Origin of the sequence: Streptomyces sp. NPDC088915 (assembly GCF_044749825.1) — a bacterium.
GTDB lineage: Bacteria > Actinomycetota > Actinomycetes > Streptomycetales > Streptomycetaceae > Streptomyces.
Genome location: NZ_JBIVIR010000011.1, coordinates 1 through 55,113 on the forward strand (window position 1 = coordinate 1; position 55,113 = coordinate 55,113).

The 55,113-nt window shown below is 73.6% G+C and carries 58 protein-coding genes and 3 pseudogenes (1 of these 61 only partly in view); 42 read left to right on the plus strand and 19 right to left on the minus strand.

The genetic code is table 11. From position 1 onward, the window contains the following. The 21 genes and pseudogenes from ACIP5O_RS20580 to ACIP5O_RS20680 form a co-directional block, all read left to right on the plus strand. Positions 1–157, plus strand: a pseudogene (locus ACIP5O_RS20580) (pirin family protein); the annotation flags it as partial. Between the two features lie 62 nt (positions 158–219). Then, positions 220–426, plus strand: a pseudogene (locus tag ACIP5O_RS20585) (hypothetical protein); the annotation flags it as partial. A 13-nt stretch (positions 427–439) separates the two neighbouring features. Further along, the gene (locus ACIP5O_RS20590; protein WP_401295255.1) at positions 440–841 is read left to right on the plus strand and encodes a VOC family protein; all 402 of its coding nucleotides are present in this window, start codon (positions 440–442) and stop codon (positions 839–841) included. Further along, on the plus strand, positions 804–1,190 hold the full coding sequence (locus ACIP5O_RS20595; protein ID WP_401295257.1) for a DUF664 domain-containing protein: 387 nt from the start codon (positions 804–806) through the stop codon (positions 1,188–1,190). The genes ACIP5O_RS20590 and ACIP5O_RS20595 overlap by 38 nt, the downstream gene beginning before the upstream one ends. 236 nt (positions 1,191–1,426) lie before the next feature. After that, the gene (locus ACIP5O_RS20600) at positions 1,427–1,768 is read left to right on the plus strand and encodes a VOC family protein (RefSeq protein WP_401295259.1); all 342 of its coding nucleotides are present in this window, start codon (positions 1,427–1,429) and stop codon (positions 1,766–1,768) included. A 418-nt stretch (positions 1,769–2,186) separates the two neighbouring features. Continuing rightward, positions 2,187–2,465 carry a hypothetical protein gene (locus ACIP5O_RS20605; RefSeq protein ID WP_401295261.1) on the plus strand — a complete coding sequence of 93 codons (279 nt, stop codon included), beginning with the start codon at positions 2,187–2,189 and terminating at the stop codon, positions 2,463–2,465. 122 nt (positions 2,466–2,587) lie between these two features. Then, a complete protein-coding gene (locus ACIP5O_RS20610; RefSeq protein ID WP_401295263.1) occupies positions 2,588–3,154 on the plus strand; it encodes a hypothetical protein in 567 nt (188 codons plus the stop codon). Positions 3,155–4,580: 1,426 nt separating this feature from the next. Next, positions 4,581–5,321: a TauD/TfdA dioxygenase family protein gene (locus ACIP5O_RS20615; protein WP_401295265.1), complete on the plus strand. Its 741-nt coding sequence runs from the start codon at positions 4,581–4,583 to the stop codon at positions 5,319–5,321. 18 nt (positions 5,322–5,339) lie between these two features. Then, positions 5,340–5,762, plus strand: a complete 423-nt coding sequence (gene panD / locus ACIP5O_RS20620) for an aspartate 1-decarboxylase (RefSeq protein WP_401295267.1) — start codon at positions 5,340–5,342, stop codon at positions 5,760–5,762. Continuing rightward, positions 5,759–7,171: a DUF6002 family protein gene (locus ACIP5O_RS20625; protein ID WP_401295269.1), complete on the plus strand. Its 1,413-nt coding sequence runs from the start codon at positions 5,759–5,761 to the stop codon at positions 7,169–7,171. The genes panD and ACIP5O_RS20625 overlap by 4 nt, the downstream gene beginning before the upstream one ends. A 49-nt stretch (positions 7,172–7,220) precedes the next feature. Next, a complete protein-coding gene (locus tag ACIP5O_RS20630) occupies positions 7,221–8,426 on the plus strand; it encodes a GNAT family N-acetyltransferase (protein WP_401295271.1) in 1,206 nt (401 codons plus the stop codon). Further along, positions 8,423–9,544, plus strand: a complete 1,122-nt coding sequence (locus tag ACIP5O_RS20635; RefSeq protein ID WP_401295273.1) for a hypothetical protein — start codon at positions 8,423–8,425, stop codon at positions 9,542–9,544. Before ACIP5O_RS20630 ends, ACIP5O_RS20635 begins: the two co-directional genes overlap by 4 nt. Further along, the gene (locus ACIP5O_RS20640; RefSeq protein ID WP_356545675.1) at positions 9,541–10,371 is read left to right on the plus strand and encodes a methyltransferase domain-containing protein; all 831 of its coding nucleotides are present in this window, start codon (positions 9,541–9,543) and stop codon (positions 10,369–10,371) included. Before ACIP5O_RS20635 ends, ACIP5O_RS20640 begins: the two co-directional genes overlap by 4 nt. Before the next feature lie 29 nt (positions 10,372–10,400). Then, on the plus strand, positions 10,401–11,726 hold the full coding sequence (locus tag ACIP5O_RS20645; RefSeq protein WP_401295275.1) for a hypothetical protein: 1,326 nt from the start codon (positions 10,401–10,403) through the stop codon (positions 11,724–11,726). A 38-nt stretch (positions 11,727–11,764) separates the two neighbouring features. Beyond that, entirely contained in the window at positions 11,765–13,000 is a 1,236-nt protein-coding gene (locus ACIP5O_RS20650; RefSeq protein ID WP_401295277.1) for an MFS transporter, read from the plus strand. A 40-nt stretch (positions 13,001–13,040) separates the two neighbouring features. Next, entirely contained in the window at positions 13,041–15,602 is a 2,562-nt protein-coding gene (locus ACIP5O_RS20655) for a lantibiotic dehydratase (protein ID WP_401295279.1), read from the plus strand. 25 nt (positions 15,603–15,627) lie between these two features. Next, complete coding sequence (locus ACIP5O_RS20660) at positions 15,628–17,151, plus strand: PqqD family protein (protein ID WP_401295281.1); 1,524 nt, start codon at positions 15,628–15,630, stop codon at positions 17,149–17,151. Positions 17,152–17,155: 4 nt separating this feature from the next. After that, positions 17,156–18,472 (plus strand): acetyl-CoA carboxylase biotin carboxylase subunit family protein, encoded by a 1,317-nt coding sequence (locus ACIP5O_RS20665; protein ID WP_401295282.1) that lies wholly within the window; start codon positions 17,156–17,158, stop codon positions 18,470–18,472. 49 nt (positions 18,473–18,521) lie between these two features. After that, positions 18,522–19,259: a class II glutamine amidotransferase gene (locus ACIP5O_RS20670; RefSeq protein WP_401295284.1), complete on the plus strand. Its 738-nt coding sequence runs from the start codon at positions 18,522–18,524 to the stop codon at positions 19,257–19,259. Continuing rightward, the gene (locus ACIP5O_RS20675) at positions 19,249–20,085 is read left to right on the plus strand and encodes a hypothetical protein (RefSeq protein WP_401295286.1); all 837 of its coding nucleotides are present in this window, start codon (positions 19,249–19,251) and stop codon (positions 20,083–20,085) included. The genes ACIP5O_RS20670 and ACIP5O_RS20675 overlap by 11 nt, the downstream gene beginning before the upstream one ends. A 36-nt stretch (positions 20,086–20,121) precedes the next feature. Next, positions 20,122–20,640 carry a YbaK/EbsC family protein gene (locus ACIP5O_RS20680; RefSeq protein ID WP_401295288.1) on the plus strand — a complete coding sequence of 173 codons (519 nt, stop codon included), beginning with the start codon at positions 20,122–20,124 and terminating at the stop codon, positions 20,638–20,640. A 50-nt stretch (positions 20,641–20,690) separates the two neighbouring features. On the opposite strand, the gene ACIP5O_RS20685 is transcribed toward ACIP5O_RS20680, so the two are convergent. The 3 genes from ACIP5O_RS20685 to ACIP5O_RS20695 form a co-directional block, all read right to left on the minus strand. Beyond that, complete coding sequence (locus ACIP5O_RS20685; RefSeq protein ID WP_401295290.1) at positions 20,691–21,422, minus strand: maleylpyruvate isomerase family mycothiol-dependent enzyme; 732 nt, start codon at positions 21,420–21,422, stop codon at positions 20,691–20,693. A 580-nt stretch (positions 21,423–22,002) separates the two neighbouring features. Beyond that, on the minus strand, positions 22,003–22,506 hold the full coding sequence (locus tag ACIP5O_RS20690; RefSeq protein WP_401295292.1) for a hypothetical protein: 504 nt from the start codon (positions 22,504–22,506) through the stop codon (positions 22,003–22,005). A gap of 338 nt (positions 22,507–22,844) precedes the next feature. Further along, positions 22,845–23,474 carry a LysE/ArgO family amino acid transporter gene (locus ACIP5O_RS20695; protein WP_401295294.1) on the minus strand — a complete coding sequence of 210 codons (630 nt, stop codon included), beginning with the start codon at positions 23,472–23,474 and terminating at the stop codon, positions 22,845–22,847. A 69-nt stretch (positions 23,475–23,543) separates the two neighbouring features. Here ACIP5O_RS20695 and ACIP5O_RS20700 point away from each other — a divergent pair, with 69 nt between their 5' ends. Next, positions 23,544–24,464 (plus strand): LysR family transcriptional regulator ArgP, encoded by a 921-nt coding sequence (locus tag ACIP5O_RS20700; RefSeq protein WP_401295296.1) that lies wholly within the window; start codon positions 23,544–23,546, stop codon positions 24,462–24,464. Between the two features lie 28 nt (positions 24,465–24,492). Here ACIP5O_RS20700 and ACIP5O_RS20705 read toward each other — a convergent pair whose 3' ends face one another. Next, complete coding sequence (locus ACIP5O_RS20705) at positions 24,493–26,001, minus strand: DUF4246 domain-containing protein (RefSeq protein ID WP_401295298.1); 1,509 nt, start codon at positions 25,999–26,001, stop codon at positions 24,493–24,495. Positions 26,002–26,041: 40 nt separating this feature from the next. After that, a complete protein-coding gene (locus ACIP5O_RS20710; RefSeq protein ID WP_401295300.1) occupies positions 26,042–26,176 on the minus strand; it encodes a hypothetical protein in 135 nt (44 codons plus the stop codon). Positions 26,177–26,294: 118 nt separating this feature from the next. Here ACIP5O_RS20710 and ACIP5O_RS20715 point away from each other — a divergent pair, with 118 nt between their 5' ends. The 5 genes from ACIP5O_RS20715 (at position 26,295) to ACIP5O_RS20735 (ending at position 32,721) form a co-directional block, all read left to right on the plus strand. Further along, positions 26,295–27,170, plus strand: a complete 876-nt coding sequence (locus ACIP5O_RS20715; RefSeq protein ID WP_401295302.1) for a PhzF family phenazine biosynthesis isomerase — start codon at positions 26,295–26,297, stop codon at positions 27,168–27,170. A 227-nt stretch (positions 27,171–27,397) separates the two neighbouring features. After that, positions 27,398–28,924: a Re/Si-specific NAD(P)(+) transhydrogenase subunit alpha gene (locus ACIP5O_RS20720; RefSeq protein ID WP_401295304.1), complete on the plus strand. Its 1,527-nt coding sequence runs from the start codon at positions 27,398–27,400 to the stop codon at positions 28,922–28,924. Between the two features lies 1 nt (position 28,925). Next, entirely contained in the window at positions 28,926–30,344 is a 1,419-nt protein-coding gene (pntB, locus tag ACIP5O_RS20725; protein ID WP_401295306.1) for a Re/Si-specific NAD(P)(+) transhydrogenase subunit beta, read from the plus strand. 109 nt (positions 30,345–30,453) lie between these two features. Continuing rightward, positions 30,454–31,101 (plus strand): class I SAM-dependent methyltransferase, encoded by a 648-nt coding sequence (locus tag ACIP5O_RS20730; protein WP_401295308.1) that lies wholly within the window; start codon positions 30,454–30,456, stop codon positions 31,099–31,101. A 909-nt stretch (positions 31,102–32,010) separates the two neighbouring features. Continuing rightward, positions 32,011–32,721, plus strand: coding sequence for a phosphodiesterase (locus tag ACIP5O_RS20735; protein WP_401295310.1), 711 nt, complete (start codon positions 32,011–32,013; stop codon positions 32,719–32,721). 168 nt (positions 32,722–32,889) lie between these two features. On the opposite strand, the gene ACIP5O_RS20740 is transcribed toward ACIP5O_RS20735, so the two are convergent. The 3 genes from ACIP5O_RS20740 to ACIP5O_RS20750 form a co-directional block, all read right to left on the minus strand. Continuing rightward, a complete protein-coding gene (locus ACIP5O_RS20740; protein ID WP_401295771.1) occupies positions 32,890–32,964 on the minus strand; it encodes a hypothetical protein in 75 nt (24 codons plus the stop codon). 63 nt (positions 32,965–33,027) lie between these two features. After that, a complete protein-coding gene (locus ACIP5O_RS20745) occupies positions 33,028–33,378 on the minus strand; it encodes a hypothetical protein (protein WP_401295312.1) in 351 nt (116 codons plus the stop codon). Positions 33,379–33,472: 94 nt separating this feature from the next. Next, positions 33,473–33,622 (minus strand): hypothetical protein, encoded by a 150-nt coding sequence (locus ACIP5O_RS20750; protein ID WP_401295314.1) that lies wholly within the window; start codon positions 33,620–33,622, stop codon positions 33,473–33,475. A 230-nt stretch (positions 33,623–33,852) separates the two neighbouring features. Between ACIP5O_RS20750 and ACIP5O_RS20755 the strand changes: the two genes are divergently transcribed. The 4 genes from ACIP5O_RS20755 to ACIP5O_RS20770 all read left to right on the plus strand — a co-directional run bounded on the left by ACIP5O_RS20755 (position 33,853) and on the right by ACIP5O_RS20770 (position 36,127). Beyond that, on the plus strand, positions 33,853–34,158 hold the full coding sequence (locus ACIP5O_RS20755; protein WP_401295316.1) for a hypothetical protein: 306 nt from the start codon (positions 33,853–33,855) through the stop codon (positions 34,156–34,158). Between the two features lie 132 nt (positions 34,159–34,290). Further along, the gene (locus tag ACIP5O_RS20760) at positions 34,291–35,043 is read left to right on the plus strand and encodes a hypothetical protein (protein ID WP_401295318.1); all 753 of its coding nucleotides are present in this window, start codon (positions 34,291–34,293) and stop codon (positions 35,041–35,043) included. 2 nt (positions 35,044–35,045) lie between these two features. Next, complete coding sequence (locus ACIP5O_RS20765; RefSeq protein ID WP_401295320.1) at positions 35,046–35,480, plus strand: phage holin family protein; 435 nt, start codon at positions 35,046–35,048, stop codon at positions 35,478–35,480. Next, complete coding sequence (locus ACIP5O_RS20770; protein ID WP_401295322.1) at positions 35,456–36,127, plus strand: DUF3618 domain-containing protein; 672 nt, start codon at positions 35,456–35,458, stop codon at positions 36,125–36,127. The genes ACIP5O_RS20765 and ACIP5O_RS20770 overlap by 25 nt, the downstream gene beginning before the upstream one ends. Before the next feature lie 99 nt (positions 36,128–36,226). On the opposite strand, the gene ACIP5O_RS20775 is transcribed toward ACIP5O_RS20770, so the two are convergent. Then, positions 36,227–36,454 (minus strand): DUF5133 domain-containing protein, encoded by a 228-nt coding sequence (locus ACIP5O_RS20775; RefSeq protein ID WP_401295324.1) that lies wholly within the window; start codon positions 36,452–36,454, stop codon positions 36,227–36,229. Positions 36,455–36,613: 159 nt separating this feature from the next. Next, positions 36,614–37,096 carry an SPW repeat protein gene (locus tag ACIP5O_RS20780; RefSeq protein WP_401295326.1) on the minus strand — a complete coding sequence of 161 codons (483 nt, stop codon included), beginning with the start codon at positions 37,094–37,096 and terminating at the stop codon, positions 36,614–36,616. Between the two features lie 241 nt (positions 37,097–37,337). Here ACIP5O_RS20780 and ctaD point away from each other — a divergent pair, with 241 nt between their 5' ends. Together ctaD and ACIP5O_RS20790 are read left to right on the plus strand one after the other, a co-directional pair. After that, positions 37,338–39,065 (plus strand): cytochrome c oxidase subunit I, encoded by a 1,728-nt coding sequence (gene ctaD / locus ACIP5O_RS20785; protein WP_401295327.1) that lies wholly within the window; start codon positions 37,338–37,340, stop codon positions 39,063–39,065. Beyond that, a complete protein-coding gene (locus ACIP5O_RS20790) occupies positions 39,062–39,493 on the plus strand; it encodes a hypothetical protein (RefSeq protein WP_401295792.1) in 432 nt (143 codons plus the stop codon). The genes ctaD and ACIP5O_RS20790 overlap by 4 nt, the downstream gene beginning before the upstream one ends. Before the next feature lie 213 nt (positions 39,494–39,706). Here ACIP5O_RS20790 and ACIP5O_RS20795 read toward each other — a convergent pair. From ACIP5O_RS20795 to ACIP5O_RS20805, 3 genes and pseudogenes are all read right to left on the minus strand, one after another. Continuing rightward, a pseudogene (locus tag ACIP5O_RS20795) lies at positions 39,707–39,890 on the minus strand (hypothetical protein); the annotation flags it as partial. A 203-nt stretch (positions 39,891–40,093) separates the two neighbouring features. Then, positions 40,094–40,750: a class I SAM-dependent methyltransferase gene (locus tag ACIP5O_RS20800; protein ID WP_401295329.1), complete on the minus strand. Its 657-nt coding sequence runs from the start codon at positions 40,748–40,750 to the stop codon at positions 40,094–40,096. A 137-nt stretch (positions 40,751–40,887) separates the two neighbouring features. Further along, complete coding sequence (locus ACIP5O_RS20805; protein ID WP_401295331.1) at positions 40,888–42,075, minus strand: MFS transporter; 1,188 nt, start codon at positions 42,073–42,075, stop codon at positions 40,888–40,890. 92 nt (positions 42,076–42,167) lie between these two features. Here ACIP5O_RS20805 and ACIP5O_RS20810 point away from each other — a divergent pair, with 92 nt between their 5' ends. Beyond that, positions 42,168–43,088, plus strand: coding sequence for a LysR family transcriptional regulator (locus ACIP5O_RS20810; RefSeq protein WP_401295333.1), 921 nt, complete (start codon positions 42,168–42,170; stop codon positions 43,086–43,088). Between the two features lie 66 nt (positions 43,089–43,154). Here ACIP5O_RS20810 and ACIP5O_RS20815 read toward each other — a convergent pair whose 3' ends face one another. The 4 genes from ACIP5O_RS20815 to rpmB form a co-directional block, all read right to left on the minus strand. Then, the gene (locus ACIP5O_RS20815) at positions 43,155–44,408 is read right to left on the minus strand and encodes a GTP-binding protein (RefSeq protein ID WP_401295335.1); all 1,254 of its coding nucleotides are present in this window, start codon (positions 44,406–44,408) and stop codon (positions 43,155–43,157) included. Between the two features lie 4 nt (positions 44,409–44,412). Then, positions 44,413–44,583, minus strand: a complete 171-nt coding sequence (gene rpmF, locus ACIP5O_RS20820; RefSeq protein WP_401295337.1) for a 50S ribosomal protein L32 — start codon at positions 44,581–44,583, stop codon at positions 44,413–44,415. Positions 44,584–44,755: 172 nt separating this feature from the next. Further along, complete coding sequence (rpsN, locus tag ACIP5O_RS20825; protein WP_401295339.1) at positions 44,756–45,061, minus strand: 30S ribosomal protein S14; 306 nt, start codon at positions 45,059–45,061, stop codon at positions 44,756–44,758. Next, entirely contained in the window at positions 45,061–45,297 is a 237-nt protein-coding gene (rpmB, locus tag ACIP5O_RS20830; protein ID WP_401295340.1) for a 50S ribosomal protein L28, read from the minus strand. The genes rpsN and rpmB overlap by 1 nt, the downstream gene beginning before the upstream one ends. A 77-nt stretch (positions 45,298–45,374) precedes the next feature. On the opposite strand from rpmB, the gene rpmG reads away from it, so the two are divergent. The 4 genes from rpmG to rpsR all read left to right on the plus strand — a co-directional run bounded on the left by rpmG (position 45,375) and on the right by rpsR (position 47,292). Next, complete coding sequence (rpmG, locus tag ACIP5O_RS20835; protein ID WP_062750742.1) at positions 45,375–45,539, plus strand: 50S ribosomal protein L33; 165 nt, start codon at positions 45,375–45,377, stop codon at positions 45,537–45,539. A gap of 47 nt (positions 45,540–45,586) precedes the next feature. Further along, a complete protein-coding gene (locus ACIP5O_RS20840; RefSeq protein ID WP_401295343.1) occupies positions 45,587–45,832 on the plus strand; it encodes a type B 50S ribosomal protein L31 in 246 nt (81 codons plus the stop codon). Next, on the plus strand, positions 45,832–46,983 hold the full coding sequence (locus ACIP5O_RS20845) for a CobW family GTP-binding protein (protein ID WP_401295345.1): 1,152 nt from the start codon (positions 45,832–45,834) through the stop codon (positions 46,981–46,983). Before ACIP5O_RS20840 ends, ACIP5O_RS20845 begins: the two co-directional genes overlap by 1 nt. Positions 46,984–47,055: 72 nt before the next feature. Next, positions 47,056–47,292 carry a 30S ribosomal protein S18 gene (rpsR, locus tag ACIP5O_RS20850; RefSeq protein WP_062750736.1) on the plus strand — a complete coding sequence of 79 codons (237 nt, stop codon included), beginning with the start codon at positions 47,056–47,058 and terminating at the stop codon, positions 47,290–47,292. Positions 47,293–47,314: 22 nt separating this feature from the next. Here rpsR and ACIP5O_RS20855 read toward each other — a convergent pair whose 3' ends face one another. Then, on the minus strand, positions 47,315–47,875 hold the full coding sequence (locus tag ACIP5O_RS20855; RefSeq protein WP_401295773.1) for a TetR/AcrR family transcriptional regulator: 561 nt from the start codon (positions 47,873–47,875) through the stop codon (positions 47,315–47,317). A gap of 240 nt (positions 47,876–48,115) precedes the next feature. Between ACIP5O_RS20855 and ACIP5O_RS20860 the strand changes: the two genes are divergently transcribed. The 4 genes from ACIP5O_RS20860 to ACIP5O_RS20875 all read left to right on the plus strand — a co-directional run bounded on the left by ACIP5O_RS20860 (position 48,116) and on the right by ACIP5O_RS20875 (position 54,951). Next, positions 48,116–50,653, plus strand: coding sequence for a beta-glucosidase (locus tag ACIP5O_RS20860; protein WP_401295348.1), 2,538 nt, complete (start codon positions 48,116–48,118; stop codon positions 50,651–50,653). Between the two features lie 81 nt (positions 50,654–50,734). Beyond that, on the plus strand, positions 50,735–52,606 hold the full coding sequence (locus ACIP5O_RS20865) for an RICIN domain-containing protein (RefSeq protein ID WP_401295350.1): 1,872 nt from the start codon (positions 50,735–50,737) through the stop codon (positions 52,604–52,606). Between the two features lie 84 nt (positions 52,607–52,690). Continuing rightward, positions 52,691–54,349 (plus strand): serine/threonine-protein kinase, encoded by a 1,659-nt coding sequence (locus ACIP5O_RS20870; RefSeq protein WP_401295352.1) that lies wholly within the window; start codon positions 52,691–52,693, stop codon positions 54,347–54,349. Further along, on the plus strand, positions 54,334–54,951 hold the full coding sequence (locus tag ACIP5O_RS20875) for a hypothetical protein (protein ID WP_401295354.1): 618 nt from the start codon (positions 54,334–54,336) through the stop codon (positions 54,949–54,951). The genes ACIP5O_RS20870 and ACIP5O_RS20875 overlap by 16 nt, the downstream gene beginning before the upstream one ends. On the opposite strand, the gene ACIP5O_RS20880 is transcribed toward ACIP5O_RS20875, so the two are convergent. Then, positions 54,932–55,113: the 3' portion of an NAD(P)H-dependent oxidoreductase gene (locus ACIP5O_RS20880; protein ID WP_401295356.1), read on the minus strand. 517 nt of this gene lie beyond the right edge of the window; only the last 182 of its 699 coding nucleotides appear in the window; the start codon falls outside the window, past its right edge — the gene reads right to left on this strand; it ends in the stop codon at positions 54,932–54,934. The genes ACIP5O_RS20875 and ACIP5O_RS20880 overlap by 20 nt on opposite strands.

A 55,113-nucleotide genomic window follows, 5' to 3' on the forward strand; every position in this document is an offset into this window, starting at 1 on the left:
GAACTTCGTCGCCCGGTCCGGTGACGAGATCGTGCAGGCGCGGAACGACTGGGAGAAGGGCCTGCGATTCGGCGAGGTGCACGGCTACGACGGCGTCCGCCTGCCCGCCCCGGCCCTGCCCACCACTCCGCTGAAGCCGCGCGGACGAGTGCGCTGACCTGGGGAAAACTAGAGGCGGCCGGGCCGTGCTCCCACTGACGGCCGCCATGCCGAGGCCCCAAGCAGGTCGGAGCCCGCGTCGAGCACGTCTTCGCCCGTATGGAGACGCGGAGGATCCTGCGTGACCGCGGACTGGAGGGCGATGGCGTTCACGAGGCCGTACTCGGCACCGCTCGTCTGCGCAACCTCGCACTCGCCGGGCAGCGCCGTTGCCGTCGCGAGGGGAGCGCTCGATCCGACCCCTGTACGTGGCTCACCCGCTCGTAGATCCTCTGTAGTTGTGACAGACACAGTCGGCACCTCCTCATGGCCCACAGGCATCAGCGCGATCACCCTCTTCGTCGAGGACCTGGACGCCACAAAGCGGTTCTACCGGGAGGTCTTCAGACTGCCGGTGGCCTTCGAGAACGACAACTCGGCCGTCTTCGAATTCGGCAACACCGTCATCAACCTGCTGAAGACCACCGCGGCACCCGAGCTCGTCGCACCCGCTCGCGTTGCCCCGGCCGACGCCGGATCCCGCCTCCAACTCACCCTGCCGGTGGACGATGTGGACGCGATGTGCAAGGAGCTGGCCGCCCGCGGTGTCACCCTGCTCAACGGCCCCGTGGACCGGCCCTGGGGCATACGGACCGCCAGCTTCCGTGATCCCGGCGGCCACATCTGGGAAATCGCCGAGTGACCGCGTCGCCGGGCCCCGAGGTCCGGACCCTCCTGTCGTTCCTGCACGGACAGCGCCGCCACGTTCTCGGCGTACTCGACGGCCTCGACCCGGATGCCCTGCGCCGGCCCGTGCTGCCGAGGTCCTCGACCGGTACCGCACGGAGGCCGGCCTCGCGGACGCCGTCATCAGCGCCACCGCTGCGGACGCTCCACCGGCCTGGTGGCCGCACCACCTCTTCGGCGAGCCGCACCTGCACACCCTTCGGGACGTCTTGCTGCACGTCATCACCGAGACCGCCTGCCATGCCGGCCACCTCGACGCGGCGCGAGAACTCCTCGACGGCCGACGGTGGATGGTCCTGACCTGACGCGGCCGGCAGGTGTGCCGTCAGGGCCGGGCGGAGATCGTGAAGGGCCGGGCCAGTCCTTGGGGGCTTTGAACGGCCCGGCAGTGTTTCCGCGCGTCTGCGGGGGGCCGTCAGGTGCCGCAGGACGCTGCTCACAGCCGCCCGAGTGCGTCGAAAGCGTGTCGACGGTCGGTGGCCGCCGGTCTGCGAACGGCCGGCGCCGATGATTGTCAGTGGGCGCGGTTAGGGTGACGATCATGAATCTGACAGCAGTGATGGTCACGGTGGATTGTGCGGAACCACGGGAGCTGGCCCAGTGGTGGGCCACCGCGTTGGGAGGCGAGATCGCCCAGGACCACGGCGACTTCGTCATCGTCAGTGCGCAGCCTCTGGCGCTGGGTTTCCAGCGCGTGGCCGAAGAGCGGCGGGGCAAGAACCGCGTACACGTCGACTTCGCCGCCGCACCCGGCACGGCCCCGGCGGGCGAGGTGGAGCGATTGGTCGCTCTGGGGGCGAGCGTCGTCGGCGAGCACAGCATTCCGGGTCTCACCTGGACCGTGCTGCAGGACCCGGCCGGCAACGAGTTCTGCGTCCACTGAGGAGTGTGGCCACCGTGCTGGTCACAGCCACGCGTGGACGGCTGCGACCAGCACGGTCGCCTCGTGGCGGGCCGCGAGTCCGTCGTAACGAGTAGTGAGTAGTGACAGCCCGGTGGCGCTCGCGGCGGTCGATCCCGCACCCGACCGCACGCCGCTGCTTGTGGTCGTCCTTGTCGGACTCCGGTGGGCGGTCGCCGCGCGAGCCGCGGTTCACCCACTGGTGCCCCGCGGGCACCGCCACCTGCACGGTCGAGGAGACGCGCACCGGCTGAGGCCGTTGCCGGGGGAGACCGCACCGCTCGGTTCCGGCGGGCTGCCGCACTTCCGCGTCCGGCGGCCGAGCACCGACCCGGGCGGGCCGCGCCTCCCCCTGTAGTTCTCCCTCGCCGTCCACGGCACGCGCGCCTGCACAGAGGCCGTGGAGAAGGCCCTCGCCCTGGCGCGCGACACCGCCGCACTCATCCGGAACACCCCGTGCCTCGAACTCGTCCGCGAACCCGAGCTCTCCGCCGTGCTCTTCCGCCGCGTCGGCTGGACCGCCGAGGACTACGCGGAATGGTCGGCCCGCCTCCTCGCCGACCGGACCGCGTTCATCGCCCCGACCGGCTGGCAGGGCGAGACCGTCGCCCGATTCGCCTTGCTGCACCCCGACACCGCTCCGGAGGTGGTCGAGGAGATCCTGGACACCATGACCTGACCTTCTCTCCGCCCACGGGAGCGGCAGCGACCGGGGGTCGATACGGGTGGGCTCGCGTATCCGACTGCCGTGAACGGGCGGCCCTACGAAGCTTGACGGTGACTGTTCGTGGTGCTGGACGGATGCGGCTGAAGGACGGGGAGCTTCTGTCGGATCAGGAGACCGGCGGGCCCGTGTCGACGACGATCACCTTCTCCAGTGTGTATCCGTCCAGGTCCGGATGGTGCTCTCGCCGGCCGGCCGGCGCGGATGCGATGAAAGCGGAAGGTCCCCTGGGTGGTACCCGTACTGACGGTGCATCGGATCCGGAGTGGAGGTTCGACCGAACGGCCGAGACGGCAGACGTGCAAGGCCGGCGCGAGCACCTGGGCCAGCAACAGCCTTTGATCGGCCTCGGCGATGACGGGCTCGCCATCATCCAGGATCTCGACTGTCACGGGCACGAAATCCTCCAGGTGGAAGCTGTTCACGCTGCACTCCCACGCGGTGAGGTCGATGAAGGCTCCGGGGCCGGTGTCGCGCAGGCGACGGGCGGTATCGGTCAGTACCACGGCGTCTCCGTGGAGAGCGATGCCGTTGGCCGTGAGGTCGCGGAGGCCGGCTGTCAGTCCCTGCGGTGGCTGTGCCGGTGCGAGTCCTGTTCCATGCGCCGAGGAGGGCCGCCGCCGCATCGTTCATCTGCACTGTAAGCACGGGGGCAAGGATCCCCCAGAGGCTCCGGAGGATGGGAAGCAGGGCCGCTTCCACGGTCTTGGTACGGGTCGGCCCGCCGATTCGGCCACCGCCGGTTCGCCGCGCCGTCCAGCCGGATGGTGACCATAGGCGATCGCCTGCGGCGTATCGGGTCCACGTCCCGCCGGTCTCGCCCAGGAGAGCCGACAGGTGGTCGGGCGGGGAACGCCGTGCTGTCCGGCGTGGGATCGATGGCCACGGTGGTGGGGCCGCCGCCGGCCACACTCCTCATCGTCTTCGGGGGACCGGCGACAGTGCCGGCCGTGGACGCGACGACCTTCCTCGTCCTCGCGGTCACCTTCCTCCTCGGCGTCCCCCAGGACGGCGTCCCCGAGCCGGACGAGGACCAGGCTTCCCGCACGGACGGCTTCGCGGTGATCCGGCGCATGCCCGCGCTGTCCGGGCTGCTCGCCCTGAGTTTCGTCTTCTTCCTCTTCGGTCCCGGGTACGTGGCGCTTCCCGAGCGGCGGGACGGAGGCGGCGGAGGAGGAGCCGAAGGACGCGGAGGCGCGCCCGTAGTCACGGGGACGGCGGGCCCGGGGCGTCGAACCGACGATCACCCGGCACGGCGCTCCCACGGCTCCGCCTCGGCGCCCATCGGCGGGTTGCCGAACGGACCGTCGCCCGGCTCCGCTGCTGCGGGATCGACCGCCCTTCAAAGCGCCCCTCAGCGCCCCTCAACATCCCCTCGGCACCCCCAGCACGCCCCCACCCCCTCCACACGCTCGTCCAAAGCCCTGCCCGGCACTTCCGGGCGCGCGAAACCTTCCCGATTCAGGCCACAGCCCCGCATCCGGCGGCGCCCCCGTGCGACCGGTTCCCCGCTGTACGGAGCATTCCGCTTGTGAGGGACGTATGCGGCATAGGGATGTTCGGGGCGGAGGGCGGTGCCGGAGATCCTGGTGCCCCCGGAGGGGACGGGGAGGGTTTCAGCCGACCTAGGTGGCGCGTCCCGTGCGCCCGGCACGGATCGCGGGCAGGGCTGACCAGGGGTTCCGGCGACCCGGGGGAGAGGGGTTCCCGCTGGCATATTCGGCGTGAACTGGCCCGTTAGCGAAAGCAGTTACAGGCCACAGGGGGACCGTCCGGAAGAGGCTTGTGGCAGTGTTCCGATCCGGTCGGCGGGAGGGACGCACAGCCTCCACCCCGCCGCCCGGGAGTGAACGACGCTCGCGCCGAGGACCGGCCGGGCGCCCCCGCCCCGGATGCGGCAGACGCGTCGCGCGCTCTGTCGGACCCGACGAACCGGTCGCCGCGATGTGCCTTCGCGGCAAGCGCCGTGCGGGACACGGCGCCGTACGACATCCACCCGCGGCACGGCAGCCGCCGCGGCAGACATCCGTCCGCCGAGTGACCAGCACTCGCACGTCCACGGAGGAGTACGTGGCTCATTCCCCCGTCAGCATCCTGTCCCAGCTCGACTTCAACCGGCAGCCGCTCCAGGAGGAGCTGCTGATGAGAACCTTCCACCAGCTCATGGAGGAACACGGTTACGTGCTGCTGTGCAACGTGACCGAGGAGTTCGACCCGGTGCGCCTGTGCCGGAGCCTGGGCGACTTCGTGCCCAACTACACGGGCGCCGTGGTGGGCGACGTACGCCCCGAGCCGGGCATGGACGACGTCTACCACGCGGGCAACACCCGTCCCCTCACACCGCACTCCGAGGGGTACGACTTCGCCGTCACCCCGCCCCGCTACATCGCCCTGTGGTGCGTCTCCCCGGCCGAGGGACCCGGCGGCGAGACCACCCTCATGGACACGCGCCCCCTGGTGGAATCGCTGTCGCAGCAGGAGAGGCAGCGGCTGCTGGACACGGACTACGAGTGGAAGACCACCGAGGGCGTGCAGCGGCTCGGCCTCGACCTGCACACCCGCCACCCCGTTCTGGAGGAGCACCCCGAGGGGCTGATCGTCCGGTTCAGCTGCAACAACCTCGTCCGGGACGACGACGACCCGGTCGCGGAGCTGCAGGACCGCTGGCACAAGAGCTTCGAGCGCGACCACGTCGCCGTGGACTACCGCGAACGGGACATGTTGGTGTGGGACAACTGGCGGCTCCTGCACGCGCGCAACGCCTTCAGCGACCGCAACCGCCACCTGCGCCGCATCCAGATAGCCGGCTGACACCCCGGAAGGGCACCCATGTACCGGACCATGCTGCACAGCAAGATCCACCGCGCCACGGTCACCCAGGCGGACCTGCACTACGTCGGCTCGGTGACCATCGACCGCACGCTGATGGAGGCGGCCGACCTGCTGCCCGGCGAGCAGGTCGACATCGTCGACATCGACAACGGCAACCGGCTCACCACCTACGTCATCGAGGGCGAGGCCGACAGCGGGGTCATCGGGATCAACGGCGCGGCCGCCCGGCTGATCTCCCCGGGCGACCTGGTCATCATCATCGGATACCGCACGGTGGCCGAGCAGGAGGCCAGGGACAACAAGCCCCACGTCGTCTTCGTGGACCGGAGCAACCGGCCCGTGACCGTCGGCCACGACCCCGCCGAGACCCCCGTCGCGGAACTCACCCGCGGCGACGTGCTCCAGGGGGCCGCCCGATGACGACCACGACACCCGGACCGGTCACCCGCGACACGGCGCCCCCCGCCGCGCCCGCCGCCTCCGACCGCCCCGCCGCCTCCCCGGAGAGCGTCGTGTGCCCCGCCGCCCTGACCCACTACGACCGGGAGCTGCGGCAGATCCTGGCCGCGGCCGGGGAAGCGGCCGAGGCCCCCGCGGGATTCTCGCCCCGCTGGGAACTGCCCGAGCCGAGCCCGTCGCTGGAGAAGTTCTTCGCGCCCTCCACCATGAGCGCGCACCACCTCGGGGAGCGGGCCGGCACCCGCCTGGGTCTGCTCAACCTGATGCACAACCCGCGGACCCGCACCACCAAGACGTTCGCCTCCCTGGTGATCGTGGCCCGGGCCGTCGCCCACATCCGCCGCACCGGCGAACCGATCGTGATCGTCACGCCGTCCAGCGCGAACAAGGCCACGGCACTGCGCGACGCCGTGCTGCGCGCCCACGAGACGGGCCTGGCGACCGAGCGGGAGCTGCGCATCGTCTGCGTGCTGCCGTCCGTCTCCGCCGCCAAGCTGTGGGACTCACCGCTCACGCGGGACGCGGCACGGCGCCGCGCCCATCCGGTGGCCGTCTCGCACGGCGGAGGCTCCGCGCAGGTCAAGGAGCTCGCGCGGGCCGTGGTGGACGCGGAGGCCGACGCCGTCTTCGCCGCCCACGGGGTCCGGCTGTGGCACACCATGGACCTGGGCAACTACATGGTCGCCGACGCCGTACGCGCCCTCTTCGAGCGCGACAACCTCCCGCGGGGACCGCGCGTCCACGCCCACGCGGTGTCCAGCGCCTTCGGGCTGCTCGGCCACTTCCACGGCCAGCAGTGGCACACCGGCCGCCAGTGGCCCGCCGAAGGCGCCGGCTACTTCCTGGTCCAGCACCTCGGCACGCCCGACATGGTGGCCAGCCTCCACCACGGCAGCTTCGACCACCGGCCCGAGTGGGAGGCCCGCGACGGTCTCCTCGTCCAGGACGAGGACCCCCGCTTCCCGTTCGCCGCCCACGCGGCCGACGAACAGCTCGACCCCACCTTCTACACCCACACCCCGGCCACTTCCCCGCGGATGAACGAGATCATCCGCCGGCAGGGCGGCGGCGGCATCGTCGTGTCGCTCGTCGAGTGCACCGAGCGCTATCCCGCGATCCGCGAACTGCTCGCCCCGCACGGCGTCGTCCTGCCGAGCGACCCGCGCCGACTGCGGGAGTGGTCGCTCGTCATGGCGCTCACCGGCGTGCTCAACGCCATCGACCGGGGGCTGCTCACCGACCCCGAGGTCCTGGTGCACGCCTCGGGCTCCTACCACAGCGGCGACTTCCGGCCCGTGCGCGACGAACACCTCCGGCCCGTCGACTCCCTCGACGACCTGCGCGCACTGGTGCGGGCGGCGGCCGCCTGACCTCCGGCAGCCCGCGCCGGAGTCCGTCTTCTTCCGTCAGGGGACCCCCTTGCCTGCTCTCTTCCCACCCGCCCGGACCGTCGTCCCGGCCGCCCCGGCCCCGCCCGACGGCCCCGCCCGCCGCACCTCACCGCTGCGCTCCCGGGCGGCGTACGCCTGGAACAACAGCCCGGACGCCGGCTGGCGGGCGGCCCGCCGGCTGGCCGACACCGCGCCCCGCAGCGTCCGGGCCACCGTCTCGTACGGCCCGCCCGGCGAACCCGTCATCGCCTACGTCGGCCTCCCCCAGGGGGAGGCCAACATCCTGCAACTCCTCGAACACCAACGCGCCCGGCTGGGAGCGCCCGTGACGCGACGTCAGACGGCCCGCGTCGGCTGGCGGCACCTCGCCGAGGGCCGGTGGCCGCCGGCCGACCTCGTGGTCGTGGGGGCCGACGCCGCGCGGATGGACCGGCTGCCCGACACCACCGCGCTCACCGCGCCCTTCCGGGTGCACCTGGTGGTCGACGTCCCCCCGTCCCAGGAGGAGCTCCAACGGCAGATCTCCCGGCGCGAGCGGTGGGAGTTCAACCGCAACCAGCGCCGGCACGGCTGGGAACTCCAGGAGGACCCCTCCCCGGCGGCCCTCGACTTCTTCTACCGGCGCATGCACCGGCCGACCATGCGGCGCCGCCACGGCGACCGCAGCCGCACCGAGAGCCTGTCCGTGGCGCGGCACGCCATCCTGCCGCGGGGCACGCTGCTGTTCGTGACCTGCGGCGGACGGCGGGTGGCCGGTGTGCTGTGCCACTGGTCGCCGGACCGCCGCACGCTCACCACCCGGCTCCTCGGCGTCCTGGACGGCGACGAACAGCACTACGCGGACGGCGCGTTCAAAGCGGTGTACCACCTGCTGCTGCGGTGGGCCTGCGAACGGCACGTACCGCACGTGGACTTCTTCGGCACCGAGGCGTTCCTCAGCAAGGGCATCTTCCAGTGGAAGCGCAAGTTCGCCCCCCGCGTCCAGCTGCCGCCCAACCACTTCTCCCGCAAGCGGATACGCCTGTACGTACGCAACGACACCCCCCGGGTCCGCGACCTGCTGGTGGCCAACCCGCTGCTGAGCTGGACCACGGGACCGGACGGCCCGCGCATGACGCCCACCTACTTCACCGACGCCCTGCGTCCGCCGCGGCTGGACCTCAGCGCCCGCTGCCCCGGGCTGCCCGAGCCGCGCCTCCTCGACCTCGACGCCTTCCTCGGAGGCGGCCGATGAGCCCGCCGCGCATCGCGATCGCCGGGACCGGCGCCTTCGCCGGAACCCTGCTGCGCGCCCTGGCCCGGCACCGGGAACCCCTCGACCTGTTCGTCCTCGGCTCCGACGCGGGCCGGGCGGGCGAACTGGCCGAGCTGGCCCGCGACCACGCGGCGCTGAGCGGCGCTCCCCCCACCTGCCGGGGACACGGGGCCGACCCCGGCGATCCGGACGGGCCGGAGCGCCTGCTGGCCTCCGTCCGCCCCGACGTCCTGGTGGTCTGCACCTCCGAACACAGCCCCGCGGAGAGCCGCACCGCCCCCTCGGCCTGGACGGACCTGGTGTCCCGGACCGGGTTCGCCCTGACGCTGCCCCTGCAGACCGGACACGTCCTGCGCTACGCCCGGGCGGCCGAACGGGCCGCGCCGGACGCCCTGCTCGTCAACGCCTGCTTCCCCGACGCCGTCAACCCGCTCCTCACCGCCCTCGGCGCACCGGTGGTCTGCGGGCTGGGCAACGTCGCCACCCTGGCCGCCGCGCTGGCCGCCCGGACCGGCGTCACCGACCCCCGGCGTCTGCACCTGCTGGCCCACCACGCCCACCTGCACACCCCCGACGCGCCCGGCCTCGACGCGCGGGCCTGGCTGGACGGGACCCCCGCCGACCTGACCGGCGAACTGACCGCGGTCCGCCGGCGTACCCGGAGCCACCTCAACGAGGTGGGGGCGCTGGCCGCCGCCGCCCCCCTCGTCGCCCTCGCGGGCGCGGGTCCCGACCACACCGGGCACCTGCCCGGCCCCGCCGGACTGCCCGGCGGCTACCCCGTGACCGTCACGCACCGGCGCGTCGCCCTGCGGCTGCCGCCCGGCCTGTCCCGCGACGAAGCGGTGCGGTGGAACACCGAAGCCGGTCGGCTCGACGGGGCGGCCGCCGGGGCCGGCGGCGCCGTCCGGCTCACCCCGACCGCGCTGTCCGCGCTGCGCCCGCACTGGCCGGACGTACCCGAGGAGTGGGCCCCGGACCGGCTGGCGCCGCTGCGCGAGGCGGTGCTCCGGCTGCGGACCCGGCTGCGCGCCCTGCCCCCGTCCCCGCCGAGCGACCCCCGCACGACGCCTTCACTCCAAGGAGTTGCCCCATGACCGTGGCCGACCAGTACCTGATGGGCGCCGCCGCCTCCGAACTGGACCGGATGCTCTTCCAGGGCGAGCTGTTCCGCCCGGAGGCCGAACGGCTCCTCGAGCGGTGCGGCCCCGGGCCGGGCGAGCGCGCCCTCGACGTCGGCTGCGGACCGCTGGGCATCATGGACCTGCTCGCCGACCGGGTCGGCCCCGGGGGCGAGGTCGTCGGACTGGACGTCCAGGCCTCGATGGTGGAGAGGGCCCGGGAGGAGGTCGCCGCCCGGGGCCTGGACAACGTCCGCCTGGTCCACGGGGACGCGGCCGTGAGCGGCGAGGAGCCCGGCAGCTTCGACTTCGTCCACACCCGCCTGGTGCTGATGAACGTCCCCCACAGCGACGCCGTGCTCGCCGAGATGACCGCCCTGACCCGGCCCGGCGGCACGCTCGCCGTGCAGGACGTGGACTGGGTCACCCGGGTCTGCGACCCGCCCCACCCCGCCTGGGACCGGCTGGTCGGCGTCGTCGCGGAGCTGTGGCGGCGCAACGGCATGGACGTACGGCTCGGCCGCAGGCTGCCCCGCCTGCTGCGCGACGCCGGCCTCCTCGACGTGCGCGTCGACGTCTTCGCCCGGGCCTTCCAGCCGGACCACCCCTACCAGACCCTCCTGGCCGACCGGGCCGAACTGTGCCGGGACGCCCTGGTCGACCGGGGCCTGATCACCGCCGGCGAGCTGGACGACTGCATCGGCCGGGTGCGCGCCCACGTCCTCGAACCGGACACCGTCGTCGTCCACCCCCTGCTCTTCCAGGCCTGGGGACGGCGACCGCCCCAGGACGCCACCGCCTGATCACCCCGCGCGCGAGAACAAGGAGAACCATGTCAGCGACGTCCTGCGAGCTCCCCGGAACCGGACTGGCGGCCCCGTCCGCCCAGCAGGTGCGCGAACGCCTGCTGTACGGCATGCGCGACGTGCCCTTCCCACCCGGGGCGGTCCCCCTCCACCCGGTGCTGCTGCCCCGCCCCGTCTACGAGGAGCTGCACACCGCCGCCGCCCAGGTGCTCCAGGTGCTGGTGAAGGTGGCCCACGGGCTCGGCGGGGACCGCGCCGAACGGCTCGCCGCGCTGGGCGTCGATCCCGCCGAATGCCCCCTGTTCACCTCCGACGAGGCCTGGGAGTGGCGCTACGCCGCCGCCATCGCCCGGCCGGACGCCTTCGTCACCCCCGACGGGATCCAGCTCATCGAGTACAACGCCGGGGGCGGCGTCGGCGCGGTGGTGCAGACGCAGCTCCTCGCGGACGCCTGGATCGACGACGTCTACGCCGACCGGTCGCTCTTCGCCCACCGTCCCTTCCAGGCCCGCGCCGACATGTTCGAGGCGATGTGCGCCCGCGAGAACACCGCCCGCGCGGTCGTCCTCCAGGGAAGCGTCGCCGACCTCGTGCGCGGCGTCAGCAGCACCCGCTACTTCGACGTCGAGGTGGACTACCTGCGCTCGCGCGGATTCGACGCCGCCTTCTTCGAACCCGAGGACCTGGTGAAGGGCGTGCTGAGCCCCACCGGAGAACTGCGCTACCCGGTGGGACTGCGCCACTTCACCGTCCAGGAGTGGACCGAGCTGGGCGTGGACTGGACGCCGGTGGGCGAAGTCATCGAGGCCGGCTGCCAGTTGGTCTCCTCGGAGACCTCCTCGCTGCTCTTCAACAAGAAGCTCCTCGGCATCGCGTCCGAGGGACACCCCTCTATGACCCCCGGGGAACAGCGGCTGGTGAACCGCTACGTGCCGTGGACCCGCGTGACCGGCGACCGCGAAGTCGTGTACCGGGGCCGCCGGTGGCCGCTGGAGGACCTGCTGCTGGAGCGGCAGGAGGAGTTCCTCCTCAAGGGCGCCACCGGCATGAAGGGCGAGCAGGTCACCATGGGCCGGGACACCGACCGGGCGACCTGGCGCGCCGAGGTGCGCCGGGCCGTCGAGCGCCAGGACTGCGTCGCGCAGCAACGGGTGGAATCCGTGCGCCGGCCGATGACCACGCAGGGCGCGGACGGCGAGGTGTACACCACGCAGGTGGCGCCCGTGCTGGGACCGGTCGTCATCGGAGGCGCGCCGGCGGGCTGCCTGGCGCGCTACTTCGCCGACGGCCAGGACGGCGTGATCAGCGTGGAACGGCACGGGGCCGCGCAGAACGTCGCCGTGGCCGCATGACCGCCGGCCCCGATGGTACGAAGAAGGAACGCGCCCGGATGAACAAGCGCGCCACCGTACCCCTCTTACTCGGCGGTCAGGCGGTCAACGGCTTCGGCGACGGCCTGTGGTTCAGCATCTGGGCCATCTACTTCACCCGCATCCAGCACATCCCCGCCGAGAGCATGGGCCTGGCCATCGGCATCGGGGGAGTGGCGGGCTTCCTCGCGGCGATACCCGTCGGCACCGCGGCCGACCGCCGCGGGCCGCGCGAAGTCCTCTTCCTGATCGTCCTGCTGCGCGGCGCGGCCTCCGCCGCCTACATCTTCGTGGACGACTTCTGGTCGCTGCTCATCGTCTCCTGCTGCTACTCCGCCGTGCAGAGTTCGGGCGTCGGCGTCCGGGTCAGCCTCGTCTACCAGCTCATGGACAAGGAGAACAGCCTCCGCGTCCTGGCACAGGGCAGGGTCGTGCAGCACATCGCCTACGCCGCGGGCGCCGGCGCCGCCATGCTGGTCCTGGCCAACGGCGGACGCTCCGTCTTCGTGGCGTCCATCCTGGTCAACGCCGTCACCTTCGCCGTCACCGCGGTGCTGACCCTGGCCCTGCCGCACGTCCCGGCGACCCCGGCCGAACGGCAGCACAAGAGCACGGCGGTCCTGCGCGACCTGCCGTACGTGGGGCTGATGAGCACCACCGCACTCCTGTCGCTCTGCTGGCCGCTGCTCTCCAGCGGTCTGCCGCTGTGGATCGCGGAGGGCACCGAGGCGCCGCTGTGGACGGCCGGCCTGGCGGTCGCGGTCAGCTCCCTGGCCATCGCCCTGTTCCAGGTGCGCGTCACCCGGCAGGCGGTGGACGTCCCCCGCTCCGTGCGCTCCAACCGCGTCTCCGCCCTCGCCCTCGGCTGCTGCTGTCTGATCTTCGCCGCGGCGGCCTGGGCGGGCAACCCGCTGCTGGCCACCCTGGTCATCGTCCTCGGGATGGGCGCGCACGTCGTCGGCGAGCTGTTCTACGTCTCCTCCCGCTGGGGCCTGTCCCTCGGCTTCATGGTCAAGGAGGCCGAGGGCCAGTACCAGGGCCTCACCGCCAGCACCGAGTCGGGCGCGACGGCGCTGGGCCCCGCGTTGGTCACCGCCCTGGTCAGCGGAGCGCGGGAGGCCGGCTGGCTGGTGCTCGGGGCGCTGTTCCTGCTGAGCACCGCCCCGGTGGGAGCCCTGTCCCGGCGCGCCGAGCGCGACCCCCGGCGGGTGGCGTGGACGGACGAGCGGACCAAGGAACGAAAGGCGGCGTGCTGACCTCCGGTTCCCCCTTCCACCAGCGGCTCCGAGGAGCGCCATGACCGCACTGTCCCCCGATCCCGTCGCCACCCCGTCGCCCCACCGGCCCGCCCTGCCCTGGCAGCCGGCGTCCGCGGCCGTCCTGCGCATGGCCGGCTACCCCTTCGCCCGGCTCCACGCGCTGAGCGACCCGGAGTGCCTGCGCCTGGCCCGCCTGCGGCTGGCCGCCCAGGAAGACCTGGACGCCTTCGCCCGGCAGGCCGAGGCCGTGCGCGGGGAAGCGACGAACAACGCCGACCGCTCACTGCTGCGAGCCCTGCGCCGGGGCCGCCCCTACCCGCCGCGCGACGAGCCGCTGTCCGAGCCGTTCGCCCGTACGGCGCGACGCTACGAGGAAGCCCTGCGCCGCCGTGACGACGCCGATCACGACTACCGCCAGGCGTACGCCGCCGCTTGTCTCGGCGGCGCCGAGCGGGTCGTGGACCTCTTCCGCACCACCCCCTCGCTCCAGGACATGCTCCTGGTGTCCAACGACTCCGCCCACGCCCGGCTGGTCCGCTGGCTGCACCGGGCCGACCCCCGGGGCGCGTGGAGCAAACAGGACCGCAACAACACGGCCACGCTGGTGCGCTACCTCCAGCGGGTGTGCGCCAAGAACGACACGACCAGCCACTTCGGCCCGCTCGCCCCGGCCCGGCTGGACGGCTCGCTCACCGGCGTGCACTGGCGGCCCACGCCGCTGCGCCGCCACACCGTGCTCTCCCGGTGGGCGGTGGAGGCGGTCGCCGAGGCCCTGCGCGAGGCGCACGAGGACGTGAGGCTGCTCGACCGGCCCCGCCGCGCCCCCGGCGCCCGCACGGAAGGCGGCCGGCTGCACCTCGTCCGCCTCGACCAGCGCCGTATGAGCACCGAGGTGCGCGAGACCGTCCACCCCGCGCCGCCCCAGGACCTGACCCCGGCCCTGCTGGAGCTGTTCGACCGGTGCGACGGGCGGACCACCGTCGCTCGGCTCGCCGCCGACGCCGGCCGCGCGCCCCGCGAGGTCGCAGGGGACGTCGAGACCCTGCGGGACCTGGGCGCCGTGGCCGGAGAACCGGACCTGGCCTACGGAGTCGAGGACGCCCTGGAGTCCCTGCGCGGCCGGCTGGCCGCCCTGGGAAGCCCGCACCCCGCGCCGCGGGCCTGCGCGCGCCTCGCGCAGGCCGTCACCGCCCTGCAGAGCGCGCCCCCCGACCGGCGGCCCCAGGCCCTGAGCGACCTGAAGTCGCTGTTCACCGACATCACCGGCCTGCCGCCGCACCGACCGCAGCGCGGCTTCTACAGCGACCACAGCCTGTTCCACGAACACTGCACCGGGGTCGCCGGGGACCTCGTGCTCGGCGAGCCGCTCGTCAGCCGCATGAGCGGTGAACTCTCCCTGCTGTACGACCTGTTCCTGCTGCGCCCGCGCTGGCGGCTGCGGCTGGAGCGAGAGCTCCTTGCCGACTGGTTCCGGCACCGCTTCGGCCCGACGGCCCGCGTCCCCGCCGGCGACTACCTGACCGCGTTCGTCACCGACCTCGACCGGCTCGCCGACCGCTACCGGGACTGCGAGGCACGGGTGAGCGCCATCGCCGGGGAACTGGAGGACGCGCTGCTGCCGCCCGCCGACACCACCGCGCACCGCCACCAGGTGGACCGCGCACGCGTCACGGCCCTCGTCGACCGGTACGGACTGGACGAACCCGCCGTGTGCAACCCCGACCTGATGGTCGCCGCCGCCGACCGCGAGCACCTGGAACGCGGCGAACTGACCCTGGTGGTGGGCGACCTGCACGCCATGGACGACCACCTCAGCCACGGCTCCATCGCCCCCTTCGTCGAGCAGGCCTTTCCTTCGTTCCCGTCGGAGGAGGCCGGGCTCTACGCGCGACTGCTCGCACCGGACGAGACCCTGGCCGACGTCACCCAGTGCCACCTGAACAAGACGTTCCCGAGGATCGCCCCCACGGGACCGGACGTCGAGGCGCACGACCGCTCCGACGCCCCGGGGCCCGACCGGCTGCGGCTGGCCGAGCTGACCGTGGAACTGGCCGACGGACGGCTGCGGCTGCTCGCCCCCGACGGCCGGCGGCTGCGGCTGACCGTCCCGCCGCTGGCCTGGCCGATGCTGCGGCACAATCCGTTCGCGCCGTTCGGATTCCCGACCACCACCGAGACCAAGGCGGTCAGCGGCGCCGGCCGGACGCACCTGCCGCGGATCAGCGTCGGGGACGTCGTGCTCCAGCGCGAACTGTGGCGCGTCGACCCCGCCGAGATCGCCGCGGCCGGTGTCGACGAGGAAGCCGACGCCTTCGCCCGCCTCCAGCAGCTCCGCGACCGGCTCGAACTGCCCCGCCACGTGTACGTGCGCTGCCCCGGCGAACCCAAGCCCGTGTACTGCGACCTGGACAGCCCGCTCCTGGCGGGCTGCCTCACCCGCATGGCCGCCAAAGCACCGAAGGACGGCCCACTGGAGATCAGCGAAATGCTCCCCGGCCCCGGACAGCTCTGGTTCGGCGACCAGGACGGCGGCCGTACCTGCGAGGTGCGCTACGCCGTGTTCACCGCCCGAGCGGACGACAGCACCCCCGCCGCGTGACCGCCCCCACGTCGAAGAGGACGCCATGACCCGACACCCCAGCCCCGCCCCGCCCACCTCCTCCCCCTCCTCCTTGCAGGACCGCCACGCGGACGTCCTGCGCGAACTGCTCGACCACCTCGCCCCGCAGGACCGGCAGGCCGTCCGGCTGGCCGCCGACCGGCTCGGCGCCGCCCTGCGCCCGCACGGCGGCGTGCGGGACAGCACCGTCCTGGTGGGATACGGCGGCGGCAAGGACAGCAGCTACACCGTCGCGTTCGTCCGCGCCGTCCAGCTCTTCGCGGCCCGGCGCGACGGAACCCTGTTCACCCTCCGCAGCGCGACCAACCGCCACGCGGGCATGCCGCGGGCGGTGATGGAGAACATCGACCGGACCTACCGCGCCCTGGGCATGTACGACGACCCGTCCTGCGAACTGCTGCTGCTGGACGGCGGCCGGATACGCCCGTTCCGCCACGACCTGCCCGCGGACCCCGCGGTGACCGCCCGCAACCGTGCCGACATCCTGATGACGGGACACCGCACGGCCGCCCAGGCCCGCCCCACCTTCTGCAACGCGTGCAACCTCTCCATGGCCAACTCCTTCGGCCTGGCCGCCGCCCACGGCCGGGGCGCCGACCTCATCGTCACCGGGGACTCGCGGGAGGAGCAGCGCGACTACGCCGTGTGGATCAACCGTCTGGGCCGCCAGGTGGGCCACGACCCGCGGGCACGGCGGCGCACCGGTTTCCCCCGCGTCCTGGGCGCGCTGGACACGGTGAGCCGCGCCTACGCGCGGACCATCCACGGCGAGGCGACCCCCGAAGACCCGGGGGTGCACGCCGACGTGCCGGCCGACCTGTCCTTCTTCTCCATCTTCGAAGACACCCCCTACGACTCCGGCAGCCACTGGGAACTGCTGACCGAATTCCTCGGCTTCCGCTTCGACGACCTCGCCTTCAGCTTCACCGAGTCCGACTGCGCCAATCCCGCCCTCATGGCCCATCTGCGCGGCCTGACCTGCGAGCACGTCTACGGACGCTCCTACGACGACGGCATGGACGAGTACGTGTCCTTCGCGCTGCGGCTGATGCGGCGCAAGGACTTCCCGCAGCGGCTCATCGACCGGATGGCGGAGCGCTACGCGGGCACCCCGGCACGGGCCGCCGTACGGGACGCGGTCGAGCGGTTCGCCGCGGAGGCGTACGACCTCACCCCTCAGCACCTGGTGTGCCTGGTGCACGCCCCGTTCACCGCCCGCGGACAGCGGCTGTCCGCCTTCCTGCGCGCGGAGCACCCGGAGCTGGCGGCCGCCGAACCGGCCCTGCGCGCGCTGCTGGCGGCGCCGGCGGACGAACCCGTCACCGGCCCCGACCTCGAACTGGCCGCCTCCCTGGAGGAGATCAGCGGCCTGACGCTGCCTCAGGCGCGCCGGCTGTACGCCGACGACCGGCCCGGCAGCGGAGCGCTGGTCAACCGCATCCTGGAGGACGATCCCCACAAGGAGCTGATCAGCACCAGGCACAGCGCGGACGGGCCGACCGTCCACGAACTGCTGTCCGGACGGTGATCCCGTGACCGCCTCCGCCCCGGCCCTCGTCCAGCTCGGCGCCACCCGGGACGGACTGGACCCCTACCGGGACGCCGCCGCGGCCCGCGGGCTGCCCGCCGTGCTGATCGAGACCCCCGCCTACCTCGCCTGGCGCGGACGGCTGGGCCGGGCGCCCTTCGACGAGGAACTCGCCGTCCGGGAGCCGCACGACTCCGCTCAGGTGCTCGCCGCCCTGCGGGACGCGGCCGTGCGGCCCGCGGCGCTCCTCGCGGGCTTCGAACGGTACGCGGCGGCCGCCTTCGACGCGGCCGCCACCCTGTCCGTGCCGCCCGCCCTCCCCGGCCGCCCACCGTTCCGCGCCCCTGACAAGGCACGCCAGCGGGCACTGCTGACCGCGCTCGCCCCACAGGTCCGCCAGCCCCGCCACAGTACGGACGGCCGAGGCGCCGGCGTCCCGTACCCGCGCGTGGTCAAGCCCGTGGACGGAGGGGGCGGACTGGGCGTGCACCTCGTCGAGAACGAGGGGGAGGACCGCCGCGCCCGCCGGCTCCTGGCACACACCGCCAACTACGGCGGCGGCGCCTTCACCGGCGTCCTGACCGAGGAGTACGTCAGCGGTACGGAGTACTCCGTGCAGGGCGTCGCCCACGACGGACGGGCACACGTGCTGAGCGTGTGCGAGAAGATCGTGCTGCTGGAACCGGAAACGGGACCTGCACCAGCACCTGCGTCAGGACCAGGACCGGAATCGGAACCGGGCCGGGGACCGCGCGGCTTCCGCGAGGCCGGCCACCTGATGCTGCCGCCGTCCGCCGCAGACCCCCGGCTGTGCGCCCTCGCCCGGACGGGCCTGACGGCGACCGGATACCGCGACGGCCCCTTCCACCTCGACGCCGTCGCCGCCCACGACGGAGGCCTGTACTTCCTCGAAATGGGCTACCGGCTGTCCGGCGGCGGCCTGGTGGCGCTGGTCGAGCGGGCCGTCGGAGCCCGCTGGGCCGACCTGGCGCTCGCCGCCCACCTCGGCGAGGACCCCGTCCCGCGCGCGCCCCGGGAACGAGGGGGCCCTTTCTACGGACAGCTCGCCTGCACCCACCCCGGACAGCTGCTCCGCGCCGGAGAACTGGCGCGGGCCGGGGCCCGGGTGACGGTGCTGCCCGCCGCCCCCGTCCCCCCGGAGGCCTCCCTCGACCCCGCGCACGCCGCCGTACTGGCCTCGGACCGCAAGCGCCACGCGGCGGTCCTGGGACGGGTCGTCGTCCAGGGCGAGGACCCGGACACCGCCCGGCGCCTGCTCGCCGACTGCGCCGCCCTCCCCACCCGCGTGAGCGCCCCGTGAAGAGGCCGGCGCGAGGGCCCGTGAGAGAACCCGCGAAAGGAGAGATGCCATGTGCCGGCTCATCATCGCCCGTGGCCGCTTCGACCCGGCGGCCGTCCTGGACGCCGCCCTTGGCATGAGCACCGGCGTGACGGCCCTCCAGGACGTGCCGACCCGTGTGCACCCCAACGGCTGGGGAGCGGTGTGGCGCAGGGACGACGGCACGCTCGGCGCCCTGCGCGACCACCGCGCCCTCGCCGAGAGCCCGCGCAGCGCCGAACTCCTGGACGTGCGCACCGACATGCTCGCCGTCCACGTCCGCCACGCCACCCTGCCGGAGAAGACCGGCCCGCGCTTCACCCACCCGCTGGAGCGGCTCGACGACACGGGCCCCTGGTACTTCATGCACAACGGCTTCCTGCCGACCGTCCACCGGCGTCTGGGCCTGAGCGCGTCGGCCTTCGACTCCGCCGAGTACTTCGACTACCTCCTGCCGCACGGCCGGTTCGAACTGGACACCGAACTCGCCCTGACCCGGCTGGCCGACATCCCGCCCGGCGGCACCAGCGGCAACTCCCTGCTCATCAACCCCCGGCGCGCCTACGTCGTCCACTGGACACCCCCGACGGCCCCCTACCAGGACTACTTCACCATGCGCCGGCTGCAACTGCCCGAAGCCGACGTCATCGCCTCCGAGGTCGTCCCCGCCCTCGCCCCCGCACACCGGTGGGAGGCACTCACCCCGAACACGATCACCGACCTGCCCTTCACCACCCGGCACGCAAGGAGCGCTCACCGTGCAGCATGAGACGCAAGCGACGACGCAGCGGGCGATCACCTGGGACCGCACCACCTACGACGTCGCACACGGCCCCGACCTGGGCACCGAACCACTGCGCCGTCTCGGCGCGGGGGAGACCGCCGTGATCCGGCTCCGCGGTCTGCTGGAGCCGCCCGACTTCGACCGGGCGCGCCGACGCGCCCTCGACCTGCTGGGATCGGCGTCGACCGTGAACTACAGCAACGGCTCCCTCACCACCGTCGGCCCCTACCTCGCCGCGCACCTCGGCGACCTGGACCCGTACTTCGAGCAGTCCGCACAAGCCAACCGGCGGATGGCCGACGCCGGTTTCGACCTGCCGGCGCGGGTGCGCGCGGCGCTGCGGCGCACCTTCGGCCTGGAGTCCCTGCAGCCGGCCCGGGAGCCGGACGGCAGGGCCTACGGCGAGGCCGTGATCCGGCTGCACGCCGACGGCGTGCGCAACCCCCTGCACAACGACCACATAGCACGCGACGCGCAGGGCACCGGCCTGTCCCTGGCCGGGGTGGTCCGGCAGCTCAGCTGCGTGGTGTGCCTCCAGGAATGCGACGGCGGCGGGGAGCTGATCACGTACGCCAAACCGTGGGAGCCGCAGGACGAGCGGTGGAAGGTGCCCACCGAACTGGGTTACCGCGGCGAGGTGGTCGAGGGCGTCCCGCGGCACGTCTTCCGGCCGCAGACCTACGATGTGTACCTGATCAATCCCACCTACTACCACGAGATAGAAGAGGTCCGCGGCGCCACGCGCACCACCCTGGGCTTCTTCCTCGGCTTCACCGACGACACCCTGACCCGCGCGGTGGCGTGGGGCTGACCGGCCGGCCCCGCGCCACGGCTCAAGGAGCCTCCTGTGGAATCCAGCACCACCCGACCCGCCCCCTACGAACAGATCATCGATCTGCTCGACACCACCGGCGCTCGATACTCCGTCCTCGAACACGTCGAGGAAGGGAACACCGAGAAGATCAGCGCCTTGCGCGGCAACCGCATCGAACAGGCGGCCAAGTGCATCGTCGTGCGGGTCGGGGTGACGAAGAAGAAGGGCCGCTACGTCATCGCCGTGGTGCCCGGCCACCTGCGGGTGGACATCGAGGCGATCCGGGAGCACTACCGGGGCGTCAAGGCGATGTTCGCGCCGCAGGACATGGCCGAGTCGCTCACCGGCGCCGTCAGCGGCTCCATCCCGCCCTTCTCGTTCGACCCCGACGTCGCGCTGATCGTCGACCCGGAACTCCTGCGGGAGGAGGAGATGTACTTCAACGCCGCCCGACTGGACCGGTCCCTGCGCCTGTCCACCGCCGACTACCTGACGGCGGCCCGGCCGGACGTGCTGCCCATCACCGAGGCCGCCACCGCGCCCCTGGCCTGACCGCCGGCCCGGTCGCCGAGCCCACCGCGGCTCGGCGGCCGGACGCCCGGTCAGCTCCGCCAGGCGGGCACGTCCGGCAGCGGACCGGGCGGGTCGAGGGTGAGGTCGTGTCCGTCCGCGCGGCCGGTCAGCCAGCCCAGGAGAGCCGCCGCCGGCCCCGACACCCGCGGCCCGCGCCCGTCGCCGACCGGACGCAGCACCCGGTCCTCGTCGGCGATCAGCACCATGCCGGGCACGTCGTCACGCTCCCGAAGCCCGGCGATCGTGGTCGCGAGTTCGCGGGCGACGAAGAACGGGGGCCAGTCCGCGGGCCGGTGGCCCCACCCCAGGTCGGTGTGGTGCACCTCCACCTCGCGCAGCAGGCTGCCGACGGCTCCCCGGACGGGGCGCACCCTCCCGCCCAGCCAGCGCACGGGCACCTCCCACGCCGCGTCCGGGTGCTCGGCGGCGGCCGTCAGGAACCCGCCCAGCGCACCGCGCAGGTCCGCTGCCAGCTCGGCGGCCGGCCGCCCGGCGCCCTCCTCGATCTCCCGCTCGCGCTGTGCCTCGTCGTCGTACTGCGCGAGGTCCGCGCCCGTACGGGCGGCGGTCAGCAACCGGGTGCGCGAGTCGGCGCTGCGGGCGATGTGCGTGAGGACGTGCGCGCGGGTCCAGCCGGGCAGCAGCGAGGGGGCCCGCACGTCGTCGTCCGTCAGGGCCGCCGCCGAGTCGTGCAACCGCTCCACGGACGTGCGCAGCAGGGGCAGCAGAGCGGCGGGCGCCGCGCTTCCGTCGTACGTCATGGCATGTCTCCATCCGGTGTCCGTGCGTACCTGCACCGGTTCCCCCGGGAGCGGCCCGTATCCGTCCGCATCCGGGTGACCGACGGACACGGCCGAACTCGGGACGGACCAGGACCGGATCGCCACCGTGAAGCCGGCGCCCGGGGAGAACGTCACCGGGACCGTCACCGGGAAGGGCGACTTCACACCGAAGTACGTGACGGACGTGCATCGGAGTCACGTCCCTGAGCACCGCTTTGACGGGAGAAGACCTGAACTGCCACGGTGCTGGTCCTGGCGGAACGAGCGGGCATCGAGGTGAAACGGCAGCCAATGGGCCTCGCCGAGGCCGTCGGCCTCAAGGATGTTCAAGTCCCGGCGGCCCCGAATTCCTCTGACGGGGCTCGGGCGGCCGCCCTTCGGCGGAAGTCACGCGAGCTGGGCCGCTTCATGGCGACGTAAGCCCGGTCTGCCGACACCGCGAAGGGCTCAGAAGCCATCAGGAGGCGAAGTCCTACGAGTGGGGCAGGACGCGCTTGCGGGGGAGACCGAAGCCGGCCGTGACGGCATCGCGGTCGTGGAGTTCTGACGGCGCTTCGTGTCAGCGGTCCTGGTCCGCGGTCCGTGCGGAGCAGTCGTGTCCGTCGCCGGGCAGGCCCACGACGTTCAGTATGGGTTCCTCGCCCTCGGGGATCTCGAAGGTGAAGTTCGCCCCTGACGCGATCGCCGTGAGCGAGCACTGGTTGCCGAAGGTCAGCGGAGCGTACGGCTCCCAGGGGCACCCGGCCCTGTCCAACGCGGAAACGACGTCCGCGTGTTTGAGCCCTGCCTGGAAGGTGCCCGTCCCCCCGGCGATCGACGCAGGGAGTTCGACGACGTCACGCCAGGTCTGGACGCAGACGAGGGAAACCCTGCGGCAGCGGCAGACACTCACTTCAAGGTCTCCGTAGGCGAAGAGCCGCGGCCAGTTCTCGTTCCGGCCCATCGTTCCGATGTCCCACGGATCGCCGAGTGCTGCGGTCACGTCGCTCCAGTCGGCTCCGCTGAACACCGGGCCCAGGCGGCCTGTCTTCGCCAGGTTGGTCAGGACATCGAGAATCTCCACAAGGTGGAGCCTGGCAGGTACCGCGAGCAGCAGTCCAGCGGTTTCAGGGGGCCTGCCCGAGCCGGTGCGACATCCGTGCACGGTAGCCGCGTTCCCGCGGCGCCGACCAGCCGTCTCCACCACTGCCACGGCCCTGGGCCGGTCACATGCGACGACGCCTCGACGGCAAGGACCGGGGCCGAGCGATTCGATCCAGGACGCGAAGTCCGCAGACACGGCGACCCCGAACCCGGTGAGGAGACCGGCCCTCACGCCCCGCAGCGCCGCCGGAAGGTCCACCTCGATCCCGGCCCGTGCCCGCACCATGTCCGCCGCCGTCGGTCCCGGTACCGACACCGTCACCCCTGGGCGCCTGCGAGCAGCAGGCCGCCCGTCGCCAGCATGGTCGCCGCGACCAGCCCGTCCAGCACCCGCCAGGCCTTCGGGCGGGAGAGGACGCCGCTCAGCAGCCGGGCGCCGAAGCCGAGTGCGGAGAACCAGCTCAGGCTGGCCAGGGCCGCGCCCGTGCCGAAGGCCCAGCGCAGGTCGCCGCGGTCGGAGGCGAGCGAGCCGAGCAGCAGGACGGTGTCCAGATACACGTGCGGGTTCAGCCACGTCATGGCCAGGCAGGTCAGGACCGCGCGGCGGGCCGAGCCGGCCTCCGGTCCGCCCGCGGTCAGGGCGGCGTCCGGGTCGGGGCGCCAGGCACGCCTGGCCGCGAGGAAGCCGTAACCGAGCAGGAACGCCCCGCCCGCCAGGCCCACGGCGGTCAGCGCCGCCGGCCACGCGGTGACCACCGCGCCCACTCCCGCCACGCCGAGCGCGATCAGCACCGCGTCCGAGACGGCGCAGATCGCGACCACCGACAGGACGGCGTGGCGGCGTGCGCCCTGGCGCAGGACGAAGGCGTTCTGGGCGCCGATGGCGACGATGAGGGAGAGTCCCGTTCCGAACCCGGCGAGGAGGGCGGTGATGATGCTGCTGGTCATGGCTTCGACCCTAGGGAGGGCGCGGGGATGAGTACAGCTAAAGGTTCTAAAGTATCCTTAGCTCCGCTTATGGACGATCTCCCCTTGGACCAGGTCCGGACCCTGCTCGCCGTGGTCGACGAAGGCACCTTCGAGGCCGCGGCCGCCGCCCTGCACGTGACCCCCTCCGCCGTCAGCCAGCGCGTCAAGGCGCTGGAGCAGCGCACCGGCCGGGTCCTGCTGATGCGCGTCAAACCGGTGCGCCCCACCGAGTCCGGCGAGGTGGTGGTGCGGTTCGCCCGCCAGCTGGCGCGGCTGGAACGGGACGCCCGCGCGGAACTGGGCCTGGCGGCCGAGCAGGGGCCCGTCCGGATCCCGGTCGCGGTCAACGCCGACTCCCTGGCCACCTGGTTCCTGCCCGCGCTCACCCGGGTCCCGCAGGACCCGCCGATCTGCTTCGAGCTGTACCGGGAGGACGAGGCCCACACCACCGCCCTGCTGCGCGAGGGGCAGGTGATGGCGGCCGTGACCTCGTCGCCCGACCCGGTGGCCGGCTGCACGGTGCGGCGGCTCGGACTGGCCCGCTACCGGGCCGTCGCCGCACCCGGGTTCGTCGCCGACCACCTCACCGGGGCCCTGGCGGAGGACCTCCGCGAGGCCCCGACCGTGACCTTCGACCGGCGCGACGGCCTCCAGGACGCCTTCGTCCGGTCCCTCACGCGGGGCCGTTCGGGCGCCGGGCGGATCCGCCACCTGGTGCCCACGTCCGACGGGTTCCGGGACGCGGTGGCCTTCGGCCTCGGCTGGGGCATGGTGCCCGAACCGCAGGCGGAACCGCTCCTGCGCTCCGGCCGGCTCGTGGAGCTGGCACCCTCGCGGCCCCTGGACGTCCCGCTGTACTGGCAGCAGTGGAAGCTGGACTCGCCCGCCCTGTCCGCGCTCGCGGAGGTGGTGGCGACGGCCGCCGCCGAAGCCCTCTTGGCTGACGGGGCCACCGGACCCGCCCGGTAGCCCGCGGGGGCCGCCGGTCCTCCGGTGCTCAGTGCTCGCAGAGCGAGAACTCCCGCTCGTAGAGCTGTTCGTTGTGCTCGGCGACGAAGAACTTGCGCTCCCGCATGAGCTGTTCGCGGTACTCCTCGGCCTGCTCGCGCGTCATCGTCGAGGTGTCGGACCAGGGCTGCTGCGGCGGCACGTCGGACGTCGAGACGATCCTCTCCGACGGGTCGACCAGGAAGAACGCGAGGATCTTGCGGTGTCCCGGGTGGGTGGGGTCCGCGAGGCGGAACGGGCTGACACGGTGCTGCAGGACGTTCGGGAACGCCAGGCAGCGGCCCGCCGGGGTCGACGCCGATCCCAGCACCTGGTTCAGCGCGTCCTCGTCCTCCAGGCCGTAGACCTCGCGCAGACCGTCGTCGTCGTTCTGCTCGTAGTCCGGATCGTCGAGCGCCGCCCGGAAACCCAGCCGGCTCTCGGTGACGTTCTCGCTGTCCCAGTAGAAGATGCCGGTCGAGACGATCCGCTCGTTCAGCATCCCCTCGACGTGCCAGGAACCGCCGGCGTACTCGGGCTTCTCCGGGGTGAGGTGGAGGGTGGCGAGCTTGACGATCACCTGGAGGCCGCGGCCGCGCAGGTCGACCCGGGCGGACGTGCCGGGCGCCTCGGGCGGGGTGAAGATCGGGGCGTCCGGGACGACCGGGCTGCGGTTCTCCCACCAGTCGTCCGCGGCCTCCTCCCACGCGCTGCGGGCCTCCTGGTAGGCCGCGTCGTCGCCGTAGGCGGACTTGTCCGGATACTCGGGCTTCGAGTCGTACCAGCCGTAGGGGTCGGCCTCGATCCGCAGGGGCCGCGGACGGCGCAGATCGGTGAGCACGTTCTCGAAGAGCGGGCGCATGCGCGCGAACAGGTCCGGCAGGACGGCGGCCAGTTCGCGATGGGTCTCGGGGTGGACGTTGTTGACGTACGAGCGGAAGGAGACGGCGCCGTCGTCGCTGACGTCGACGTCCGTGGGCAGCCACTGGAACCGCTCCGAGAACTCGTGCTTCGAGTAAGCGGTCGTCGGGTTCAGCCAAGCCCGCTCAGGAGCGCCGCTCACCTCCCTCACCAGGCAGAAGAGCGAGGGGTGCACCAGGTCCAGCACCTGCCCGTCGGATCCGGGGTGCCAGTCCCTCTCCGCTTCGGGGACCTCCTCCAGGACCCGGACCGCCTCGCGCAGCCGGGACCGGAGCTCCTCGTCGACCAGCGTGTCCGACTGCCACACACCGTCGACGCCGGACACCTCCACGCCGGTGCGTTCGTCCCGCAGCGCGGCGTAGTGCGCGAGTTCGGCGAGCACGTACCGTACCTGCGCTTCGGTGAGCCCCTGGGCGACGGCTTCACGCGTCCACCGGGCGACGACCTCGGCGTCGTTCCTCTTGTCGAACCATCCCGGCTTCGCCCGAAGGTGCGCGCTGCACCGCATCATCTGGAGTTCCCGGAGCGTCCGGGGCGTCGCGAACGCCGTGGAACGGGACGCCTGGAACGGCAGCGGGAAAGGGGACAGGCCGGTCAATTCTCTGGATCCTCCCGGTCGGCTTACGGTGGCGGGAACACTACTGTGGCACCCGGTGCGGCCCGTGCTCGGGGTGGGACGTCGACAGCCACACGTACCGCTCGGCGGCGAGCCGCTCCAGGGTGTCGCGCACGCGCTCCGACGTCCGGCGGCGGACGGTCTCCGTGATCTCCATGGAGGTCGACCCCAGCCGGACGGGTACGGCGCGCGCCTGGGGCGCGGGACCTGCTCCCCGCGACCGAGGGAGCTCCGGGCCAGGAATAGCCCCGGGCCCGCCCCGGGTTGCCACGAGCATGACGATCGACACGCCGCAGCCCGAGGTGCTGCGCTACACCGCGTTCTCCGAAACCCCCGATGGCGGCAACCCCGCCGGTGTCGTCCTGGACGCCACCGGCCTCGACGACGAGGCCATGCTGGCGATCGCGGCCGGTCTCGGATACTCGGAGTCCGCGTTCCTGACCGCGCCCCCGGAGGGCCTCGGCGGCGAGGGGGAACGGGCGTACACCATCCGTTACTTCAGTCCCAAGGCCGAGGTGCCGTTCTGCGGACACGCCACCGTCGCCACCGCCCTCGCGCTCGCCGAGCGGACGGGCCCCGGGAAGCTGGTGTTCGCGACGCCCGCCGGCACCGTGCCGGTGGAGGTGACCGAGGAGGACGGGACGCTCCGGGCCACCCTCACCAGCGTCGAGCCGCACGTCGGGGGGATCGCCGACGCCGACCTCGCGGAGGCGCTCGCCGCGCTCGACTGGCCGGCCGCCGACCTCGACCCCGCCTTCCCGCCCCGCATCGCCTTCGCCGGCGCCCGCCACCTCGTCCTCGCGGCGGCGACCCGCGCCCGTCTCGCCGACCTCGCGTACGACTTCGCGCGCCTCGAAGCCCTGATGCACCGCCTGGACCTGACCACGGTCCAGCTGGTGTGGCGGGAGTCGGCCACCGTCTTCCACGTCCGCGACCCGTTCCCCGTCGGCGGCGTCGTCGAGGACCCGGCGACCGGCGCCGCGGCCGCCGCGTTCGGCGCCTACGCGCGCGACCTCGGCCTGGTCCCCGAGGACGCCGTCCTCACCCTGCACCAGGGCGAGGACCTGGGCCGGCCCGGCGAACTCACGGTGACGCTGCGCGCGGGCGACCCGCGCGTCCGGGTCAGCGGCGCGGGAGCCCGGATCGGCTGAGGCTGAGGCTGAGGCCCCGGTTCCGGCTCCGGGCCGTACGGGCGTACGCCGTCGCGTGGAGTACGGCCCCCGGGCCCGTCAAGTGTTGCGTGTGCCTCACCGGCGGGTGCTGTTCAAGAAGAGGTCTCGGCGTCAAGCTGAGCGGCGTGCTCCGGACCATCGCGGGCGCACTTCTGATCGAGTCGGAACACGCCGTTGACGGCCAGAGCAGCGAACGGAGAACACTCGTGATTGTCGGAGTCCTCAAGGAAGCGCGGGCAGGTGAGAGTCGCGTTTCGGCCACGCCGGCCACGGTCGAACAGATCCGCAAACTGGGGTACGGCGTGGTCGTCGAGCCCGGCGCGGGCGTCGCGGCCGGCTTCACCGACGGCGCCTACGAGGCCGCCGGTGCGACCGTCGGCGACGCGGTGGCGGCGGACGTGGTGCTGGGGGTCAACGCCCCGGCCCCGTCCCAGCTCGACCGGGTCCGGCCGGAGGCGACGGTGATCGCCCTGTTCTCCCCGGCCTTCGACCCGGCGATGGTCGAGGACCTGGGCCGGCGCCCCTTCACCGCGCTCTCGATGGACGCCGTGCCGCGCATCAGCCGGGCGCAGTCGATGGACGTGCTGTCGTCGATGGCGAACATCGCCGGCTACCGGGCCGTCATCGAGGCGGCGCACGAGTTCGGCCGGTTCTTCACCGGTCAGGTGACGGCGGCCGGCAAGGTGCCGCCCGCCAAGGTGCTCGTCGCGGGCGCCGGCGTCGCCGGCCTGGCGGCGATCGGCGCCGCGGGCTCGCTCGGCGCGATCGTGCGCGCCACCGACCCCCGGCCGGAGGTGGCCGACCAGGTGCGCTCGCTCGGCGGCGAGTACCTGTCGATCGAGTCCCCCGAGACCGAGGTCTCCAAGACCGGCTACGCCAAGGAGATGGGCGACGACTACAAGGCGCGCGAGGCCGAGCTCTACGCAGCCCAGTGCCGCGAGGTCGACATCGTCGTCACCACCGCGCTGATCCCCGGCCGTCCCGCGCCGACGCTCATCACCGCCGAGATGGTGGCGGGCATGAAGCCGGGCTCGGTGATCGTCGACATGGCGGCCGCCAACGGCGGCAACGTCGAGGGCACGGTGAAGGGCGAGAAGACCGTCACGGAGAACGGCGTGACGATCATCGGCTACACCGACCTCGCGGGCCGACTGCCCGCGCAGGCCTCGCAGTTGTACGGCACCAACCTGGTGAACCTGCTGAAGCTGATGACGCCCGACAAGGACGCCCGCCTCGTCCTCGACTGGGACGACCCGGTCCAGCGCTCGATCACCGTCGTGCGCAAGGGCGAGACGGCCTGGCCGCCCCCGCCGGTCCAGGTCTCGGCGGCCCCGGCCCCCGCGCCCGCGGCGGCCGCGGTGGAGCCCGCGCCCGGGAAGGCGCCGATGACGGTGCGGCAGAGGTTCGGCGGCGTGGCCCTCGGCGCCCTGGCCCTCTTCCTCCTCGCCGCGTTCGCGCCGGCGGCGCTGCTGCCCCACGTGACGGTCTTCGTGCTCGCGATCGTGATCGGCTACTACGTCATCGGCCACGTCCACCACGCGCTGCACACGCCGCTGATGTCGGTGACGAACGCGATCTCCGGGATCATCGTCGTCGGCGCGCTCCTGCAGATCGGCCACACCAGCACGGCGGTCACGGTGCTGTCGTCCGTGGCGATCCTCCTGGCCAGTATCAACGTCTTCGGCGGCTTCGCGGTGACGCGTCGCATGCTCGCCATGTTCAACCGGAGCTGACATGTCTGCGACCATTGCCGCCCAGGCGGCCTACCTCGTCGCCGCGCTGCTGTTCATCCTGGCGCTGGCGGGACTCTCCAAGCACGAAACGGCCCGGCTCGGCAACGCGTTCGGGATGCTCGGCATGGGCGTCGCGCTCGTCGCGACGGTCGTGCTCGCGGTGGACGGCGACGTCAGCACCGCCGGCCTCGGCCTGATGGGCGTCGCGATGCTGATCGGCGCGCTGATCGGCCTCCAGCGGGCCCGCGGCGTCGAGATGACCGGCATGCCCGAACTGATCGCGCTGCTGCACTCCTTCGTCGGCCTGGCCGCCGTCCTGGTCAGCTGGAACGGCTTCCTGAACGTCGAGCACGACCCGGACGGCCACGAGGCGAAGGCCCTGGACGCGCTCGGCACCCTCGGCATCCACCACGCAGAGGTGTTCATCGGCCTGTTCATCGGCGCGGTGACCTTCACCGGCTCCGTCGTGGCGTACCTGAAGCTCGCCGCGAAGATCGACTCCAAGCCCCTTGTGCTGCCGGGCAAGAACGCCCTGAACCTCGGCTCGCTCGGCCTGTTCGTCGCCCTGACGGTGTGGTTCGTGATCACGCCGGAGCTGTGGCTGCTCATCGCCGTGACGGTCCTGGCGCTCGCCCTCGGCTGGCACCTGGTGGCCTCGATCGGCGGCGGCGACATGCCGGTCGTGGTCTCGATGCTCAACAGCTACTCCGGCTGGGCCGCGGCGGCCTCGGGCTTCCTGCTCGGCAACGACCTGCTGATCGTCACCGGCGCCCTCGTCGGCTCGTCCGGCGCCTACCTCAGCTACATCATGTGCAAGGCGATGAACCGCTCCTTCTTCGCGGTCATCGCGGGCGGCTTCGGCATCGAGGCGGCGTCCGGCTCGGACGTCGACTACGGCGAGCACACCGAGATCACCGCCGCGAGCGCCGCCGAACTGCTCGGCTCGGCCCGGTCCGTGGTCATCACGCCCGGGTACGGCATGGCCGTCGCCCAGGCGCAGTACCCGGTCGCGGAGCTCACCTCGAAGCTCCGGGCCAGGGGCGTCGACGTACGGTTCGGCATCCACCCGGTCGCCGGGCGCCTGCCCGGCCACATGAACGTGCTCCTCGCCGAGGCCAAGGTGCCGTACGACATCGTCCTGGAGATGGACGAGATCAACGACGACTTCGCCAAGACCGACGTCGTCCTCGTGATCGGCGCCAACGACACGGTCAACCCGGCCGGGGCCGAGGACCCCGGCAGCCCGATCGCGGGCATGCCGGTCCTCACCGTCTGGGAGGCCGGCAAGGTCATCGTGTTCAAGCGCTCGATGGCCTCCGGATACGCGGGCGTGCAGAACCCGCTCTTCTTCAAGGAGAACACCTCGATGCTCTTCGGCGACGCGAAGGCCCGGGTCGAGGACATCGTCGGCGCCCTCTGAGGCACGACGGGGGCAGGGGCCTCCCGGCCCGGCGCGGAGCAGGACGTCCACGCCGCGACCGGAAGGCCCCCGTGCTCCACCCGATCGCCCCCTGGCTACTGTCACGGGCATGGTCGAACACGATGTTCACGCCTCCACCCGCGAGGCCTACGACGCCGTCGCCCCCACCTACGAGGAGATGTTCCGCGACTCGCTGCGGTACAGCCCCCTGGACCGCGCGATGCTCGGCGTCTTCGCCGAGGTCGTACGCGCGGACGGGGAGGGCCGGGTCGCGGACCTGGGCTGCGGGCCCGGCCACGTCACCGCCCACCTGGACGGCCTCGGCCTGTCGGCGTTCGGCGTCGACGCCTCTCCCGCGATGATCGAGCTGGCCCGCCGGGCCCACCCGGACCTGCGGTTCGACGTGGGCTCCATGGCCGCCCTCGACATCGCCGACGGCGCGCTGGACGGCGTGCTCTCGCGCTGGTCCGTCATCCACGTCCCACCGGGCGAACTCCCCGCTGTCCTGGCGGAGTTCCACCGCGTCCTGGCGCCCGGCGGCCACCTCCTGATCGCCTTCTCGGGGAGCGAGGGCCCGTCGCACCCGACGCAGGTCTTCGACCACGCGGTCGCGCCCGCCTACCGGTGGTGGCCCGACCACCTCGCCGCGACGCTGCGCGGATCCGGCCTCGCGGAGGTGGCCCGGACGGTCCGCGAGCCGCAGCCCACCGACCGGCGGCAGTTCCAGGAGATCCACCTGCTGGCCCGCAAGGCCTGAGCGCCCGAGCGGGAGGCGCGGTGCCGGCGCGGTCGCCCGTTCGTTCAGGTTGAGCGGATGGGCCTCCTCGACGGACTGACCGGCACCGAACACCCCGACCGCGGTACGGCTCCGCGTTCCGCGGAGGAGGTCCGGGCGGCGCTGCTCGCGCTCAACGGGCCGGACGTGCCGTTCGTCGTGCGCGGCGGTGGCCCCGAAGGTGCCGACCTCGTGGCGGAATGGCGGATCTCGGATCCCGCCTGGCACACCTTCTTCGCCCGTACCCGGGTGAGCCGGGTCACCCGGTTCGGGACGCGTCTGGTCCCGGCGTCCCACGAAGTCCGCGCCCTCGGTCGCCGGTTCGAGGTCTCGTGGGTCGGCGGCACGCCCGGACCGGTCGTGTCGGCGGAAGGGTCGCGAGGGCAGGTGAGGACGGTGTCGTGGCGCCGGTCGGCCGAGCGGGGAGCCGAGGGCGCCCCCCCGGGCGGCGGAGTTCCACCGCTTCGACACCTCGGACATGAGGGACCCGCTGCGGGCCGCGGTCCTCGGCGCGGGATGGACCTGGCGCGGAGCGGTCTTCGAGCTCTGACCTCCGTCTGCCGGGCCCCGCCCGGGAGGCGCGGGGCGCGGGGTGGCGGAGTGCGCCCCCCGTCCGCCCCGCGTGGTCCCGCTCTTCCCCGGGCCCGGGGAACCGCCTGCGCTCGGACCTCTCCCGCGTCGCGTCGTACCCGGTCCCGCCGAGGCTCTGCCTCCTCGCGGCCTCCGGCCCCGCTCCTGGCCCGTGGAGCACCGGGAACAGACCTGGTCCTCCGGTTCGGCCGTCGGGGTGTCCCGTCCCGGGCGGTCCGGTCGATCGGCGCGATCCGGGGCAGACGACGGTCGTACCGGGCCCCGCCCGCACCGCCCTCGGCATCAGGAACGGACAGCCCCATGGACCTCCTCGACCGCATCGCCTTCCGTACGGCACGGACCGCCGCCCGCCGGCGCGGGGACCGGCCGGCCCTGCACCCCCGTGGCACGGCCCTCGCGGGACGCCTCGCCGTGCCCGGCCGCCGGGACCACTGGGACGTGCCGTGGCTCGACGTCCCCGGCTCCCACGCGGTGACGGCCCGCTGGTCCCGGGGCGCCGGGCTGCCGCACCCGCTGCCGGACGGCCTCGGCCTCGCGCTGCGGGTGGAGGAGGCCGGCGGGCCGGACCGTCCCCTGGACCTGCTGCTCACGACCGGCGGCCGCGGCCGGTGGACCCGCCACGTACCGCTTCCCCGTACGTCCGCCACGGCCGGCCCGTACTCCAGCCTCCTGTCGTACGTCGTCGGCGGGCGGCGGGGAGTGGTGGCCGCGTTCCCGGTGCCCGGGTCCCCGCGGATCCCCGCCGATCCCGCGACGGTGGGGACCGCCGTCGCCGGGCGGCCCGTGGTGTTCCAGCTCTGCTTCGGGGCGGGGGGAGCGGGCGCGGCCTGGCGGCCCCTGGCCCGGCTCACCCTGCACGGGGAGACGCCCCCGGCCCTCCCGGACGGCGGCGCGTTCGACCCCTACCTCAACTTCCTGCCCGGCTTCCACCCCGTCGACCGCCTCCGGTCGCTGCGCCTCGCCGCGTACGCGGGATCACGGGCCGGACGGCACGCGCCGCCGCCTTCCTGAGCGGGCGCGCGGGCAGTCCGCCTCACTCGCCGTCCTCCCGCGGCAGACGGTCGTACCCGAGCTGCAGGGCGTCGGCGAGCGCCGGGGCGGTGGGGCCGCCCGCCACGGCCCGCGTGGCGCGGGGCCACAGCAGGCGGGCGCCGGTGAAGGAGGCCGTCAGCCAGACGCTCAGGCAGAGAACGGGCAGGTGATCAGCTCGCCCACGGTCGACCTGGCGGCGCCTCCACGGGGACTCCCGCCCACCTCCGCGGGGCCCGTGGCCGACTCGTACCGCGTGAACGGCGCCCGGAGGGGGCCGGTGACGGGCTACTTGGCGAGGAGCCGGCTCAGCCGGAACACGGCCGCCGCCGTCAGCGGGACGTCCCAGGGGTCGTGGCGGTCGGGCGCTTCCACCCCGCGTCTGCGGACCGCCGCGCCCCGGGCGGCCGTGTAGGCGCCGAACGCGACGACGGCCCCGAGGTGCCCCCGAGCCGGCGTTCCTCCTGCGGCGAGCAGGCCTCGCCCGAGCGCCGGAACGCTTCCTTGAGCTGATGCACGAGGGGGCCCTTTCCCGCGTACGTCGTGATCCATGAGGACGGTCTCCACCGGACGGCGTCGACGGCCGCGTCCGTTCCGCCCCGCGGGGCGGTGGCCGTCGAGGCCCGGGGCAGAAGTCATGGACCTCCTGTGGCCGGCCCGTGGCCAGCGAAACGGAGCACGGTCCTCCTGCGGTACGACGGGCGGCGAGGCCCCGGCCCGGAGCCGGCCGTCGCTACGCGCCCTCGTCGTCGTCCGGCTCCCGCTCCCCCTCGGCCTGCGACGGCGTGGTCCGCTCCGGCTCGGCGTCCCGGTGCCCGGTCCCTTCCGGACGGCTCTCCTCGGGCCGTTCTCCCTCGGCCTGCGACGGGGTGCTCTGCTGCATGGCTCCGTTCCTTCCCTCGGCACGGTTCGTACGGCTTCGCGGCAACCGCGTACGGGTGCCCCGAGGGCGATTACCCACTGCGGCACGGTTCACCGCCCGCAGGGGTCCTCGCGGGGCGGTGGAGGGCCGGCGCCGGTGCGCCGACCGGGGCGGAGGGGCGCGTGGCGCTGCCCGGGGCCGGGCCCGCCGCCGCTCCGCATGGCCGGTACCGCCCCGGGTAGGGGCCGGGCATGGCGGACGGGAAGCGCCACGCGGTGGCCGCCTCGGGCAGCCGGACGGACGAGGAGGACGGCCGCCGACTGCCCGCCGGTGAGGTCCACGCCTGGGAACAGGGCATGAACCAGACCGTGTGCGGGCTCTCCCTGCACCGTTCCCGGCCGACGCGGCTGTCGCACGTCGTCCGGACCGACGTGTTCCCCGAGTCCGGCGGCGCCGCCGACCGGGTGCGGCGGGTGTGCCCGCGCTGCGCGTCCGTCGCCGGACGCCGTGGTCCCGACGCCCGCCCGCGGTGGCAGCGCGTGAACCCGCGTCCCTGACCGGGGCGCGAGCGTGCCGGATGACGAAAAGTTCGGCATTGGCTCGACATTCGGGCGTATGAGCGGACCGGACGGGGGCAGATGCGGGATTCAGCAAGCAGACAGAACCCCTTCCAGCACCCAGGAGGAGCCTTGAGTGACTTCCAGGACTCGAACCGGCAGAACGAGAGCAGGGCGGCGGAAGTAGCGCGAACCGCTCAGGACAAGGCGGGAGAGAGTGCTTCGCTGGTGGGCGGAAAGGCCGCGGAAGTGGGCGGCACGGCGAAGGAGCAGGCCGGCAACGTCGTCGGCGAAGCCGCGGCCCAGGCCAAGGACTTGGCGGGCGAACTGCGCACCCAGTTGCAGGGCCAGGCCGAGACCCAGACCCAGCGCCTCGCGGAGAACGTACGGCGCCTGTCGCAGGAGCTGCGCGAACTGGGCGAGAACGGCAAGCCGGACTCCACGGTGGCCGGTCTGGCCCGCCGGGCCGCCGACGGCGGCCACCAGGTGGCCTCCCACATGGAGAAGCGCGGCCCCGACGGCCTGGTGAGCGACCTGCAGGGCTTCGCCCGCCGACGCCCGGGCGTCTTCCTCGCCGGCGCGGCGCTGGCCGGCTTCGTGGTGGCCCGCGCGGGCAAGAGCATCGGCGCGGCGTCCTCCGGCGGCGCGGGTGACAGGAGCGGGGAGACCCGTTCTCCGGAACCGCGCACCGGGACGTACGGCACGGAGCGCCCCCTCACGGCCCCCGAACCCCTGCCGCGCACCACGCCGGGCACGTACGAGGACCCGCTGGACACCTACGGCCAGTCCCAGCCCCCGCACGTCACGCCGGCCCCGCCGAACCATCCGCCCGCGGGCGGCGGACAGACGTACGGCGGCCCCTCGCGTCCGGCGGGGGGGATCTGACCATGGCCCTCTCCTTCCAGGAGCGCCCCACCTCGGCGGCCGTGCCGCCGGGCGAGGCGCCCGAACCGTCGATCGGCGATCTGGTCAGCGAGATCGGTCAGGACCTGTCCCGCCTCGTCCGGGACGAGATCGAGCTGGCGAAGGCCGAGATCAAGCAGGAGTCCGTCAAGGCGGGCAAGGCGGCCGGCATGCTCGGCGGAGCGGGCTACGCGGCCCACCTGGTGGCGCTGCTCGGCAGTCTGACCGTCGTCTTCGCCCTGGCCAACGTGATGAACCTGGCCTGGGCGGCACTGATCGTCACCGCTCTCTGGGCGGTCGTGGGCGGTGTGCTCTACTCCGCCGGGCGCAAGCGCCTGCGCACCGTCAACCTCAAGCCGGAACAGACCGTGGAGACCCTGAAGGAGGACGCCAAGTGGGCACGACACCCGACGAGCTGAGGAACGACGTGGAAGAACGGCGGGCCCATCTGGCCCGCAACGTCGACCGCTTGGCCGACCGGATCACCCCGGGCAGGGTCGCACGTCGCAAGGCCGATTCGATACGGCACCAGGTGAGCGGAGTGAAGGAGCGCGTCATGGGCAGCGCACACGACTCGGCGCACGGGGCGTCCGAGGGTCTGAACCGGGCGGCGGGCAGCGTCGCGGACACGGCGCGGGAGGCGGGCGACAGCGTGAGCGAAGCGGTCCAGCAGGCTCCGGCGCGGGTGCGCCGGCAGACGCAGGGCAGCCCGCTGGCCGCCGGCCTGATCGCCTTCGGCGCGGGCATGCTGGCCTCGGCCCTCCTGCCGACCACCGAGGCGGAGGAGCGCTTGGGGCAGCAGCTCAAGGAGCACTCCGACGAACTGCTGGAACCGGTGAAGCGGACGGCCGTGGACGCGGCGCAGGAGGTCCGGGAGGAACTGCGCGGCCCTGCCGCGGACGCCGTCGAGTCGGTGAAGAACACGGCCCAGGAGGCCGTCGGGACGACCAAGGAGCACGCGCAGGGCGCGGGCCGGGAGACCGCCCAGGAACTGCGCCAGGTCGGCCGTGACGCCGCCGACGACGTGAAGCACACCTCCGGTGGCGGGGGACAGGCGGGGTACTGAGAACCGCGTCACCGCACGGCACAGGGGCGGCTGCCGGCTCATGAGCCGGCAGCCGCCCCTGTGCCGTGCGGTGCCCGCGGCGCGGTGCGGCCGTCGTGGTCAGCCGACGAGCGCGAAGTCGATCTCGGAACGCGCACGGGCCAGTTGGCGGCGGGAGGCGATCAGGGCGGCGTCGACGTCACGGGTGCCGGTGGACACGCACAGGGTGTAGGTGACGTCCTCGAGCTGGCGGCGCACTTCGGCCGAACCGTTCTCGGCGTACAGGGTCCGCAGCGTCCCGTACTGCTCGACGAGGTTTTCCAGCACCAAGGGGTGGGCCATCAGCATCAGCCGTCTCCTTACTCCGAACGGGGGACATCCCGTTTCGCGCGTGTGCCCCGGACCGCGCGGCGGAAACCGTGCGGCCCGGGGCGCCCCGGAGCCGTGGGACGGTCGCGTCCGGGCCGGTGGGTCCGGCGCCGTGATCACGGCCGTCCGTCGGCGGCCTCAGCGGTCGTCGGGCATCCCGCGGCGTCCGCGCGCGCCGGAGCCGCCGCGCGTGTCGCCGGCGCGGTCCCGGGCCGCGGAGGCGGCGGCGAGGGCGAGGAGGGTGGCGACGGCGCCGGTGATGAGGTTGCTGGTGATGGAGCGGGTGTGGGCGACGTCCCCGGCGACGACCCAGGGGGCGACACAGGTCCAGACGCCGATGGCGGCGGCGGCCCAGGCCATGGAGTGGGTGCGTTCGTAGGAGTTGCCGAGGCCGCCGAGGAGCAGCATGTAGGCGATGCCGGCGATGAGGTTGGTGACGGCGAGGGTGGTGAAGCCGTTGAAACCGGCTATCCACGGGGACGCGGCGAGGTAGAGACCGGTGACGAGGGCCAGGGCCTCGATCATCTGGGCCCGCGGGGTGGCGGCGGCACGGTCGTGCCGGGCCCGCAGCTCCATCAGGTCGGGGTGCTCGTCGATGGGCGCGCGATGGGTCGACGCCATGATGACCTCCAGTGGGACGGTGCTTGTCCACTGCTTACCCATAAGAACGACATAAAAGCCTCATTCAGAGCATTCTTCTCATGACGTCGGTGCATGTCGTCCGGCGGCCGGAAGGCGCAGGTCGCGACCCGTGAAGGGAAGCGTTTCGCGACGAGTGCCCGTATTTGTTCGTTTCGCCGGGAAAATTGGTCTACGGTCGCCCTGCCGCGTGCTTCCCTCCGAGCCCTCCGCAGGAGTTCCCATGACCCTCGCCACGGAGCCGCCCGCCCTCGTGCCCGTGAAAGGAAGGGGCCCGGGGCGGGTCGTCGTGGACTGGCTGACGACGACCGACCACAAGAAGATCGGGCACCTCTACCTGATCACGTCGTTCGTGTTCTTCCTGCTGGGAGGCCTGCTGGCGCTCGTGCTCCGGGCGGAGCTGGCGCGGCCGGGCCTGCAGATCGTCTCGCCCGAGCAGTACAACCAGGTGTTCACCCTGCACGGGACGGTGATGCTGCTGCTGTTCGCCACCCCCACGTTCGCCGGTTTCGCCAACGCGATCATGCCTCTCCAGATCGGCTCGCCCGACGTCGCCTTCCCCCGGCTGAACATGCTGTCGTACTGGCTGTTCCTCTTCGGCGGCCTGATCGCCTTCGCGGGGATCTTCACCCCCCAGGGCACGGCGGACTTCGGCTGGACCGCCTACACGCCCCTGAGCGGCGGGGAGCACTCGCCGTACGTCGGCGGCGACATGTGGATCATGGGCCTCGCGCTCGCCGGCTTCGGCACGATCCTCGGCGCGGTCAACTTCATCACCACCATCATCTGCATGCGCGCACCGGGCATGACGATGTTCCGGATGCCGATCTTCACCTGGAACGTGCTGCTGACGTCGGTACTGGTGCTGTTCGCGTTCCCCGTCCTCGCCGCCGCCCTGCTCGCCCTGGAGGCGGACCGGAAGTTCGGGGCGCACGTCTACGACCCGGCCAACGGCGGGGCGCTGCTGTGGCAGCACCTCTTCTGGTTCTTCGGGCATCCGGAGGTCTACATCATCGCGCTGCCGTTCTTCGGCATCGTCACCGAGATCCTGCCGGTCTTCTCCCGGAAGCCGATCTTCGGCTACGTGGGTCTGATCGGCGCCACGATCGCGATCGCCGGCCTGTCGGTGACGGTGTGGGCGCACCACATGTTCGCCACCGGAGCGGTCCTGCTGCCGTTCTTCTCCTTCATGACCTTCCTGATCGCCGTCCCGACCGGGGTGAAGTTCTTCAACTGGATCGGCACGATGTGGAAGGGTGCGCTCTCCTTCGAGACGCCCATGCTGTGGTCGATCGGCTTCCTCGTCACCTTCCTGTTCGGCGGCCTGACCGGCATCATCCTGGCCTCGCCGCCGATGGACTTCCACGTCACGGACAGCTACTTCGTCGTCGCGCACTTCCACTACGTCGTCTTCGGCACGGTCGTCTTCGCGACGTTCGCCGGGTTCTACTTCTGGTGGCCCAAGATGACCGGCAGGATGCTCGACGAGCGCCTGGGCAAGGTCCACTTCTGGACCCTCTTCACCGGTTTCCACGGCACCTTCCTCGTCCAGCACTGGCTGGGCGCCGAAGGCATGCCGCGCCGTTACGCGGACTACCTGAACGCCGACGGCTTCACCGCCCTGAACACGGTGTCCTCCATCGGCGCGTTCCTGCTGGGGGCGTCCACCCTGCCGTTCTTCTACAACGTCTGGAAGACGGCCAGGACCGCCCCCCGCGTCACCGTCGACGACCCGTGGGGCTTCGGCCGCTCCCTGGAGTGGGCCACCTCCTGCCCGCCGCCCCGGCACAACTTCGTCACCATCCCGCGCATCCGCTCCGAGTCGCCCGCCTTCGACCTCAACTACCCCGAGGTCGCCGCCCTCGACCAGGGCAAGGGGGACAAGCGGGACGTGTTCGACGACTCCGGCGCCGCCACCCACGACGGCCCCGACGCCGGCCGGAACGCATGACCGCGTACGGCGGGGAGCCGCGGGCCTCCGTGAGCCGGGCCGGCGAGGGCGTTCGCGGGGCGGCCACGGGCGAGCGCGGGAGACCGCGGACCCCGGCGGCGGAGGCGGCCGCGGGCATCGACCGGCTGGAGGGCTACCTGCTGGCGCACCGGGTCAGGGCCGAGGCCACGGAGGCCGGCGCCGTCTTCGCCGACCGGTTTCAGTGGCTCGGACCCCAGGAGCGGTCGGAGATCGCCCGCGCGTTCGCACGGGAGCACCTCGCCGTGCGCCGCCGCATGCTCCGGGACGCCGTCGCGCGCGCGGACGAACTCCGCCGCGAGTACGGCGACCGCTACGACCGCCTCCGCCGCCGGCTGCTCGCCGTCGCGCTGGGCGCGACCGGTGCGACGACGGTCGTGGTGTCACTCGTGGTGAGAAGCGCCGGCTGACTCCTCCCGGGCCGCGGACTGCGGCCACCGGAGCGCCGCGGACACCGGGCCCGGGACGACCCGGACGCCGCCGGCTGAACACCCTGCACGGCTTCCGCCGGGCCCGTGGCCTGGAGACCTGGGAGGACCAGGTCCTGCGTGCGGGGGACACCCGGGTCCGGATCACCGCCCTGCCGGCCCGGCACGCCGGCCACCCCGTCCCGCGGCGGCTCCTCCCGATGTCCATGGCGTCCCCGCCGGAGTGCAGGATCGAGGCCGCCCGCACCCGGCGCTGCACCATGCCGGGCTCCACGCCCTCGGCGAGGTGGGTGTCCACCCGAACGGGCCACGGCTCGTGGCGCCCGTGCGGCACGCGGCCGCCCCAGGGATCGGCGATCCTGTCCACCGAAGACTCCATCGCGACCTCCACCGGCGACCTGCGGACCGGTCACGGGTACCCCCCCGCCCCCCGTCCCCTCACACGACCGCCCCGGAAGCCACCCGGGTGCCGCCCGGAAGGCCACCGGCGTCTCTCAGCGGTTCGCCGACGGGTCCTCCCGGCCCGTGGCGCGGGCCGTGGCGAGGCCGGCGAGGACGCGGTCCACGGACGCCCGTCGCCCGTCAGGCGTCCACCGTGTCGCCCCGGCGCCGGCGGCAGTGCAGGAAGACGTGCGCTTCCGGACCGGCGTCCGGATGGGCCGGGGTGAACAGCGTCTCCTCGCGCTCCAGCACGTCGAGGCCCGCCCCCTCGGCCACGGCGACGAGGTCCGGCGCGCCGAAGCTGGTCACGCGCACCGGCTGCCCCATGAAGACGGCCTCCACGCCCTCCACGTCCAGCGGCACGGTGGCCAGGACCAGGTGACCGTCCGGCGTCAGCGCCCGCGCCAGCCGCCGGACGACGTCCGTCTGCTCGCGCCGGTCGAGCTGGAGCAGGGAGAAGTACACGCAGACCGCGTCGAACGAGGCCTCGTCGAGCGGCAGCTCACGGACGTCGGCGCACCGGAAGGAGGCGGACGGCACCTGACGGGAGGCCAGCTCCACCATGACGGGGGAGACGTCGACGCCGAGCACCTCGTGACCGGCGCCCGCGAGCGTCTCGGCGGTGGGCCGGCCCGTGCCGCTGCCCACGTCGAGGACCCGGCTGCCCGGCGCGAGCCGTCCGAGCAGCCACTCCAGCGAGCGCCGGTGCGCCTCGGAGCCGGCGAACGCCTTCTCGTACGCTCCTCCCAGCGCGTCGAACACGACCGCCGCGGGGGGCCGTTGCTGCTCGTCGGTCACGAGGGTCCTTCCGGTCGGGTGTGGAGGATCGGTCGGGGCTGGAGGATTGATCGGGTCGGGTCGGGTGAGGCGGATCGGTCGGGTCGGGCGGCTGCCGTCGCATCGTTCCACCGGCGGGAAGCCGCCCACAAGAGTGCTTACGGGCGACCCCGGACCGTGAGCACCAGGGTGCAGGCGGCGAGGGCCGCGCCCAGGTACATCACCGCCCCGACGCCGAGGCCGTCCGCGACGAGGCCCCCGGCGAACGCCCCCAGCGCGATCGAGCCGTTGAACACCCCGACGAAGAGCGCGGACGCCCCCTCGCGCGCCTCGGGGGCCGCCGCGAGCAGCCAGCTCTGGGTGGCGACCGAGACTCCGCCGTACGACAGTCCCCAGACCGCGAGCAGCACCGCCGCCGTGCGCACCGAGCCGCCGACCGGCGGCACCAGGCAGACCGTCCCGGCCAGGACGGGGCCGATCACCAGGAGCGTGCCGCGCGGGGACCGCGCGGCACCGGCGCCCGAGACGAAGGTGCCGAGCACGCCCGCGAGGCCGTACACCAGCAGCAGCGTGCCGATCGCGGAGGGGCCCGCCCCCGAGACCTCCTCCAGGACGGGCCGCACGTACGTGTAGGCGGCGAAGTGTCCGGTGACCAGGAGCGCCACCACGCCGAGCCCGGTCGCCACCCGGGGGTTCCCCGCCAGCCGCAGTACGCCGCCGAGCCGGATCTCCCGCTCGGCGGGCAGCGCCGGCAGCAGGACCGCCAGGGCCACGAGGACCGCGAGCGCAAGCCCCGCGGCGGCGGTGAACGCCGTCCGCCAGTCGGCGAGTTCGCCGAGGTACGTGCCGGCCGGGACGCCGAGGACCGAGGCCACCGCGATGCCGCTGAAGACCAGCGAGGTGGCCGGTCCCACGGACCGCTCCGGGACCAGCCGCACCGCGAGGCCGGCCGCGACGGCCCACACCCCGCCCATGCCGACGCCGACCAGGACCCGGGCCGCCACCATCACCGCGAAGTGCGGCGACCAGGCGGCGAGCAGATTCCCGGCGGCCAGCACCGCCATCAGGCCGCACAGCACCGGACGGCGGTCGAAGCGTCCCAGCAGCGGGGTGAGCAGCGGCGCGGACACCGCGCCCACCAGGCCCGTGACGGTCAGCGTCAGACCGGCCGTGCCCTCCGTCACCCCCAGCGCCCCGCCGATGGGGGTCAGCAGACCCACCGGCAGCATCTCGGACGTGACCACCGTGAACGTCGCACCGGCGACGGCGGCCACGGCGGGCCAACCGCCGCCCCGGGCGCGCGAAGCCCCCCGGGCCCCGCCTGCGATTCTCTCTGTCTGTGCCATGGGCCCAGCCAATCCGCCGCGACCTGCGGGAACAACGGCCGATCCCTCATGCTTCGATGAGCCGGGCTCATCGATCGATGGGGAGGGGGACCATGGCCGGTCTGGAGATCCGCGAGCTGGAGGCCTTCCTCGTGCTCGCCGAGGAACTGCACTTCGGCCGGGCGGGCGAGCGGCTGTACGTGTCCCAGAGCAGGATCAGCCAGCTGCTCCGGTCGCTGGAGGGCCGGATCGGGGCCCCGCTGGTGGAGCGGACGAGCCGCCGGGTGGCCCTGACACCGCTCGGCGCGTCCTTCCTGGCGTCGCTGCGCCCGGCGTACGAGGCGCTGCGCGCGGCCGTCGACGAGACCCGGGCCGCCGCCCGGAGCGCCGACGGGGTGCTGCGGATCGGTTTCCAGGGGGCGCTGGACGACCGGTCGGCGCGGGCCGTCGCCCTGTTCGAGGAGCGCCGTCCGGCGTGCGCGATCGAGATGGCGGAGATCGCGCTGTCCGATCCGTTCGGGCCGGTGCGCCGCAAGGAGGTGGACTGCGCGGTGGTGCTGCTCCCGGTGGAGGAGGAGGACCTGGTGCTCGGGCCGGTCTTCTCCCGGCAGCCGCAGACCCTGGTGCTCTCCGTCCGGCACCCCCTGGCGGGGCGGGAGTCGGTCTCGGCGGAGGAGCTGGCGGACTGCCGCCTGATCGGCGTCCGGGACTCCGCGCCCGGGTACTGGCGCCGGGCACAGGCTCCCCGGGAGACACCGGGCGGTCTGCCGATCCCCGCGGGGCCCTTGGTCGACACCCTTCAGGAGGGCCTCTCGCTCGCCGCGGCGGACCGGGGCGCGCTGCTCCTGTGCCGCTCGACGGCCGAGCACCACGACCGCCGCAGGTCCCTCGCGTTCGTCCCGGTCAGGGGCCTTCCGGACTCCTTCCTCGGCCTCGTCCGCCGCCGCGGGGACGCCTCTCCCCAGGCCCGGGCCTTCGCGCGGGCGGTCGAAGAGGTACTGGCGGGAGAGGTGCCGGCCGGAGAGACGGAGTGAGGACCGGAAGGGAAATGCCCGGGCCGGACGGTGCCGTGGCTGCGACCACCGTCCGGCCCGGAGTCCTCAGGCCACCGCCCCCGACACGGGCCCGTGCCCGTGTTCGTGCGTCGGCCCGTGCGCGTGCCCGTGCGCGTGCCCGTGCCCGTGCGTCTGCCCGTGCCCGTGCTCGTGCGCGTCGCACGCGTCGTCGGTTCCGTACGTCTCCCAGACGGGGAACTCGTCCACGGCCGCCACGGTCTCGCCGGGGGCGAGCAGGCAGGCGTCCAGCGCCGAGAGGAGCGCCTCCCCGTCCAGGCCGGTGCCGATGAAGACCAGCTCCTGGCCCCGGGCGGTGCCGGGGCCGTCCGTGCCGGAGGGCTCGAAGCGGGCGACGGCGCCGGCCTGGGACCACAGTCCGGTCACGCGGGGGCGGGAGGCGAGCCGGAAGAAGCCCTTGGAGCGCAGGACGTTCCCGAAGGCGCCGCTGTCGAGGTCCCGCGTGACGAACGTCCACAGTCTGCCGGGGTGGAAGGCGGTGGCGGACCGGAACACGACGGAGGAGATGCCGTACTCCTCCGTCTCGGGGACGTGGTCGCCGTTCAGCTCCCTGACCCAGCCCGGCGCCTGCTGGGCCTTCTCCACGTCGAAGAGGCCGGTGCCCAGGACGTGGGCGAGGGCGACGTGGCTGCGTACGGCGGGCACGACGCGGGCGCCGGGATTGAGCCGGGCCAGCGTGGCCCGCAGCCGCCGGGCGTCCTCCGGACCCACCAGGTCGAGCTTGTTGAGGACGATGACGTCGGCGAACTCGACCTGGTCGACGAGCAGGTCGCTGATCGTGCGCTCGTCGTCCTCGTGGGCGGCGAGACCGCGCGCCGCCAGCTCGTCGCCGTCCGCGAGTTCGGGCAGGAAGTTCGCGGCGTCGACGACGGTGACCATGGTGTCGAGGCGGGCGAGGTCGCCGAGGGTGGCGCCGTCGTCGCGGGGGAAGGAGAAGGTGGCGGCGACCGGCATGGGTTCGGAGATGCCGCTGGACTCGATGAGCAGGTAGTCGAAGCGTCCCTCGCGGGCGAGCCGGTCGACCTCCTCCAGGAGGTCGTCGCGCAGGGTGCAGCAGATGCACCCGTTGGTCATCTCGACCAGCCGCTCCTCGGTCCGCGACAGGGCGGCCTCGCCGCCGCGCACCAGCGCCGCGTCGATGTTGACCTCGCTCATGTCGTTGACGATCACGGCGACCCGCAGACCGTCGCGGTTGGTGAGGACGTGGTTGAGCAGGGTGGTCTTCCCCGCGCCGAGGAAGCCGGACAGGACCGTGACCGGCAGGCGGTCGTACGGGGTCACGCGCTCAGCCCTCGGGGCGGACGAGACCGCGCTCGTACGCCTTCACGAGCCGCTGGGGCACGTGGTGGACGGTGCCGTCGACCGTGACCGGCACGAGCTGCGGCGTGACCGCCTTCCACCGGGCGCGGCGGTGGCGGGTGTTGCTGCGGGACGTCTTGCGCTTGGGGACGGCCATCGTGGACTCCTGGGACGGGGGTGACGGATGCGGGGGAGAGGGGTGCGGAGAGGAGGGGGCGAGGAAGAGGCTAGATGAAAATGGATGCCATTTTCAATTCAAGGACTCGGCCTCGTGCCCGACCGCGCCGGTCCGGCCGCGCGGATCGGCGCGGCCGGACCGACTCCGGCGCCTACCAGGACGACTTGGTCACCCCGGGCAGGAAACCCGCGTGCGCCTGCTGCCGGACGCGCACCCGGGAGAGGCCGAACTTGCGCAGGTGGCCGCGGGGGCGCCCGTCCACGGCGTCGCGGTTGCGCACCCGGGTGGCGCTGGCGTCGCGCGGCTGCCGGCCCAGCTCGGCCCGCGCGGCCTCCCGCTCGGTGGCGGTGGTGGAGGGGCGGCGGATGGTCTCCTTGAGTGCGGCCCGCCGGGCGGCGTACCGCGCGACGACCTCCTTGCGGTGCTCGTTGCGCGCGATCTTGCTCTTCTTTGCCATCAGACCTTTCCTCCCCGTGCCCGGATCCGGGCCACGGCGGCCTCGACGCCGATCGCGTCCACCGTCTTGATCGCCCGGGCGCTCAGGGTGAGGCGGACGTGGCGTCCCTCGCTGGGCAGCCAGTAGCGCTTGTGCTGGATGTTCGGGTCGAAGCGGCGCGGGGTGCGCCGGTGGGAGTGGGAGATCGTGTTGCCGAATCCCGTCTTGGCGCCGGTCAGTTGGCAGTGGGCGGACATGGGTGGTTCACCTCTCGGGGGCGGGGTCGTGGACGAGTGGTTTTCGATAATGAAAACCGTTGTCATATACTAGCCGCATGGCACGCAACGAACTCCGCCCGGTCGTCAAGCTCCGCTCCACCGCCGGCACCGGCTTCACCTACGTCACCCGCAAGAACCGCCGCAACGACCCCGACCGCATGGTGCTGCGCAAGTACGACCCCGTCGCCCGCCGGCACGTCGACTTCCGCGAAGAGCGCTGACCCCGACCCGCCACCCCCGCCGCCCCACCGTCCGAAAGGTCCCCGCCATGAAGCCCGGCATCCACCCCGCCTACGGCCCCGTCGTCTTCCGCGACTCGGCCTCCGGCACCGCCTTCCTCACGCGGTCCACGATCACCAGCGACAAGACGATCGACTGGGAGGACGGCCACACCTACCCGCTCGTGGACGTCGAGATCTCCTCGGCGAGCCACCCCTTCTACACCGGCACCGCCCGCGTCCTGGACACCGCCGGCCGCGTCGAACGCTTCGAGCGCCGCTACGGAGCCCGCTGATGGAGCACGTGCGCGAACTCCCCGTCGTGATCGTCGCCGGGCTCCACGCCGAGGCCCGCAAGGAGGTCGTCGACCGCCTCCTGCGGGCCGTCCCGGGGAGCGTGGCGCTCCACCACGACCTCGCCTCGGCCCCCGACGGCACCGTGCTCCGCCTCGTACGGGACGCCTCCGGGCCCGTCTCCCGGGGCGAGACGCCGCTGGTGAACGACTGCGCCTGCTGCGTGCTGCGCGAGGACCTCGTCCCCGAGCTGGAACGCCTCGCGGACGACGGCCTCACCCGGCTCGCGGTGGTCGAACTGTGGGACTCGGTCGAGCCCAGGGCCATGGCCGAGGTCATCGCCGGGCACGGCGGGGACCGCCTGTCCGTGACGGGCGTGATCACCGCCGTGGACCCCGCGCTCGTCCTGCCCTACCTCGCCAACGGCGACGACCTCGCGGAGGCGGGGCTCGCCGCCGCCCCCACCGATCGGCGGACCGTCGGCGACACCTGGGCCCGCCAGCTGGAGTACGCCCCCGTCCTCGCCCTGGTCGACAGCGCGGAGGCGGACGACGAGGACCACGCCCTCCTCGCCCAGCTGCACCCCACCGCCCGCCGCGTGCCGGCCGCCTCGGCCGAGCTCGCCCGGGCCGCGTTCGCGGGCTTCGACGTCGAGGCCGCCGCGGCCGCCCAGCACCCCGCGTGCGCGCTGCTGCCCCAGGAGGCGGACGAGGCCGGCGTGACCACCTTCGTCTGGCACCGCCGCCGCCCGTTCCACCCCGAGCGCCTCTACGAGGCCCTGGAGGACCTGTGCTGCGCGGCGGCCCGCAGCCGCGGCCGGTTCTGGCTCGCCGACCGCCCGGACACGCTGCTCGCCTGGGACGCGGCCGGCGGCGCGCTGTGCGTGGAGAGCGCGGGCCCCTGGCTCGCCTCGCTGCCGGACGCGGCCTGGGAGATGGTCCCGCCCGTACGCCGGGCCGCCGCCGCGCTCGACTGGCACGCCGACCACGGCGACTGCTGCCAGCACCTCGTCTTCACCTCGCCCGGCCTCGACCGGGACGGCCTCGAACGGCTCCTCGACTCCTGCCTGCTGACCGACGCGGAGTACGCGTCCGGGCCGGAGGAGTGGAGACGCCTGCCCGCGGCCTTCGCCCCCCTCCTCGACGCCGCCTGACCCCGCCGCACGACGCGCACCGCAGAACAACGCGTGCGACACGCACGACACGTCCACCCAAGGAGAAGCCCCGTGGCCCGACGCCCCGAGCCCCGCAAGCCCGCCAAGTCCCGCCCCAACCCGCTGGACGCGGCCGGGATCACGTACATCGACTACAAGGACACCGACCTGCTGCGCAGGTTCCTCTCCGACCGGGGCAAGATCCGCAGCCGGCGCGTCACCCGCGTGACCGCCCGGCAGCAGCGGGCCCTCGCCGCCGCGATCAAGAACGCCCGCGAGATGGCCCTGCTGCCGTACGCGAGCCGCTGACGCCGGTCGCGACCGGGCCCCTTCACCCCCCGGCGGGGAAGCGGTCCGGCGCGAGCGTGGTGAGGAGGGAGTTCAGGGCGAGTTCCGTCGACACGGCCATGTCGACCGCGTCGGGCGCGAGGAGCCACTGGACCTGGAGGCCGTCCATGACGGCGATGACCGCGCTCGCGGCCGGCTCGACGCGGGCGTCGTCGTCGGCGAGGCCGCCCGCCTCGCGCAGCGCGTCGGCCACGAAGGCGCGCAGCCCGGTGTAGCGGTCGCGGAAGTACGTCTGCGCCGGGTGGTCGACGGTGACGGACTCGGCCGAGAGCACCGCGTACAGGCGCACGATGCCCTCGCGCTCGGCGTTGCGGCGGGCGGTGTCGACGAGGTGGCGCAGGAACTCCGTCCCGCGCGGCCGGTCGGGCCCGAGCTGCTCGATGTCGGACTGGTCGCGGAGTTCCAGGACGCTGGTGAGCAGCTGGGCCTTGGTCCGGAAGTAGTGCAGGACCCCGGCCTGGGTGAGTCCGGCGCGGTCGGCGATCTCCTGGACCGGCGCGTTGTGGTAACCGCGGGCGGCGAAGGTGTCCATGGCGATGTGCAGGATGTCCTGCCGTCGCTGCTTGGCCTCGGCACTGCGGGGCGTACGGGGCGGGCGCTTCGTCTTACCTACCGGGTTGTCGCTCACGCGCGCCAGCATAGGTGCCTCCGGAAGCCGGGAGATCGACTCGGGGGACGCTTGAGGAGAGTGTGAGCCAGACCACTTACTAAGCACTTAGCGGGTGTGTTTTCATGGGGCCGTCACCACGACGACACGCCGTCGTCACGGCTGGAGGGGATCCCCATGTCTGCCCTGTCGCCCGCGCGTACCGCCCCTCCGGCCCGGCCGGAGGCGGCGGACGAGAGCCGCTGGGCCGCGCTGATCGAGGCCCTGGACCTGACGGCGAAGGTGCGGCTGCTGACCGGCGCGACCCTGTGGACGCTGCACGGGGAGCCGAGGCTCGGACTCCACCCCGTGGTCACCTCCGACGGACCGCAGGGCGTACGGGGGACCGGCGAGGTGCCCGGCGAGACGGGCCTCCTCGCCCCGGCCCCGAGCGCCACCGGCGCCACCTGGGACACGGAGCTCGCCGAGCGCCTCGGACGCGTCTTCGCCGCCGAGGCCCGCCGGAAGAAGGTGGACGTCGTCCTGGCCCCGCTGGTCAACCTCCAGCGCACCCCGGTCGCCGGCCGCCACTTCGAGTGCCTCTCGGAGGACCCCCTGCTCTCCGGCGCGCTCGGCGCGGCGCTCGTGCGGGGCCTCCAGGACGAGGGCGTGGCCGCCTGCCTGAAGCACTTCGTCGCGAACGACTCCGAGACGGACCGGACCCGGTACCGCGCCAGGATCGACCCCCGTACGCTCCGCGAGGTCTACCTCGCCCCGTTCGAGCGCATCCTCGCCGAGACCGGGCCGTGGAGCGTGATGGGCGCGTACTCGGGCCTCGACGACGGCACCGAGTCGGCCCCGCTCCTCGAACACCGGCGCGTCCTGCGGGGCGTCCTGAAGGACGAGTGGGGCTACGACGGAGCGGTGATCAGCGACTGGGCCGCCGCCCGGACGACCGCGGCCACCGCCGTCGCCGGCCTCGACCTGGTGATGCCCGGCCCCGACGGACCGTGGGGCGACGCCCTCGTCGAGGCGGTCCGCCGCGGCGAGGTGGACGAGGCGGCCGTCGACGACAAGGTCCTGCGGCTGATGCGGCTCGCCGCCCGCGTCGGCAAGCTCACCGAGCCCTGGACGCCCGGCGAGCAGCCCCCGCCCCTGCCGGCTGCGCCCGCCCCCGCACCGGTCGGCGAGGCGGACTTCGCCGCGCTGCGCGAGGTCCTCACCCGGGGCACCGTCCTGCTGCGCAATGAACAGGCCCTCCTCCCCCTGGCCCCGGGCCGGTTGGGCAGCGTGGCGCTGATCGGGCCGAACGCCGTCGAGCCGTACCTCCAGGGCGGCGGCAGCGCCCACGTCCCCGCCGTCCGCACGGTGGGATACGCCGAGGGGCTGCGGGCCGCCCTGCCGGACGGGGTCGGACTGACCGTGCACCGCGGCGGCTCGTCCCGGCGGCACGCCCCCTTCGTCGACCCCGCGCTCCTCACCGGGATGCGCGCCGCGTACTTCTCCGAGGACGGCACGCCACGGGGCGAGGAGGTCCGCCGCACCGGCGACTGGGGGGCCTTCGGCGTGCCGGACGGCGTCACCGACGTGGTCCTGACCGGCCGGATCACCCTCGCCGAACCGGGCGAGCACCTCCTGGAGTTCGGCTGCGCCGGACGCTTCGCGGTCGCCCTCGACGGCACACCGGTCCACACCGGCGAGGACGACCGGGGCGTCGAACTGATCCTGGAGTCCAGCCACAACCACCCCGGGACCCACCGCCGCACCGTGCGGGTGGACGCCGAACCGGTCCACCTGGACCTGAGGATCGACCTCCGGGTCGTCGACGCCGACTCCTACGGCCGCTTCGTCACCGCCCACGTGCGCCACCTGCCGCCCGGCCCCGGCGTCGAGGACGAGATCGCCGAAGCCGTCGGGGCGGCCCGCGCGGCCGACGTCGCCGTGGTGGTCGTCGGGACGAACGAGGAGGTCGAGTCCGAGGGCTGGGACCGCCCCGACCTGGAACTGACCCCGCAGCAGCACCGCCTCGTACGCGCGGTGGCCGAAGCCAACCCCCGTACCGTGGTGGTGGTCAACGCCGGCGCCCCGGTCCTGCTGCCCTGGGCCGGCGAGGTCCCCGCCCTGCTCTGGGCGTGGCTGCCCGGCCAGGAGGCCGGACACGCCCTCGCCGACGTCCTGTTCGGCCGCGCCGAACCCTCCGGCCGGCTGCCTTGGACCCTGCCCGCCCGCGCCGAGGACGTCCCGGTCCCCGACGCCGTCCCCGCCGACGGCGTCCTCGACTACCACGAGGGGCTCCACATCGGCCACCGCGGCTACGACCGCGCCGGCACCGAGCCCGCCTTCCCCTTCGGCCACGGGCTCGGCTGGACCACCTGGTCCTACGACCGGGCCGAGGCCCTCGGACCGTCCGTCCCCGGCACTGCCCCGGCTGACGGACCCCGGATCGAGGTGACCCTCACCAACACCGGCCCCCGGACCGGGCGGGAGGTCGTCCAGGCGTACCTGGAGGCCCCCGACGGGGCGCCCGGCGAACCCGTCCGCGTCCTGGCGGGGTTCGCCGTCGCCGAGGTCCCCGCGGGCGGCACCGCGACGGTCACCCTCACCCTGCCCCCGCGGGTCTTCCAGTCCTGGGACGAGGAGCACCGCACCTGGCGCCCGGCCGGCGGACGCCGCCGCCTGCGCGTCGGCCGCTCCAGCCGCGACCTGCGCCTGACGCTCGACCTCGACCTCGGCTGACGCCCGCACCCCACGCGCCACGTTCCGCACGGACGCACCACCCCTCGTGTCAGGTCACCCCCACCGAAGGAGAGCCGCACCGTGTCCCACCGAACGACCGCACGGGCCCGCGCCGCGGGCGCCGCACTCGTCCTCGCCGTCGCGTGCCTCGGCGCCACCGGCGCCGGTACCGCCCAGGCCGCCGACCCCACCGCCCAGGTCTGGGTCACCACCCCCGACGGGACCCGGAAGCTCGCCGTCGAGACCGTCCCCTTCACCGGTACGGTCCAGCCCGTCGACATCCGCGTCGACGCCGGCAGCAGGGGGCAGAGGTTCACCGGCGCCGGTGCCTCGGTCACCGAGGCCTCCGCCCACCTCGTCCAGGGCCTGCCCGCCGACAAGCGGGCCGACCTGATGAAGTCGCTCTTCTCCCCGAGCGAGGGCATCGGACTGAACTACCTGCGCCAGCCGCTGGGCGGCACCGACTTCAACTCCGGCGGTTCCTACACGTACGAGGACACCAAGGGCTCGTTCTCCCTCGCCCGCGACCAGCGGGAGATCATCCCGGTCGTCAAGCAGGCGACCGCCCTCAACCCGGCGATCCGGTTCATGGGCTCCCCCTGGTCGCCGCCCGCCTGGATGAAGACCGGCAACTCGCTCAACGGCGGGAGCCTGAAGGCCGACCAGTACCAGGCGTACGCCGACTACCTGGTCAAGGCGATCAAGGCGTACGGGCAGCAGGGCATCACCCTCACCGACCTCACGGTCCAGAACGAGCCCGAGTTCGCCACCAGTTACCCCTCGACGGCGATGACGGCGGCCGAACAGGCCGCGTTCCTGAAGGTCCTCGACCGGACCCTCACCGCCAACGGTCTGCCGACCAACGTCCTGGCCTACGACCACAACTGGGACCACCCGAACTACCCACTGGAGGTCTTCGACTCCACGCAGGGGATCCAGCGCGTCATCGGGGCGGCCTTCCACTGCTACGGCGGACAGCCCTCCGCCCAGCAGCAGGTCGTCGACGCCGGGAAGCGCGTCTTCTTCACCGAGTGCTCCGGCACCGACAGCGCGAACACGGCCACCACCTTCGCCGACACCCTCCGGTGGCACGCGGAGAACCTCGTCGTGCAGAACATGCGCAACGGCGGCGAGACCGTCGTCAACTGGAACCTCGCCCTCGATCAGAACGGCGGCCCGCACCAGGGCCACTGCGCCGACCGCTGCAACGGCGTCGTCGAGATCGCGAACGGCGACGTCATCCGCAACGCCGAGTACTACGTCCTCGGCCACATCGCCAAGTTCGTCAAGCCCGGCGCCACCCGGATCGGCTCCACCAGCCAGGGCGCCGGGGGCGTGCAGAACGTCGCCTTCCAGAACCCGGACGGCTCCTTCGCCGCCTACGTCGTCAACACCGCGAGCAGCGACCGGCGCTTCTCCCTGACCGAGGGCGGGAGGTCCCTCGCCCACACCCTCCCGGCCGGCGCCGTGGCGACCGTCGTCTGGACCGGCGGCGGCAGCGCCCCCGGCGGTCCGATCGACCCGGCCGCCTGGTACCGCGTCGCAGGCGCCCACAGCGGCGCCTGCCTGGACGCCGCCGACTGGGGCACGGCCGACGGGACCGCCCTCCAGCAGTGGAGCTGCGGCACGGGCGCCAACCAGAAGTGGCAGTTCCGTCCCACGAGCGACGGCCACTACCAGGTCGTCAACCAGTCCAACTCCCGCGTCTGGGACGTCGACGGCGGCTCCGCCGCCACCGCCGCCGGCGTCAGGGTCCACCTGTGGAGCTACGTGGGCGGCACCAACCAGCAGTGGCGGCCCGAGGCCGTCGGCACCGGCGGCCGGTACCGCTTCGTCGCCCGCCACAGCGCCAAGTGCCTCGCCGTCGACAACGCCTCGACCGCCGACGGGGCCCGGCTGTCCCAGCAGCCCTGCGACGGTTCGACCGCCCAGACGTTCACCCTGACGGGCTGAGCGCCGGCCCCGCCGGAACCGGCCGTGGCGAGAATCTGTCCCTGTGGGGGGAGGGCCGCGGTGGCGCCGGGGAGGGGGACGGGAATGAGCGCGTGGGTGGTCCCGGGGTACACGGAGACCCGGGAACTGGGGGCGGGCGCCGGCGGGCGCGTGGTGCTCGCCGTGCACGACGCGACCGGCACGCCGGTGGCCGTGAAGTACCTGGGGGAGCGGCTGCGTTCGGACGGGGCGTTCGTCCACGGCTTCCGGTCCGAGGCCCGGGTGCTCGGCTCGCTGGACAGCCCGTACGTCGTCGGGTTCCACGAGTACGTCGAGGCGCCGACGGGCGCGGCCATCGTGATGGAGCTGGTGGACGGCGTCGCGCTGCGCGCCCTCCTGTCCCGGGAGGGCGCGACCGGCCCCGAGGCCGCGCTCGTGGTGCTCAAGGGCTCGCTCCTGGGCCTCGCCGCCGCCCACCGGGCGGGCGTCGTGCACCGCGACTACAAGCCCGAGAACGTCCTGGTCGCCGCCGACGGGTCGTCCAAGCTGGTCGACTTCGGGATCGCGACCGGACGCGACAGCAGGCCCGGCGTCGCCGGGACGCCCGCCTACATGGCGCCCGAGCAGTGGAACGGCGCCCCCGCCTCCCCGGCTGCCGACGTCTACGCGGCGACCGCGACCTTCTTCGAGTGCCTGACCGGACGCAAGCCCTTCGCGGGCGACAACTTCGCCGAGCTCGCCCTCCAGCACCTGGAGGCCCCCGTCCCCGACGGGGAGGCGCCGGAGCCGCTGCGCCCGCTCATCCGGCGGGGCCTCGCCAAGGTGCCGCACGAACGCCCGGAGAACGCCGCCGCGTTCGTCGGCGAGCTGGAGTCGGTCGCCACGGCCGCGTACGGCCCGGACTGGGAGGAGCGGGGCCGGGGCCGCCTGGCGGCCCTCGCCGCGCTCCTGCCGCTGCTCTTCCCCTCCTCCGGCGGTACGGCCCGGGGCGCGACCGCGCTCGCCACGACCACGTTCACCCGGCCGAAGGCGCCGCGCCTCCGGCGCCGGTTCCCCCGCGGCCTGCCCGCCGGGGCGGCCGCGCTCGTCCTGGCGCTGCTGCTCGCCCTCGCAGCACGGGCCGGGGGAGGGGAGCCGGACGGGGACCGGGCCGCGCAGGCCTTCGCGACGACGGACACCGCGCCGGTCGCGCCCTCCCCTTCCCCCTCGGCATCCGTGCCCACGCCCACACCGACTGCGACTGCGACTCCGACACCGACTCCGACGGCTCCGGAGTCCTCCGCCCCGCCGGACACCCCTTCCCCGACGGACGGCACCCCGACCGCCCCGTCCGCCCCGTCCGATCCGGGCACCCCGCCCACCCCGACCACGGAACCTCCGTCGGCACCGCCGACCACGCCGCCCACCACCCCGCCCACCACGGCTCCGACCACCCCGCCCGTCTCCGTGACGGCCGTCTCCGTCACGGGTCTGCGGCAGACCGGGTCCACCACCGGCGAGGCCACCGTCGAGATCACGACGGACGGCACGGGACCGGTGACGCTCCTCGTCGAGTGGTTCACCGGCGACGAGAAGGGATCGCCGGGCGCGCCGGACGGCTCCGAGACCGTCCGGCGCGAAGGGGACACCCGGTACACCCTGACGCTCCCGCACGCCTTCCGGGGCTCGGGCTGCTCCTGGGGAGCGCGCGCGACCACCGACCCGGCCGCCGCGAACGGCGGTTCCCTCCAGCAGGTCTTCGTCCGACGGTGCGTGATCTCGTGAACGACGACGACTACAGCGCCACCGAACTCGGCAGCCACTGGTTCGAGGGTCCGGTGCCGGACCCGGTGCCCGACCGGCGGGAGGGCGAGGTCCTGCGCTTCGGGCCGGGGGTGACCGCGGCCGCCGCCCGCCGCGCCGGGAACACCCCCACCGCGGTCCAGATCTGGCACGGCACCCTGCCGGGCACCCCGCTGCCCCGCCCGGCCCGCCCCCGGAGGCTCCGCCGCTACGTCCCCGCCGCGCTGGTCCTGGCCGCCGTCCTGCTCTTCCTCGCCTGGCGGGAGTACGGCCCCCGGGCGGCGGTGCGGGACGTCGCCGTCACCGCCCCCGGGAGCCCGCTGGGCTGCGACGGCACGGCCGACGTCGTGGGCGTCGTGCGCACCGACGGCCGGCCCGGCACCCTGACGTACCACTGGGAACGCAGCGACGGGACCCGGTCCGCGCCCCTGCGCGAGACCCTGGCCCGGGGGCAGGAGGAGGCCCGGCTCCACCTCCTGTGGACCTTCCGCGGACCCGGCACCCACCGGGCCGTGGCGCGCCTGGTGATCACGTCGCCCGCCGCCCGCGCGGCCGAGGGGACCTTCACGTACCGCTGTGGGTGAGCGAACTCCCGCGGGCGAGCGGACCCTTGCGGGCGGAGGCTCCTCCCCGGCCCGGGGCGAGGGCGGCGAACCGCTTCTCGGTGGCGTCGAGCAGCCGCCGGCGCTGCTCCGGGGTCTTCCCGGCGACGCGGTCGAAGTTGACCCACCGCAGGTTCCCGACGC

Excerpts from the sequence above, each read along its gene's own strand:
- panD (WP_401295267.1), top strand. The coding sequence starts at position 5,340 with ATGTACCGGACCATGCTGCACAGCAAGATCCACCGCGCCACGGTCACC.
- ACIP5O_RS20810 (WP_401295333.1), top strand. The coding sequence starts at position 42,168 with ATGGCCGGTCTGGAGATCCGCGAGCTGGAGGCCTTCCTCGTGCTCGCC.
- ACIP5O_RS20670 (WP_401295284.1), top strand. The coding sequence starts at position 18,522 with ATGTGCCGGCTCATCATCGCCCGTGGCCGCTTCGACCCGGCGGCCGTC.
- pntB (WP_401295306.1), top strand. The coding sequence starts at position 28,926 with ATGTCTGCGACCATTGCCGCCCAGGCGGCCTACCTCGTCGCCGCGCTG.
- ACIP5O_RS20735 (WP_401295310.1), top strand. The coding sequence starts at position 32,011 with ATGGACCTCCTCGACCGCATCGCCTTCCGTACGGCACGGACCGCCGCC.
- ACIP5O_RS20870 (WP_401295352.1), top strand. The coding sequence starts at position 52,691 with ATGAGCGCGTGGGTGGTCCCGGGGTACACGGAGACCCGGGAACTGGGG.
- ACIP5O_RS20685 (WP_401295290.1), bottom strand. The coding sequence starts at position 21,422 with ATGACGTACGACGGAAGCGCGGCGCCCGCCGCTCTGCTGCCCCTGCTG.
- ACIP5O_RS20600 (WP_401295259.1), top strand. The coding sequence starts at position 1,427 with ATGAATCTGACAGCAGTGATGGTCACGGTGGATTGTGCGGAACCACGG.
- ACIP5O_RS20780 (WP_401295326.1), bottom strand. The coding sequence starts at position 37,096 with ATGGCGTCGACCCATCGCGCGCCCATCGACGAGCACCCCGACCTGATG.
- ACIP5O_RS20840 (WP_401295343.1), top strand. The coding sequence starts at position 45,587 with ATGAAGCCCGGCATCCACCCCGCCTACGGCCCCGTCGTCTTCCGCGAC.
- ACIP5O_RS20610 (WP_401295263.1), top strand. The coding sequence starts at position 2,588 with ATGCGGCTGAAGGACGGGGAGCTTCTGTCGGATCAGGAGACCGGCGGG.
- ACIP5O_RS20655 (WP_401295279.1), top strand. The coding sequence starts at position 13,041 with ATGACCGCACTGTCCCCCGATCCCGTCGCCACCCCGTCGCCCCACCGG.
- ACIP5O_RS20700 (WP_401295296.1), top strand. The coding sequence starts at position 23,544 with ATGGACGATCTCCCCTTGGACCAGGTCCGGACCCTGCTCGCCGTGGTC.
- ACIP5O_RS20790 (WP_401295792.1), top strand. The coding sequence starts at position 39,062 with ATGACCGCGTACGGCGGGGAGCCGCGGGCCTCCGTGAGCCGGGCCGGC.
- ACIP5O_RS20625 (WP_401295269.1), top strand. The coding sequence starts at position 5,759 with ATGACGACCACGACACCCGGACCGGTCACCCGCGACACGGCGCCCCCC.
- ACIP5O_RS20640 (WP_356545675.1), top strand. The coding sequence starts at position 9,541 with ATGACCGTGGCCGACCAGTACCTGATGGGCGCCGCCGCCTCCGAACTG.
- ACIP5O_RS20750 (WP_401295314.1), bottom strand. The coding sequence starts at position 33,622 with ATGCAGCAGAGCACCCCGTCGCAGGCCGAGGGAGAACGGCCCGAGGAG.
- rpmB (WP_401295340.1), bottom strand. The coding sequence starts at position 45,297 with ATGTCCGCCCACTGCCAACTGACCGGCGCCAAGACGGGATTCGGCAAC.
- rpmG (WP_062750742.1), top strand. The coding sequence starts at position 45,375 with ATGGCACGCAACGAACTCCGCCCGGTCGTCAAGCTCCGCTCCACCGCC.
- ACIP5O_RS20860 (WP_401295348.1), top strand. The coding sequence starts at position 48,116 with ATGTCTGCCCTGTCGCCCGCGCGTACCGCCCCTCCGGCCCGGCCGGAG.
- ACIP5O_RS20715 (WP_401295302.1), top strand. The coding sequence starts at position 26,295 with ATGACGATCGACACGCCGCAGCCCGAGGTGCTGCGCTACACCGCGTTC.
- ACIP5O_RS20755 (WP_401295316.1), top strand. The coding sequence starts at position 33,853 with ATGGCGGACGGGAAGCGCCACGCGGTGGCCGCCTCGGGCAGCCGGACG.
- rpsN (WP_401295339.1), bottom strand. The coding sequence starts at position 45,061 with ATGGCAAAGAAGAGCAAGATCGCGCGCAACGAGCACCGCAAGGAGGTC.
- ACIP5O_RS20745 (WP_401295312.1), bottom strand. The coding sequence starts at position 33,378 with ATGACTTCTGCCCCGGGCCTCGACGGCCACCGCCCCGCGGGGCGGAAC.
- ACIP5O_RS20695 (WP_401295294.1), bottom strand. The coding sequence starts at position 23,474 with ATGACCAGCAGCATCATCACCGCCCTCCTCGCCGGGTTCGGAACGGGA.
- ACIP5O_RS20730 (WP_401295308.1), top strand. The coding sequence starts at position 30,454 with ATGGTCGAACACGATGTTCACGCCTCCACCCGCGAGGCCTACGACGCC.
- ACIP5O_RS20650 (WP_401295277.1), top strand. The coding sequence starts at position 11,765 with ATGAACAAGCGCGCCACCGTACCCCTCTTACTCGGCGGTCAGGCGGTC.
- ACIP5O_RS20660 (WP_401295281.1), top strand. The coding sequence starts at position 15,628 with ATGACCCGACACCCCAGCCCCGCCCCGCCCACCTCCTCCCCCTCCTCC.
- ACIP5O_RS20805 (WP_401295331.1), bottom strand. The coding sequence starts at position 42,075 with ATGGCACAGACAGAGAGAATCGCAGGCGGGGCCCGGGGGGCTTCGCGC.
- ACIP5O_RS20710 (WP_401295300.1), bottom strand. The coding sequence starts at position 26,176 with ATGGAGATCACGGAGACCGTCCGCCGCCGGACGTCGGAGCGCGTGCGC.
- ACIP5O_RS20775 (WP_401295324.1), bottom strand. The coding sequence starts at position 36,454 with ATGCTGATGGCCCACCCCTTGGTGCTGGAAAACCTCGTCGAGCAGTAC.
- rpmF (WP_401295337.1), bottom strand. The coding sequence starts at position 44,583 with ATGGCCGTCCCCAAGCGCAAGACGTCCCGCAGCAACACCCGCCACCGC.
- ACIP5O_RS20635 (WP_401295273.1), top strand. The coding sequence starts at position 8,423 with ATGAGCCCGCCGCGCATCGCGATCGCCGGGACCGGCGCCTTCGCCGGA.
- ACIP5O_RS20765 (WP_401295320.1), top strand. The coding sequence starts at position 35,046 with ATGGCCCTCTCCTTCCAGGAGCGCCCCACCTCGGCGGCCGTGCCGCCG.
- ACIP5O_RS20845 (WP_401295345.1), top strand. The coding sequence starts at position 45,832 with ATGGAGCACGTGCGCGAACTCCCCGTCGTGATCGTCGCCGGGCTCCAC.
- ctaD (WP_401295327.1), top strand. The coding sequence starts at position 37,338 with ATGACCCTCGCCACGGAGCCGCCCGCCCTCGTGCCCGTGAAAGGAAGG.
- ACIP5O_RS20645 (WP_401295275.1), top strand. The coding sequence starts at position 10,401 with ATGTCAGCGACGTCCTGCGAGCTCCCCGGAACCGGACTGGCGGCCCCG.